General features: G+C 50.9%; 55 protein-coding genes. 32 read left to right on the top strand and 23 right to left on the bottom strand.

Features of this window, described 5'->3' with window-relative positions; translation table 11 throughout:
* The first annotated feature begins 204 nt into the window (after positions 1-204).
* Positions 205-1,953, top strand: a complete 1,749-nt coding sequence (locus ACKWCC_RS08810; RefSeq protein WP_413995556.1) for a carboxypeptidase-like regulatory domain-containing protein — start codon at positions 205-207, stop codon at positions 1,951-1,953.
* 98 nt (positions 1,954-2,051) lie between these two features.
* The gene (locus tag ACKWCC_RS08815; protein ID WP_413995557.1) at positions 2,052-3,122 is read left to right on the top strand and encodes a carboxypeptidase-like regulatory domain-containing protein; all 1,071 of its coding nucleotides are present in this window, start codon (positions 2,052-2,054) and stop codon (positions 3,120-3,122) included.
* Between the two features lie 403 nt (positions 3,123-3,525).
* Here ACKWCC_RS08815 and ACKWCC_RS08820 read toward each other — a convergent pair whose 3' ends face one another.
* Both ACKWCC_RS08820 and ACKWCC_RS08825 read right to left on the bottom strand, forming a co-directional pair.
* The gene (locus ACKWCC_RS08820) at positions 3,526-3,963 is read right to left on the bottom strand and encodes a PaaI family thioesterase (RefSeq protein WP_413995558.1); all 438 of its coding nucleotides are present in this window, start codon (positions 3,961-3,963) and stop codon (positions 3,526-3,528) included.
* Positions 3,964-4,181: 218 nt separating this feature from the next.
* Positions 4,182-5,585, bottom strand: coding sequence for a TIGR00366 family protein (locus ACKWCC_RS08825; protein WP_413995559.1), 1,404 nt, complete (start codon positions 5,583-5,585; stop codon positions 4,182-4,184).
* A 983-nt stretch (positions 5,586-6,568) separates the two neighbouring features.
* Between ACKWCC_RS08825 and ACKWCC_RS08830 the strand changes: the two genes are divergently transcribed.
* Positions 6,569-7,048, top strand: coding sequence for a hypothetical protein (locus ACKWCC_RS08830; RefSeq protein ID WP_413995560.1), 480 nt, complete (start codon positions 6,569-6,571; stop codon positions 7,046-7,048).
* Here the strand turns inward: ACKWCC_RS08830 and ACKWCC_RS08835 are convergent.
* From ACKWCC_RS08835 to ACKWCC_RS08860, 6 genes are all read right to left on the bottom strand, one after another.
* Positions 7,043-8,371, bottom strand: a complete 1,329-nt coding sequence (locus tag ACKWCC_RS08835) for a DUF58 domain-containing protein (RefSeq protein ID WP_413995561.1) — start codon at positions 8,369-8,371, stop codon at positions 7,043-7,045. The genes ACKWCC_RS08830 and ACKWCC_RS08835 overlap by 6 nt on opposite strands.
* Positions 8,372-9,367 carry an AAA family ATPase gene (locus ACKWCC_RS08840; protein ID WP_413995562.1) on the bottom strand — a complete coding sequence of 332 codons (996 nt, stop codon included), beginning with the start codon at positions 9,365-9,367 and terminating at the stop codon, positions 8,372-8,374. It lies immediately after the preceding gene.
* On the bottom strand, positions 9,354-10,577 hold the full coding sequence (locus ACKWCC_RS08845; RefSeq protein WP_413995563.1) for a DUF4350 domain-containing protein: 1,224 nt from the start codon (positions 10,575-10,577) through the stop codon (positions 9,354-9,356). Before ACKWCC_RS08845 ends, ACKWCC_RS08840 begins: the two co-directional genes overlap by 14 nt.
* Positions 10,570-11,298 carry a DUF4129 domain-containing protein gene (locus tag ACKWCC_RS08850; RefSeq protein ID WP_413995564.1) on the bottom strand — a complete coding sequence of 243 codons (729 nt, stop codon included), beginning with the start codon at positions 11,296-11,298 and terminating at the stop codon, positions 10,570-10,572. Before ACKWCC_RS08850 ends, ACKWCC_RS08845 begins: the two co-directional genes overlap by 8 nt.
* A gap of 97 nt (positions 11,299-11,395) precedes the next feature.
* Positions 11,396-12,280, bottom strand: a complete 885-nt coding sequence (locus tag ACKWCC_RS08855) for a hypothetical protein (RefSeq protein ID WP_413995565.1) — start codon at positions 12,278-12,280, stop codon at positions 11,396-11,398.
* Entirely contained in the window at positions 12,261-13,235 is a 975-nt protein-coding gene (locus ACKWCC_RS08860; RefSeq protein ID WP_413995566.1) for a stage II sporulation protein M, read from the bottom strand. The genes ACKWCC_RS08855 and ACKWCC_RS08860 overlap by 20 nt, the downstream gene beginning before the upstream one ends.
* Positions 13,236-13,268: 33 nt before the next feature.
* On the opposite strand from ACKWCC_RS08860, the gene ACKWCC_RS08865 reads away from it, so the two are divergent.
* Entirely contained in the window at positions 13,269-13,985 is a 717-nt protein-coding gene (locus ACKWCC_RS08865; RefSeq protein ID WP_413995567.1) for an RDD family protein, read from the top strand.
* Positions 13,986-13,988: 3 nt separating this feature from the next.
* Positions 13,989-14,597: a trimeric intracellular cation channel family protein gene (locus ACKWCC_RS08870; RefSeq protein ID WP_413995568.1), complete on the top strand. Its 609-nt coding sequence runs from the start codon at positions 13,989-13,991 to the stop codon at positions 14,595-14,597.
* Positions 14,598-14,644: 47 nt separating this feature from the next.
* On the opposite strand, the gene ACKWCC_RS08875 is transcribed toward ACKWCC_RS08870, so the two are convergent.
* Positions 14,645-15,646, bottom strand: a complete 1,002-nt coding sequence (locus tag ACKWCC_RS08875) for a metal-dependent hydrolase (RefSeq protein WP_413995569.1) — start codon at positions 15,644-15,646, stop codon at positions 14,645-14,647.
* Positions 15,647-15,909: 263 nt separating this feature from the next.
* Positions 15,910-16,626, bottom strand: coding sequence for a peptidylprolyl isomerase (locus ACKWCC_RS08880; protein ID WP_413995570.1), 717 nt, complete (start codon positions 16,624-16,626; stop codon positions 15,910-15,912).
* On the opposite strand from ACKWCC_RS08880, the gene ACKWCC_RS08885 reads away from it, so the two are divergent.
* Both ACKWCC_RS08885 and ACKWCC_RS08890 read left to right on the top strand, forming a co-directional pair.
* Positions 16,625-17,266 (top strand): NUDIX hydrolase, encoded by a 642-nt coding sequence (locus tag ACKWCC_RS08885; protein WP_413995571.1) that lies wholly within the window; start codon positions 16,625-16,627, stop codon positions 17,264-17,266. The genes ACKWCC_RS08880 and ACKWCC_RS08885 overlap by 2 nt on opposite strands.
* A 24-nt stretch (positions 17,267-17,290) precedes the next feature.
* On the top strand, positions 17,291-18,130 hold the full coding sequence (locus ACKWCC_RS08890) for a lysophospholipid acyltransferase family protein (RefSeq protein WP_413995572.1): 840 nt from the start codon (positions 17,291-17,293) through the stop codon (positions 18,128-18,130).
* A 121-nt stretch (positions 18,131-18,251) separates the two neighbouring features.
* On the opposite strand, the gene ACKWCC_RS08895 is transcribed toward ACKWCC_RS08890, so the two are convergent.
* The 3 genes from ACKWCC_RS08895 to ACKWCC_RS08905 form a co-directional block, all read right to left on the bottom strand.
* Positions 18,252-18,908, bottom strand: a complete 657-nt coding sequence (locus ACKWCC_RS08895; protein ID WP_413995573.1) for a hypothetical protein — start codon at positions 18,906-18,908, stop codon at positions 18,252-18,254.
* 4 nt (positions 18,909-18,912) lie between these two features.
* Positions 18,913-19,407, bottom strand: a complete 495-nt coding sequence (locus tag ACKWCC_RS08900; protein ID WP_413995574.1) for an RNA polymerase sigma factor — start codon at positions 19,405-19,407, stop codon at positions 18,913-18,915.
* Between the two features lie 86 nt (positions 19,408-19,493).
* Positions 19,494-20,402 carry a site-specific tyrosine recombinase gene (locus ACKWCC_RS08905; RefSeq protein ID WP_413995575.1) on the bottom strand — a complete coding sequence of 303 codons (909 nt, stop codon included), beginning with the start codon at positions 20,400-20,402 and terminating at the stop codon, positions 19,494-19,496.
* Positions 20,403-21,083: 681 nt separating this feature from the next.
* On the opposite strand from ACKWCC_RS08905, the gene ACKWCC_RS08910 reads away from it, so the two are divergent.
* The 4 genes from ACKWCC_RS08910 to ACKWCC_RS08925 all read left to right on the top strand — a co-directional run bounded on the left by ACKWCC_RS08910 (position 21,084) and on the right by ACKWCC_RS08925 (position 24,209).
* Positions 21,084-21,602, top strand: coding sequence for a hypothetical protein (locus tag ACKWCC_RS08910; RefSeq protein WP_413995576.1), 519 nt, complete (start codon positions 21,084-21,086; stop codon positions 21,600-21,602).
* 326 nt (positions 21,603-21,928) lie between these two features.
* Positions 21,929-22,522 carry an outer membrane beta-barrel protein gene (locus ACKWCC_RS08915; protein ID WP_413995577.1) on the top strand — a complete coding sequence of 198 codons (594 nt, stop codon included), beginning with the start codon at positions 21,929-21,931 and terminating at the stop codon, positions 22,520-22,522.
* Positions 22,523-22,561: 39 nt separating this feature from the next.
* A complete protein-coding gene (aroQ, locus tag ACKWCC_RS08920; RefSeq protein ID WP_413995578.1) occupies positions 22,562-22,990 on the top strand; it encodes a type II 3-dehydroquinate dehydratase in 429 nt (142 codons plus the stop codon).
* 94 nt (positions 22,991-23,084) lie between these two features.
* A complete protein-coding gene (locus ACKWCC_RS08925) occupies positions 23,085-24,209 on the top strand; it encodes a PQQ-dependent sugar dehydrogenase (protein ID WP_413995696.1) in 1,125 nt (374 codons plus the stop codon).
* A gap of 263 nt (positions 24,210-24,472) precedes the next feature.
* Here ACKWCC_RS08925 and ACKWCC_RS08930 read toward each other — a convergent pair whose 3' ends face one another.
* The 4 genes from ACKWCC_RS08930 to ACKWCC_RS08945 form a co-directional block, all read right to left on the bottom strand.
* Entirely contained in the window at positions 24,473-24,757 is a 285-nt protein-coding gene (locus ACKWCC_RS08930) for a DUF3817 domain-containing protein (protein ID WP_413995579.1), read from the bottom strand.
* A gap of 17 nt (positions 24,758-24,774) precedes the next feature.
* Entirely contained in the window at positions 24,775-26,166 is a 1,392-nt protein-coding gene (gene lpdA / locus ACKWCC_RS08935; protein ID WP_413995580.1) for a dihydrolipoyl dehydrogenase, read from the bottom strand.
* Positions 26,167-26,480: 314 nt separating this feature from the next.
* Positions 26,481-26,981: a peptide-methionine (R)-S-oxide reductase MsrB gene (msrB, locus tag ACKWCC_RS08940; protein WP_413995581.1), complete on the bottom strand. Its 501-nt coding sequence runs from the start codon at positions 26,979-26,981 to the stop codon at positions 26,481-26,483.
* Positions 26,982-27,200: 219 nt separating this feature from the next.
* On the bottom strand, positions 27,201-27,767 hold the full coding sequence (locus tag ACKWCC_RS08945; protein WP_413995582.1) for a collagen-like protein: 567 nt from the start codon (positions 27,765-27,767) through the stop codon (positions 27,201-27,203).
* A 171-nt stretch (positions 27,768-27,938) separates the two neighbouring features.
* Here ACKWCC_RS08945 and glgB point away from each other — a divergent pair, with 171 nt between their 5' ends.
* The 4 genes from glgB to ACKWCC_RS08965 all read left to right on the top strand — a co-directional run bounded on the left by glgB (position 27,939) and on the right by ACKWCC_RS08965 (position 34,590).
* Positions 27,939-29,834 carry a 1,4-alpha-glucan branching protein GlgB gene (glgB, locus tag ACKWCC_RS08950; protein WP_413995583.1) on the top strand — a complete coding sequence of 632 codons (1,896 nt, stop codon included), beginning with the start codon at positions 27,939-27,941 and terminating at the stop codon, positions 29,832-29,834.
* A 100-nt stretch (positions 29,835-29,934) separates the two neighbouring features.
* Positions 29,935-32,334, top strand: coding sequence for a glycoside hydrolase family 31 protein (locus tag ACKWCC_RS08955; protein ID WP_413995584.1), 2,400 nt, complete (start codon positions 29,935-29,937; stop codon positions 32,332-32,334).
* Between the two features lie 36 nt (positions 32,335-32,370).
* Complete coding sequence (locus tag ACKWCC_RS08960; protein ID WP_413995585.1) at positions 32,371-33,186, top strand: M48 family metallopeptidase; 816 nt, start codon at positions 32,371-32,373, stop codon at positions 33,184-33,186.
* Positions 33,187-33,240: 54 nt separating this feature from the next.
* A complete protein-coding gene (locus tag ACKWCC_RS08965) occupies positions 33,241-34,590 on the top strand; it encodes an MFS transporter (RefSeq protein WP_413995586.1) in 1,350 nt (449 codons plus the stop codon).
* Positions 34,591-34,620: 30 nt separating this feature from the next.
* Here the strand turns inward: ACKWCC_RS08965 and ACKWCC_RS08970 are convergent, their stop codons facing one another.
* From ACKWCC_RS08970 to ACKWCC_RS08985, 4 genes are read right to left on the bottom strand one after another with little or no spacing between them, the layout of a single operon-like run.
* Positions 34,621-35,346, bottom strand: a complete 726-nt coding sequence (locus ACKWCC_RS08970; protein WP_413995587.1) for a head GIN domain-containing protein — start codon at positions 35,344-35,346, stop codon at positions 34,621-34,623.
* A gap of 28 nt (positions 35,347-35,374) precedes the next feature.
* Complete coding sequence (locus ACKWCC_RS08975; RefSeq protein WP_413995588.1) at positions 35,375-36,466, bottom strand: DUF4097 family beta strand repeat-containing protein; 1,092 nt, start codon at positions 36,464-36,466, stop codon at positions 35,375-35,377.
* Positions 36,447-37,001, bottom strand: a complete 555-nt coding sequence (locus ACKWCC_RS08980) for a hypothetical protein (protein WP_413995589.1) — start codon at positions 36,999-37,001, stop codon at positions 36,447-36,449. Before ACKWCC_RS08980 ends, ACKWCC_RS08975 begins: the two co-directional genes overlap by 20 nt.
* Complete coding sequence (locus ACKWCC_RS08985) at positions 37,001-37,555, bottom strand: RNA polymerase sigma factor (RefSeq protein WP_413995590.1); 555 nt, start codon at positions 37,553-37,555, stop codon at positions 37,001-37,003. The genes ACKWCC_RS08980 and ACKWCC_RS08985 overlap by 1 nt, the downstream gene beginning before the upstream one ends.
* A gap of 254 nt (positions 37,556-37,809) precedes the next feature.
* On the opposite strand from ACKWCC_RS08985, the gene lon reads away from it, so the two are divergent.
* Both lon and cmk read left to right on the top strand, forming a co-directional pair.
* Positions 37,810-40,260 (top strand): endopeptidase La, encoded by a 2,451-nt coding sequence (gene lon / locus ACKWCC_RS08990; RefSeq protein ID WP_413995591.1) that lies wholly within the window; start codon positions 37,810-37,812, stop codon positions 40,258-40,260.
* A gap of 22 nt (positions 40,261-40,282) precedes the next feature.
* Entirely contained in the window at positions 40,283-40,972 is a 690-nt protein-coding gene (cmk, locus tag ACKWCC_RS08995) for a (d)CMP kinase (protein WP_413995592.1), read from the top strand.
* 114 nt (positions 40,973-41,086) lie between these two features.
* Here the strand turns inward: cmk and ACKWCC_RS09000 are convergent, their stop codons facing one another.
* Positions 41,087-41,467, bottom strand: a complete 381-nt coding sequence (locus ACKWCC_RS09000) for a LysM peptidoglycan-binding domain-containing protein (RefSeq protein ID WP_413995593.1) — start codon at positions 41,465-41,467, stop codon at positions 41,087-41,089.
* Positions 41,468-41,725: 258 nt separating this feature from the next.
* Between ACKWCC_RS09000 and rpsA the strand changes: the two genes are divergently transcribed.
* From rpsA to ppk1, 9 genes are all read left to right on the top strand, one after another.
* A complete protein-coding gene (gene rpsA, locus ACKWCC_RS09005) occupies positions 41,726-43,594 on the top strand; it encodes a 30S ribosomal protein S1 (RefSeq protein ID WP_413995594.1) in 1,869 nt (622 codons plus the stop codon).
* A gap of 251 nt (positions 43,595-43,845) precedes the next feature.
* Positions 43,846-44,385 carry a bifunctional pyr operon transcriptional regulator/uracil phosphoribosyltransferase PyrR gene (gene pyrR, locus ACKWCC_RS09010; RefSeq protein WP_413995595.1) on the top strand — a complete coding sequence of 180 codons (540 nt, stop codon included), beginning with the start codon at positions 43,846-43,848 and terminating at the stop codon, positions 44,383-44,385.
* An 11-nt stretch (positions 44,386-44,396) separates the two neighbouring features.
* A complete protein-coding gene (locus tag ACKWCC_RS09015) occupies positions 44,397-44,777 on the top strand; it encodes a hypothetical protein (RefSeq protein WP_413995596.1) in 381 nt (126 codons plus the stop codon).
* Positions 44,778-44,791: 14 nt separating this feature from the next.
* Positions 44,792-45,721, top strand: a complete 930-nt coding sequence (locus tag ACKWCC_RS09020; protein ID WP_413995597.1) for an aspartate carbamoyltransferase catalytic subunit — start codon at positions 44,792-44,794, stop codon at positions 45,719-45,721.
* A gap of 4 nt (positions 45,722-45,725) precedes the next feature.
* Positions 45,726-46,058 carry a ribonuclease Z gene (locus ACKWCC_RS09025; protein WP_413995598.1) on the top strand — a complete coding sequence of 111 codons (333 nt, stop codon included), beginning with the start codon at positions 45,726-45,728 and terminating at the stop codon, positions 46,056-46,058.
* On the top strand, positions 46,055-46,960 hold the full coding sequence (locus tag ACKWCC_RS09030; protein WP_413995599.1) for a ribonuclease Z: 906 nt from the start codon (positions 46,055-46,057) through the stop codon (positions 46,958-46,960). The genes ACKWCC_RS09025 and ACKWCC_RS09030 overlap by 4 nt, the downstream gene beginning before the upstream one ends.
* A 319-nt stretch (positions 46,961-47,279) precedes the next feature.
* Complete coding sequence (pdxH, locus tag ACKWCC_RS09035; RefSeq protein ID WP_413995600.1) at positions 47,280-47,927, top strand: pyridoxamine 5'-phosphate oxidase; 648 nt, start codon at positions 47,280-47,282, stop codon at positions 47,925-47,927.
* 10 nt (positions 47,928-47,937) lie between these two features.
* Positions 47,938-48,426, top strand: coding sequence for a SixA phosphatase family protein (locus ACKWCC_RS09040; RefSeq protein ID WP_413995601.1), 489 nt, complete (start codon positions 47,938-47,940; stop codon positions 48,424-48,426).
* Positions 48,427-48,428: 2 nt separating this feature from the next.
* Complete coding sequence (gene ppk1 / locus ACKWCC_RS09045; RefSeq protein ID WP_413995602.1) at positions 48,429-50,498, top strand: polyphosphate kinase 1; 2,070 nt, start codon at positions 48,429-48,431, stop codon at positions 50,496-50,498.
* Positions 50,499-50,515: 17 nt separating this feature from the next.
* On the opposite strand, the gene ACKWCC_RS09050 is transcribed toward ppk1, so the two are convergent.
* Entirely contained in the window at positions 50,516-51,097 is a 582-nt protein-coding gene (locus tag ACKWCC_RS09050; protein WP_413995603.1) for a MiaE family protein, read from the bottom strand.
* Between the two features lie 166 nt (positions 51,098-51,263).
* Between ACKWCC_RS09050 and ACKWCC_RS09055 the strand changes: the two genes are divergently transcribed.
* From ACKWCC_RS09055 to ACKWCC_RS09080, 6 genes are read left to right on the top strand one after another with little or no spacing between them, the layout of a single operon-like run.
* Entirely contained in the window at positions 51,264-52,103 is an 840-nt protein-coding gene (locus tag ACKWCC_RS09055; protein ID WP_413995604.1) for an EboA domain-containing protein, read from the top strand.
* Positions 52,104-52,105: 2 nt separating this feature from the next.
* On the top strand, positions 52,106-53,014 hold the full coding sequence (locus tag ACKWCC_RS09060) for a TatD family hydrolase (protein WP_413995605.1): 909 nt from the start codon (positions 52,106-52,108) through the stop codon (positions 53,012-53,014).
* A 1-nt stretch (position 53,015) separates the two neighbouring features.
* Complete coding sequence (eboC, locus tag ACKWCC_RS09065; protein WP_413995606.1) at positions 53,016-53,918, top strand: UbiA-like protein EboC; 903 nt, start codon at positions 53,016-53,018, stop codon at positions 53,916-53,918.
* Positions 53,919-53,923: 5 nt separating this feature from the next.
* Entirely contained in the window at positions 53,924-55,090 is a 1,167-nt protein-coding gene (locus ACKWCC_RS09070; protein ID WP_413995607.1) for a 3-dehydroquinate synthase, read from the top strand.
* Between the two features lie 2 nt (positions 55,091-55,092).
* A complete protein-coding gene (gene eboE, locus ACKWCC_RS09075; protein ID WP_413995608.1) occupies positions 55,093-56,292 on the top strand; it encodes a metabolite traffic protein EboE in 1,200 nt (399 codons plus the stop codon).
* Positions 56,289-57,659 (top strand): alkaline phosphatase family protein, encoded by a 1,371-nt coding sequence (locus tag ACKWCC_RS09080; protein WP_413995609.1) that lies wholly within the window; start codon positions 56,289-56,291, stop codon positions 57,657-57,659. The genes eboE and ACKWCC_RS09080 overlap by 4 nt, the downstream gene beginning before the upstream one ends.
* Positions 57,660-57,671: the final 12 nt, after the last annotated feature.

Below are 57,671 nucleotides of genomic sequence, written 5' to 3' on the forward strand. Positions count from 1 at the left end.
TGCCTTTTCCCGAAAGATCCGAAATAGTTCCATAGGATCCAAATTTGGGCCGCTTTTTTTTGATTGTTTTTGGGCTATCCGGCAGTTTGTGGCCCATTGCCATTTAAAACCTGAATAGTTACTAAAATAGTAATAACGTCTATTTTTATGATATTTCAGATCAACATTTCACACGGATTGTGAAATGAAAAATAAAATGGTATTATGGAAAATGGTTTTTTACGGTGCATGCTGCTCGTCTTGATGGTGGGTACCTTGAGTGCCCAGGAAGTGCGCACCATTAGCGGAAAGGTCTCGGATGGTAAGGTCCCTATGGAAAACGTAAGGGTCACGGTCTTTGATACGGACAGGATCGCTTACACGGACAGTGACGGTTTCTACCGGATACAGGTGGATACCGGGGACGAAGTCCAGTTTTCCTCCATCGGTATGAAGACCATTGCCATCAGGGTAGAGGACGTAACCCGCATACTCAACCCCATTATGGTGCCCGATGTCACGGAACTGGACGAGGTCACCGTGACCAAGAGCAAACGTAGGTCCCAGGAAGATTTGGCCCAAGATTACAACACGGACACCGACATCATTAGAACGGCGTTCGGGTACGTCAGTGTTTCCCGGAGTCCGGGCAGGACCCAAATTATGGACTTTAGTGAAACAGTGCCCATAACGCCCTGCATTTTGGATATCTTAAGGAACCGTTGGCCGGGCGTGCGGGTCTTTGGAGATTGTTTTGGTCGCGATAGCGGGGTTACCATCAGGGGATCTTCCACCTTGTTCGGAAACAACAGTCCCGTGTGGGACATTGACGGGCTCATTGTTGCCGAAGTCCCTTTATGGTTGGACCCAAACAACGTAAAGCGGATGGCCGTATTGAGTTCCCTTGTACAAACGATCGCCTATGGGAGCATAGGCGCCAACGGGGTCATCGTGGTCAATACCATTGCCGGAAACGCCCGGCGCAACGTTGTGGAGGATCGTGCCCGGCTGCGCAACAATTTTTATAAGGACAATGCCCTGACGGCAGCGGAACTCAAGGTCAACTGGCCGGAATATAAAAAAGAGCTTTATGCGAGTGCCACTTTGAAAGAGGCCCGGGAGACATTTTCCCGTCTAAAGGCCACGTACGCTTCTTCGCCCTATTTCATCTTGGATGCCCAGCACTATTTTGTTTCGGAGTGGGATCGTGGTGATGTGGCCCAAGAGTTGGTGGATGCCCACTTTGGTGCCTTTGAAGACAATCCCGTGCTGCTCAAGGCCTTGGCCTACCAGTTGGAGGCCCAGAACCAACCTGACGCCGCGCACGAGGTGTACAAGGACATCTTCCTTTTGCGCCCCCACTACGCCCAGAGCTATTTGGATTTGGCCCGGAGCTACCGGGACATTGGCGCCACAAAACAGGCGGCCGGCATCCATGCCCGGTATGCCTACCTACTGGAACAGGGTTTTATGGAAATGGATTCCGTGACCTTTCAGCCCCTTATGGATCGGGAGTTCAACAATCTTTTGGCCTTGGAGAAAACGGCCTTGATGCGTCGTGGCAACCGCAACAAGGTCTATGTGGACGATGGGGAAAGCAACGGCACGCTTCTTGTGTTCGAGTGGAACGACGGTGAGGCGGAGTTTGAACTACAGTTCGTGAACCCGGGAAAACAATACCATGTTTGGAAACATACCTTGGCGGACAATACGGAAGGGATAATAAAAGAAAAGCTGTTTGGCTACAGTATAAAGGATGAGCTGTTGGACGGTTCCCTTCCCGGCACTTGGCAGGTGAACGTGAACTACTTGGGCAACAAAAGCCTCACGCCAACCTACCTTAAGGCCACGGTGTACCAAAATTACGGTACCAAGGCCCAACGCAAGGAAACCAAGGTGCTTAAACTTTCCGTTCGCAACGTGAACACCGAACTTCTAAAAGTACGGAGCACCGCGGGCCTTACCCTTAATTGAGCTTGTACCCTTACGTAATGCGCCCTAAGTTTTGTTTCTTTTTTTTGTTTATCTGCGGTGTTTCCATCCATGCCCAAAAAGAATATAAGGGCAGGGTTTTGGATGTAAAGACCAAAGAACCCCTGGCCTTTGTGAACATAGGTGTGTTGGATAAAGGTCTGGGTACGGTTAGTGATGAAGGTGGGCGCTTCCACTTGGACCTGGATGCTTCCAGGATAGCAGACAATGACCTCATTCAGTTTTCTTTTTTGGGCTATGCTTCCCAAAGCGTGTCGGTTTCAGACGTTCCATTGGACCAAGAGGGTTACGTGGATGTTTTCATGGAACCAGCGCCAATGGAACTGGATGAAGCCGTGGTGAGCAGCTCCCTGCCCGTGCCCATCAGTGAGTCCGTGGGCTATAAGAATTATGGGGAACTTATTTTCGGTTATTGGAAGGATGATAAGGCCTTGGGCGGGGAAATGGCTACCTTGATCAAGGTAAATGAGGCCAAACGCCAACTAAAACAGTTACAGTTTAAAGTGTTTCGCAATCTGGCAGACAGCGTTTTGGTACGGGTTAACTTTTATGGGCCCGATCCCAAGAATGGTGCCCCCGGACAACATCTCAATAGGTCAGGGAAAGAAGTTTTTCAAATCCTTTCCGGTAAAGATAAGGACGTTGTCATAGACCTGACTCCTTTTGACATTTTTGTACATAACGATTTCTTTGTCTCGCTGGAGCTTCTTAAGGTGCACGGAGAGGGCCAATTTGAGCTCGCCTTGGCAGGAGCGGACAATCATAGCCCAACCTACAAGCGGTATGTGAGCCAGGACAAATGGAAGACGTTGGGCGCCATTCCCATAGCCTTGTCGCTACAGACAGACGTGTACGTATCCCAGGCCAAGGCCCAGAGGCATCAGAAGAAAGTGGAAAGGGTCCGGGCCAGAAAACGGATGGTGTCCGGCTTTACCATTCACCGGGGCCAAATGGTGGGCAACGTCAATGTTCTGAACCGTAGAACGGGAGAAAGTGTACAAAGCGATGACCGCGGGCGGTATGAATTGCACGCCAAAAGAAATGACATCCTTTACTTTACCAAGGAAGGTTACCAAAGGTTGTTCGTGGAAATCCAAAAGGAAGATTTTGTAAATGCCCCCATGAAAAAAGAGAACGGAACAAGTCCTTAACGGCAGGAATGCTCCGGGTGCCCCTACTTTAATGTATCCACTGGGCCTTGCCAAGCTCATTTTCATCTTTAGGGTGCACACCCTTTACCCATGGGCAACTACTAGAAATTGCCCGTTTTGGCAAAACGAGGATGGCTCCGGTTATGGCAAACTGGCTCCCTTGGGTCTCCTATAGCATCTGTCGGGTACCTCAACCCTCCGGGCATTGGTCGGCTTGCAGTAATCCGTTGGGACGTCCCCAAAAAAGACCTACACCGAAAAGGGGTTGTGTTATACCGCATTTGGTGTCATGCACGGTCTGAAAACGGTGGCTGGGGGTGTTTTTTGATGGGGAAACGAGCCCCATTGATGGCGTAAGGCCCTAAAACTTGATAAGCAGTGCCGTGGCCTATGCGCTCGATGCCTACAACGCCAATTTGGTCCTGATGAGATTGGAGTGTCCCTTGGCAATGATCCTACTTTTGTCATGGTTCCAAACCGTGCACTGGGCGTTCATGATCTGTTTACCCTTCTTTACAATTTCCGCTTCGGCCAAAAGGGTGTCCCCTGCCTTGGCCGTGGAGAAATAGTCCACCGCCAAGTTTACCGTGGTGTAGGCATTGCTGTTGTTCAGGGAGTACACGGTGGCCCCGATGGCATCGTCCATGATGGCGGCGGTAATGCCCCCGTGCAAGATGTGCATGGGGTTGGTCATTTCTTCCCTTACCGTATGGGAAAAGACCAGATGGCCCTCCTCGGCCTCTATCAGGGTGGGGTTCAACCAACGCATCAGTGGAGATATGGAGTCGGTCGCATTCTTGCCTATTTTTTCTTTAAAAGCCGCTACAATGGGATTCATCATCAATGGAATTTTTCAAAAAAGGTTTTACACTATGGGACTTGGGCAAAGTTACATTTTTTTGATCCGTGGGGTGCAGGAAAAAGGACGGTTTCAAGAAGCGCACCATTTAAAGTATAGGGCATACTTGGCCGGCCCTTCTCCATACGCCAAGGAGGCTTCCGGGCCCAAGCGGGCACGTTGATGTTATTTTTTTCTGGGGATGAAGCACTGCGGTTCCCTTATCCGTAGGGAACAAGGACCACTAAAAGAGATTGCAGCGAAAACAGTAGAAGAAAAGGGATCACCAGGTAGCCCACCACATCCCGGGCCTGTATCCTTACGCCCAGTCCCATGATGGGAAAGACCACCAATAGATAAAAGGGTTGCAACAGATTGCTCAAGCTTTCGCCATAGGCGATGGCCATAGCAGCGCGCGCCATATATTGGGTGGTTTCCGCAGATGAGGCGCCCGCAGCGTGGGCCAAATGCTGTACGGCCTGCAAGATACTTGGGCCAATGACGGCAAACTCCCCCCCAGCAGAGGGTATGGCAAAATTGACCAATCCGCCCGCGACATAGGCAAAAAAGGGAAAGCTCTGCAGCGTGGCCAGGCCGCTCAACTGGTCACCAACCCGTTCTCCCAATCCGGTGGCCAGCATGATGCCCATGATTCCGGCATAGAACGGAAATTGAAAAACAATGCCCGAGATATTTCGTGTGGCCCTTTGCATGGAAATACCAAAGCGCAAAGGGGTCTTGTGCAACAGCAGGGCCGTCATCAAAAAAATGAAGATGATGTTGTTAAAATTAAGGTCCACCCCCCATCTCCAAAAGTGGTGGGCCATAAAGCCCAGTCCCAAAAGCCCCACGGCACACTGCAACCAGGCCGCGTTGTTCAGCACATCGGACAGCGCAGGGTAGGGCAACCGTTGCGCCCTGGCCTCTTCTTTTATGGAAGGGACCTCTTTTTTGCCTTGCGCTTTCTGTAAATCGCCTATTTCCTTTCCCTGGGCTTGCGGGGCCAGCCAAACGAACAAAACGGGCCCCAGCGAAAGGAACAGCAGCACCATGGCCAAGTTCAAATGGCTGCCAAGGGTGAGCCCTGTGGAGATCGTTTCCAGTAAAATGCCCTTTTCTATGAGAAAGTTGTCCGGGGTGTTCAACAACAGGGCTATGGAACTGGAAATGCCACTTACCCAACCGTTCATGGAGAAATAGACACAGGCTACCAGAAAGGGATAGTTTACTCCTGGGATGCGGAGCGCCAGGGCACGGGCCAAGATGGCCACCACCACGATCATTCCAAAACTGATCAGGGAGAGCAGGCCCCCGAGCAACACCACCCAAAAGTACACTTGCCGTGGGGTCTGTATGTACCCTCCAATAAGATCGATGCCCTTGGCCACCGGGGTGGATTGTGCGATGCTGAACGCGGTCACGATGATCAAGATGATCTGCATGCCAAAGGCCAGCAGGGACCAAAAACCATCGTACCAGCCTTGGGAAATGTCCAACGGGGAGGCATCTGTGAAGGCAAGGGCAAGCAATCCGGTGAGCAAGGTGAGCCCCAGGGCAAACACATAGGCACTGGGCATCACCTTGATAAAAAAATCCGAAAACCTCTGGCCTAGTCTTGTGATCATATCGCGCTGAACGGCTTTGTTGCAAATTAAGCAAAATTTGGTGTGGCACAGGTGAAGCCATTTTTAAAATGCTTATACCATTGTTTTGGTGGGTAAAAACCCTTGATACATAATTTGATTTGGGACCAGAGGAGGTTATGGCTAGGATTTGATATTTGTAGCTTCTAGAATTATAGTGACTTACTTTATGGGTGTTTGTAATCCGACATGTTTTTTTGGTCTTACGCACTACGTCCTAGCGTCCTACCTCTGGCCAATACCATTTCGTTACCACAATATTCGTGTTGGAATTTTTAAATAATAGAGGTCAGTAGATAAATACTTATCAATCATACAAGGTAATTATTTGATTATTAAATGGTTAGCAATTTTTACTATTGTCTGTTCGAGCGCAGTCGAGAACCATTTACCAGCCAAGGGAGACTTCGACTGCGCTCAGCCTGACATTTGTGTCAATAATGGGCTCTGTAATAGGTACCTAAGTACTGACCTCAATTAAATAAAATAGGATGCCCAAAACCCAAATAGGGTATGGGACCAGGGTAATGGAGGAGCAACCCGCAATAAAAGCTGTGCTTTGGCGATCGAGGCACCCGCCCATAGGACTTGGGCGGGTGGCCATCGCCGCGCTGACCGGGCCAAACTTAGCAAAGCGGTTTACTTTACCCGGATTTATGGCCGTATTGGAGTTTTAACTGCATAGACCGAGTTCTGGGGCTAAGGTGCCCGTGCCGGGTTTTCCCCGTTGTGGAGATGGGCAGCGGTAGGGTGTTTCTGTACTCGGTTGTTCCATTATTCCAACGTTTAAACGAAAAAAGTAGCTTTGGCCATTTTTCGTTCCTAACTTTGGGCATTATGGTTGTTGTGTTCCTGTTCGCCTTGGGACCATTGGCACTAAATGGGAATATGCATTTTACCGGCAGTACTTTTTGCCGCAAGGGTGAAAAGATGGCCGCCGGTCAAAAAAAAAAAAGGAAAATGGAATGAGAAGCGCATTGATGTACATCTGTTTGTTCACCGTTTGTCTTGGGGCTGGCCAAGGGCTGGACAATGCCGCCAAGCACTTTGGAGCGGGCGTGGCCATTGGCGCCGTTGGCGGTTACGCGGCCCATAAGATTTTTAATGGGAACAAAAAGCTCACCTGGGCCGGCGCGGTGGGCAGCAGTTTGGCCGCGGGCCTGGCCAAAGAGACCTATGATGTCTCCAATGGCAATTTGTGGCAAACGGACGATGTGCTGTTTGCTGCCCTTGGGGGCTTTCTATCGGGGCTTGCCCTTGACCTGCTCACCGGGAATGCCTCGGATCGTAGGGGCCGCGGGCGCAGGGGAAATTGTGGCTGCCTGGTGGTTAAGAACATGCCCAAACTGAAAGCGCTGCCCAATCTCGTGGCCCGCCCCAACCTAGGTTCCAAAAGTCTGGAGGCCAATATCCAAGCGGCCTATCTTTATCAGAAGGGCCTATAAAAGCCCTCTGGCCTTAATTTCCAAATATTTGTTGATCGTGTTTATGGTGAGTTTCTCCGGCGACGTCAAGATGCTCTGAATGCCATATTTCTGTAGTTCCCGCTGCATCAGCTTTTTTTCCAACGAGAACTTTTCCGCAATGGTCTTGTGGTAAACGTCCTGTAGATTGTTTGCCTTTCCCTTAACAATGTCCTCCAGCTCGGCGTTTTCAAAAAAGATCACCACCAAGACATGTTGTTTGGAAAGGCCCAGTAAATAGGGCAGTTGTCTTTTCAGGGCGCTCATGTGTTCAAAGTTGGTGTATAGCAGGAGCAAGCCCCTATGGGTCACCTTTCTTTTTAGGTGGCCGTACAATCTTCCAAAATCCGTATCGCTGAACTCCGTGTCCACTTTATAGAGCTGTTCCATAATGGCATTCAGGTGCGTGATCTTGGATTTGGCGGGGATGTGGGTGCTTATGTCTTTGGAGAACGCGATCATTCCGGTCTTGTCCTTTCGTTTCAATGCCACATTGCTAAAGGCCAAGGTGCTGTTAATGGCGTAATCCAACAAGGTAAGTCCATTAAAGGGCATTTTCATGGTCCTGCCCATATCTATGATGGAATATACGGGCTGCGACCGCTCATCCTGGTATTGGTTCACCATGAGTTGGTTTTGTTTGGCCGTGGCCTTCCAGTTCAGGGTGCGGATGTCGTCTCCGGTCACGTATTCCTTGATCTGCTCAAACTCTTGGGTATGGCCAATACGTCTTATTTTTTTTAGGCCTATGGCCGATAAACGGTTGTGGATGGCCAAAAAATCATACTGCTGCATTTGAATGATGGAAGGGTACACGGGCACCGACTCGTTTTTTTGGAAACCATATCTTCTTTTGATGAGCTTTAGGGGAGAGGACGCATAGACGATCAATTGTCCAAAGTGGTATTCCCCGCGGTCCACAGGTCTAAGTTGGTAATGGAACTCGTGGTGCTCCCCGGTGCGCAGGTGCACCTCGTGCCCAAAATCTCGTTTTTGGAACTGCACGGGCAGCTCGTCAATCAGCTGCAAGTGGGCCACGAAGCCATATTTGTTCTGGACCTGGATGCTTACCGGGTTGGCGTCACCGTTGCTCATTTTTTTTGGGAGCCTCCTTTTGGCCACAACCCCATCTGCCCGGTAGAGCAGGTACATATCAAATGCAAAGAGTGCCAGCAGGGCCAGGGTGGCCATCCAGGCCACGTCATAGAGCGGCACAAAGACATGGGACCCTAGGAACAGCAGGGACAGTCCGGTAACATACCAGAAGAAAACAGGGTGTAGGTAAAGGGATCTTATGAATTGCATTTAACGGGGTATGGCAACACTTTCCACGATCATGGCTATGACCTTCCCGGTATCCAGCCCCTCCATTTCCCTTTCAGGGGTTAGGATAAGGCGGTGGTTCAGTACCGGCACCAGGGCGCTCTTTACGTCTTCCGGCGTCACAAAATCCCTGCCTTGGATGGCAGCGAAAGCCTTTGCCGCGTTCAAGCTGGCAATGGAGGCCCTTGGGGAAGCCCCGAGATAGAGATGGGGATGGCTTCTGGTCTTGGCAATGAGATCGGCAATGTACTTAAAGATCTTATCTTCCACCACAATGTCTTGGATCTGCTGCTTGAACATGGCGAGCGCATCTGGGGAAAGGACCTCTTTTATGGTGTTTTCCGGTAATTTTCCCTTACGGGCATGATGTGTCTTTAAGATCATGACCTCATTGTCCAGGGTGGGGTAGTCCACTTTTATCTTGAACAAAAACCGATCCAATTGCGCCTCCGGAAGGGCATAGGTGCCTTCTTGTTCTATGGGGTTCTGCGTGGCCAGTACCATGAACGGCGGGGGCATGGTGTATGTGGTGCCGTCCATGGTCACTTGGCGCTCTTCCATGATCTCAAAAAGGGCCGCTTGGGTTTTGGCGGGGGCCCTGTTTATTTCGTCAATGAGGACAATGTTGGAGAACACCGGCCCTTTTTTGAACTCAAAATCCGCGCTCTTGGCATTGAACACCGAGGTGCCCAAAATATCGCTGGGCATGAGGTCTGGCGTAAACTGTATGCGGCTAAACTGGGTTTTAAGGGTCTTGGCGAACAATTTTGCCGTAATGGTCTTGGCTATGCCCGGCACTCCTTCGATCAGTACATGGCCATCTATGAGAAGGGCCACAATGAGCTGTTCCACAAAGCGGTGCTGGCCAATGATCACCTTTTCCAGTTCCTTTTTTATGTCTTCCACGGCTGTTGCCAGGCCCTCCAAGGGGATACGGTTGTTAAAGTCGAGTTCTTTCTCTTGGTCATTGTCTTCCATTGGTTCCAGATTTAAAGGTGTCTATTTTTTTGTTGAGCTCCATAAGCTGTGCATCGGTTACGGAATCACTGTTTCTAAGGGCTTCCATGAACCCAAAAAATTGGGCCACCCAGGCTTGGCTGTGTCCGCTTCGTGATGCAATGTTCTTGTAAAAGCCTTCCTCATCGCCTATGTTTCCCAGGTAATAGCTTTGGCGCAAGTGCTCCATGAAGTGGTTTATGCGGTGTTCCGCGCTATTTTTTTGATCTCCCTTTTCAAAGTACATATCTGCAATGGTCCTGGTAAAGGCCAGCGTCCTGTTCTGTGGCGTAGGCACCACCGGAATGGCGCGCTGTTTTCGTTTCCCCTGAAACAAGATGTAGAGCACCACACCCACCAGGGCTATGTAATAGGCCCATTTCAATGCTTTGTTGTTCAAAAAAACATGCATGGGCGAGGTGTAGAACGCCTTTCCGCTTTTATGGTGGTTGTCCATAAAAATGGTCTCATTGTTGCCCAAATGGGCCATAAGACCGGCCACGTAGTCCTTATTGTCTCCCTGGAGCACAAAATAATTGGTAAAGGCCTCCGGAAAGGTGCTCAGGACAATGTTGCCCTTTCCAAAGGGGCGTTGCACCACATTGTGGTAGTTGGCCGGTTTTTCCGATCGCCCTTCTTCCATGGGTTGCACGGTTCCCAATGGGGTCACTGCCGTACTGTCTCCCCACTGCCAGTACAGCGCATAGGTGTCCCGGTCAAAGATAACGGAATCCGGAACCTTTAAATTGGGGTGCAACCATTGAACAGATTGTTTTTGTATGGCCTCAAAACCCCCATAGACGGAGTTTACCTCCAAGTTCAAGGTATCCGTCAATTGGGCATCAAATCCTTTGGAGGCCACGAAAAGGGTATTGCCCTGGGCCGTCCAGTTGAGCAAGGCATCCAATTCTGCCTTATCAAAAGAAACGGACCCATTTGCAAATACGTAAGTGCCCCTGGGGGCTTCGGTTCGGTTTACAAAAAGGAAGGGAGACGTATGCACCTGTACCGTGCGTTCGGGGAATTTTTCCTTTAGCAGTGTGTTGAACACATAGGTGCCATAGGGGATCTTGTGGGTGCCCACGTAAGATTTGAACCAATTGATCTTTTTGGGGGCATTGTATTGCAAAAAGAGCATGGCCATAAGCCCTGCCCCAAAGATGTACAGATAGGTTTTTGCCCTTTTATCCATTTTTAATGAGGTCTTGCAAATGCGAAAAAACCGGTGTTATCTGTTGATAGCTTTTTTGGTCCACCGGGAAATCGCCGTACCAGATATAGTCGTACCACCGGGTTATTTTTTTAAAAAGTGCCTTCAATGGTGGTTGTGTCAGTTCGTTCAGGTAGTCCATGTTGGTTTTTTGCCGTTCCCAGGCAATGAGTCCTTTCTGTTCCATTTCCTGTAGGCTGATCAAATAGTGGTAGCGAATGGCCAGGCGGTAATCTTGATCGGCCATCGCGGCCCCCAACAGGGCCTGCAGGTCGGGTCGCTGCATCAGTTGCTCCTCACTGCCCAACCCCACCTGGGACAGGTTTTTCTTCGCCTGCAGGATATTCCTGTTGTTGGCCTTGATGAAAAAACGTATGACAAGGGTCAAAAGCAGCACCAACAGCACATAGGGCAACAGTTCCAAAAAAGCGCTCAGGGCCCCACTGGCCCTTTCCAGACCAAAAATCCATTCAAAGACTTTCAGTAGTTGGTTTCCCAGCCAATTTTTAAGGGCAAGGAACCACTCCGGGGCCGGGGAGGTCATGAGTTCGTAATCAAATGCCGGGTCTTCCTTAAAAGGGGCCAGATCGTCCTCATCGATCGTTACGGGGTGCAGCTCCGCGTCTTGTGCCAAGGTGTTGGAGTCCTGTGCGGTGCAAACCAAATGGCCCAAGAGATAGAGGGGAAGGAAGCGGTGCTTCATTGGCACCGCCAAACGGTTCCATACTCCAAGGCCTGCCTGGAAATCAAAATTCAGTTTCTTATAAATGCCTCGTGGGCTTGTCCCGAGGTGGTTTGCTTTAGCCGTCCTTTCCATTGCCCAAGTTTTCAATGCGTTCGTAGGTGCCGGTAAAGTTCTTTTTTTCGTTGAGGTTAAAATAGATGAAGACCAGGGCTATGACACTGATCAGGTTCATAAGAAATTGCACAATGGCACTCACCGCATTCAAAAAGAGGTACACGGGGTCCTGGAATAGATTGAACACGGATTCGGCATCGGAAGCCCCCGAAAAAATCCCCATGGACACCAGCTGGTATATTTGGGCCGGCAGGGAAAAGGCATAATTGGCAATGGCCACGATCAGGGTTATGACAAAAATGGTGGCAAAGGTCATCCACCATTCACCCTTTACCAAACCAAAGCTATAGTTGTAAGCGCTGCCAGCGTCCATCCTGTCAAACACCAGCACACTAAAGGAAAGGGCCAGGGGCACATAGAGGTAGATGCCGGGCAAAATGCAGAGCATCAATCCCACCAAGAGGGTAAGGCCCACCATGATGCCCAAGCCCAGAAAGGTCCAAAAACTGACATAAACATCCTTCTTAATGGTATCAAAATCTATGGTGCCCTTTCCATTGGCATAGGACTTTATGTAATGCAGGGCGGTGGATTGGGACATGGTATAGACCACCACAAGGGACAGGACATAGACCAGGCCAACGCCCCCCACCGTGGCAAGGTTGGCTATTTCACTGTCCACATCGATCATAAAATAGCTCATGGTGTCTCCCGCAAAATAGAGATAGGCCAGTAGGGCCATCACCATGACCAAGAGGTAGGGCCCCACGATTTTAAAATAGGTGTTGAAGAAAGGTTTAAATTGGGTTCTTATGAACGCAAAGGTGTCCGTGAGAATTTCTCCCAGTTCGCGCTCTTTTTTGAATTCAATGTAATCGCTGTTCATCGGTGAGCTTCTTTTTAAGTTTTATGGGGTATATGATGTAATAAAAAATCATCAGTGCCAAGGAGCACAGGATGATGGCTATGGCCAGGGCATCCGGCATTTGGGTATGTCTGGTAACAAAGCCTTCCAAAAAACCGGCAAGGATAAAGAAGGGTACGGTGCTCACCATGATCTTTAGGCCGTTCCTTACCCCTCTCTTAAAGGATTCCAAGCGGGTGTAGGTGCCCGGGAACAAGATGCCGTTGGCCAAGACCAGCCCCGCACAACCCGCAATGACAATGACAGATATCTCAATGGTGCCGTGTATCCAGATGGTGCGCATTGATTCCCACAACAGCCCCTGATCGTAAAAGAAATATTGAAAACTGCCCAGCATAATGCCGTTCTGCATCATGATGAACAAGGTGCCCACCCCGAGCAGGATGCCATAGACAAAGGCCAAGAGGGCCACCCGGATGTTGTTCAAGGTAATGCCCAGAAACATATTGAACTCGCCCATTTGTTTGTAAACCGCCATAGGGTCTCCCTTTTCAATGTTTTCCAAGGTCATGTTCACGTAGCCATCTCCCAAAATGGAGCGCACAAAATCGCCGTCATTTGCCGCGGAGTAGGCTCCCACCGAGCTAAAGAAAACAAAGGTGAGGAAGGCAATGAGCAACTCCCGGTGAAAATTGGCAAAGATGGAGGGAAACTCCAATTTCCAGAAATTCCATATCCTGTTTCTGGACTCTTTTTTGGTACGGTAGATCTTTTGGTGGGCCTTGGCAGCCAGCCCATTGAGGTACAGGGCGGTATTGCTTCCCGGGAAAAAGGTCTTGGCGTAGCTTAGATGATCCGTGACCTCAATGTAAAGGTCGGACAATACATCGGGTTCCAGAACCGTTTTGTTGGCCAAGGCACTTTCAAAAGTGGACCATTTGTCCTTATTTTGTTTCACGAAAGCTGCCTCGCGCATCTTCAACCGGGTTTCAGCCAAAGAAACAAAACAATGGAACAATTTCAAATAGAAACGGCCCAAAATGTGGGCATTTCCCAGAACGCAGCGCATCTGGGGGATCGCATGCTCGCCTTTCTCATAGATACCTTGGTGATCGTTATCTATTACGTGCTCGCTTTTTGGCTTTTGGTGCTTTTAAACGTGGATCCAGCCGATCAGTGGGCCCTTTCCCTGGTGATGCTCCTACCGGGCTTTTTGTATTATTTGTTGTTGGAGAGTTTAATGGATGGCCAGACCTTGGGCAAACAGGCCATGCAGCTCAGGGTGGTGAAGTTGGACGGTTCCAAACCCAGTTTTGCCAGCTATTTCATACGGTGGATGTTACGTTTGTTGGATGTTTCCATTAGTTCCGGCGGGGTGGCCGTCTTTACCATTTTGTTGAGCGGCAAGGGACAGCGTGTGGGGGACATTGCGGCCGGCACCACGGTGATCAGTGAAAAAAAACGGATATTCCTGAAAGATACCCTTTGGCGCCAACTGCCGGAGGACTACAGCCCCCGGTTTCCGCAGGTCACCATTTTCAGTGACCGGGAAATGCAGACCATAAAGGAAGTTTATGAGAAAGCCCGTGGCAAGGGAGACCATAAAGTGGTACTTTCGCTAAGCAACAAAATAGTGGGGTTAATGGATGTCAAGACCGATTTGAAGCCTATGGAGCTCGTGGATGCCGTTATCAGTGACTACTGCTATTACACCCAAGAGCGCTAGGGCATGTTCTACCTTTTCATAGATATTTTGGGAACAGTGGCCTTTGCCATCTCCGGGGTGCTTGTGGCCATGGAAAAAAAGCTGGACGTCTTTGGGGTCTTTATCATAGCCTTTGTCACGGCCACTGGAGGGGGCACCCTGCGGGACCTTCTCATTGGCAATACCCCGGTGGCATGGATGTTAACGCCCCTCTACATCGTCACCATTGCCATTACCGTCTTGGTGGCCATTGTTTTTGTAAGGCACCTGAGCCGTTTCCGGAAATCGCTCTTTTTGTTTGATACCATTGGCATTGGACTGTACACCATGGTGGGGGTGGAGAAGGGCCTTGAGGCGGGGCTGTTGCCCATTATGTGCATTGCCCTGGGGACCATGACCGCCAGTTTTGGTGGGGTGATCAGGGACATTCTCTGCAATGAGATTCCGGTGATTTTCAGAAAAGAGGTGTACGCCACCGTTTGTATCCTTGGGGCGATCCTCTACTTTGTGCTGGTCAATTTGTCGGTAGATGCCAAATGGGCCTATGTTTCTGGCATTACGTTCATTATTGCCCTGCGGCTTCTGGCCGTGAGATTCAAGCTGTCCCTTCCCAATATCCATGGGGCCAAGTAATGGCCAAATACAGTTTACTGCGCATCCCAAAGGGCCAACTCCTGGGTTCAATTGCCCCAAATACGATCCCAAAGGGCGGCCAGCAGTCTTTTGGCATCGCCCCTAAACTTGGGTACCTCGGTTACGAGCACCCCGTTCGCGGTGGGCTGCAGCTCATAGGAAAAGGCAAATTGTTCTTCGCCGGCATCTAGGCTCAACATGCCAAATCTAAGGTCGTTGAAAAAGAGTCGCCCCTCTTTTTGGGTAATGGCGTACCAGCCCTCTGAAATGGCGATCAAGCGCTTTACCTTGTCATGGGCCGCGAGTGGTCCCAATAGCTCGTGGTTTTTTGGCACAGGGGCAAAGGTAATGGGCTGGGTATCAAAGAAAGAGTAATCGCCAATGAGATAGGCCTCGGGGGTATCTACATTGGCCATCCAGAGGATACTGTTCAAGGGGGCCGGACGGGTATCCATGGCTTGGTGCAAAATGCCCTGCTCCTGCAGCGCTGCCGTAAACTTTTGGTGGGCAAAGCCTTTGAACACCAGGGTGAGCACCAGGTAGAAACTACTTAGCAATAGTCCGGTCCTAAGGTATTTGGCGCGCAACGGTGCATCGCGTTTTTGGCGCATGGCCAAAAGCAGGCATACCAGAAAGGGCAGGGTGTACAAGGGGTCTATGACAAAAATGTTCTGAAAGGCCAGACGCAGGTCCAGCGGCCAGAAGAGCTGGGTTCCCCAGGTGGTAAAGGCATCCAGCAGGGGGTGGGTAAACATGCACCAAAAGAAAAGTAGGGACCATCCCTGCCAGGTGGCCTGCTGTTTTCGGTACAAGCGCCAGACCAACCAGCCAAAGAGCGGGGCAAAGCACAGGGCAAAAAAGATGGAATGGCTAATGCCCCGGTGCCACTCCGTTGCCGTGACCACGTCCACAAAATATCGGGAAACGATGTCCAGATCGGGAATGGTGCCCGCCACCGCACCCCATAGCATGGCCCTGTTGCCTACTTTCTTGCCCAGTACGGCTTCACCCACGGCCGCACCGAGAACTATTTGGGTGAGGGAATCCATTGTATCTGCAAGTTTTTTTTTGGAACGGCAAAGATACAACGAAAAAGGTCTTGGCCACCGTTGGGGGCGGCATGATTCCGGTAAGGGCGTAGAACACCTTGAGCGTGCCAGGGCAGTGGCTTTTGCCGTGCAGGCCCAAAGATAACGGGGCCAAGGGAGGTTTTAGCGCCCCGGATTTGGGCAAGGCCAAGACAGGGCGGGCAAGAGTTTGCCCTTATCGCTTTCGTCTGGGTGCGGTACCACCCCGTGGGGCCGCGGAAGGCCTACTCCAACACCTCTGCTTTTTCTATGTAAATGTTCTGGGAGGGCCAATCTCCCTTGCCCACGGGCTGGGCGTTGATCTTGTCCACCACATTCATTCCCTGCACCACCCTCCCAAAGGGGGTGTAGTCCCCATCCAAGTGGTAGGAGCCGGGATCTTTGACCACAATGAAGAATTCATAGGGAGAGGCCAGCATGTGCGGGTTGTTCATTTCACTGCTGGGCATGGAAACGGTTCCCCTATGGTGCCTGTGTCCCTTTCTGGTGTCCGGTGGCAAGAGGTAGCGGCCAATGGCCGTCCTTTTCTTGGCGGTCTTGCGATCGTCCGAGTTGCCCCCCTGGATAATGAAATCCTTGACCACGCGGTGAAACTGTGTAAAATCAAAATAGCCCTGGCGTGCCAGATAAATGAAATTGGCCTTGTGGTAGGGCACATTGTCATAGAGCTCAATAACAAAACTACCGTGGTTGGTGGTCATTTTCACTTTGTTCGCCTCCAGGGTCTTATTGTACTCAAAAAAGAAATCTATGGCGTTGTCCTCGGTGAGCCTAAAGGTGTCCTTTTGCTCTTCGGCAGGGGGTTGTTGGCCTTGCTTCAAGCTATCTTTGGGCGTTCTATTGGTTTCCTGTGTGTTTTTTTTCGGTTTGGGAGTATCTTTACAGGCCAGGCCCGTAAGGACAAGGGCGAGCAGGGGAATAATAATTTTAGGGAAGCGCATGGATTTTGAGCTTTTTGAACAACGGATACCAAAAATAAAAAATCTCCCCCTACCGGGGCAGGCTTCGCACCATAAAATGGCACCAAAGGCGCGTTTAAAGGAAATGGCCCGCTTGGAGCGCATCAAAACAAATCCAAAAAAAGCTGGGGTCATGGCCCTCTTTTACCCCAATGGGCAAGGGCAGACCCACCTGCTCTGCATTTTGCGCAAAACCTACCCCGGCATACATTCCAATCAAGTGGGGCTCCCCGGCGGCAAGCAGGAGCCCGCCGATCGGGACTTGGCCCACACGGCACTGAGGGAGACCCACGAAGAAGTGGGCGTGCCCCAAGAGGCCGTGGAGCTGGTGCGTTCCCTTTCCGAAATCTATATTCCGCCCAGCAATTACCAGGTTCATCCTTTTTTGGGCCTGTACCGAAGGCCAGGTCCCTTTGTGCGTCAGGAAAGCGAGGTAGCGCGCATACTCCAAGTGCCCCTTTCGGACTTTTTGTCGGATGCCAACGTGGTAAAAAGGAAGCTGAGCACCTCCTACGCCCATGAGATGGAGGTGCCTGCCTTTAAATTGAACGGTTACATTGTATGGGGCGCCACGGCGATGATGCTGAACGAGATAAAAGTGATGCTGAAACAGGTCATATAGCACTTGTTTTGTTATTTTAGCCCCATGGGAATATTTTCTAAAAACCCTTTCGGACACAATTTGTTGATCAAAAAGTGGTTGATACGCATTTTGGCCGTACTGACGCACCAGCGCTACAAGCGTTTCAATAAACTTGAAATTGACGGATCTGAGGTCATCCGCGCCCTACCGGACAGGAATGTGCTTTTTGTGAGCAACCACCAAACCTATTTTGCCGATGTGGTGGCCATGTTCCACGTGTTCAACGCCAGCTTGAGCGGCAGGCAGGACTCCATTAAAAACCTGGGATACATTTGGCAACCCAAGTTGAACATGTACTACGTGGCGGCGGCGGAGACGATGAAAAAAAGTCTTTTGACCAAAATTTTGGCCTATGCTGGCTCAATTAGTGTGGAACGTACCTGGAGGGCCGAGGGCAAGAACGTGAACCGACAGGTGAAAATGAGCGATATTACCAATATTGGCACCGCCTTGGACGATGGTTGGGTCATTACCTTTCCCCAGGGCACCACCACGCCATGGAAGCCCTTGCGAAAGGGAACGGCGCACATCATCAAAAAATACAGGCCCATTGTGGTGCCCGTGGTCATTGACGGCTTTAGGCGTTCTTTTGACAAAAAGGGACTGCAGATCAAGAAAAAGGGAATTTTGCAATCCATGGTGATCAAGCAGCCCTTGGAGATCGACTACGAAAATGAGACCACGGAGTCCATCATTGAAAAGTTGGAGTACGCCATTGAGCAGCATCCCTCTTTTTTAAAGGTCATTCCCAAAAAGGATCTGGCGGCCTACGAAAAGGAAAATGAAAAGAGAAGGTACCGAAACCGAAAACGGGCCATGCAAGATGATGATGTGGAATCTTAATTTGCCCGCCACATAGGGCTTGGATCATAAAAATTCCCACCACCCCATAAAAAACGATGGTGTTCTTGGGCAGCTGTCCCGGGCTTGGGGCCCTTAATTTACTTAGGCAACAGCATTCTTTTCAAAGTTCCATACTCCTCAGTTCGGCGTAATTTTTCTTGAGCTTTCGCAGCAGCAGGCCGTACAGCAAAAAGTAGATCGTGCCCACCACGGCCAGTAGGATCAGACCAAAAGCACCAATGGAGACCATAAGGGTAACCTTTATCTTTTGTGGATCCAACTTTTGCAGGGATGCCGCCATATTGGGCATCGCCGCAGAAAAGTCGTCCGTAATGTAAAAACCAAAAAGGATCACCAAAATGCTCACCACAATGGTGCTCAAGGAAAAAACGATGTAGTGCTTCACCGTTCTGCGGGTGTTGATGATGTTGCGCATCAGTTTTTTGGAATTGTCCAGTACGGAAATCTCCTTGAACCTCCGGTAGAACTGCACAATGAAATAGAGCGCGACCACGTAATATACGATAGAGATCACCAACAGCGGGGTGCCTATGCCCATATTGTCGTACATTTTTAGGCCTTCGCCATTGCGCACGGAGGGTAGGAGGTACAACAAATGCGGAAGTGAGAACTCCAAAATGCTAATGACCCAGATCCATTTGACAATGGATGAGGATCGTTTCCAGATCAGATTGCGCAGTTCCGTGTACGACAACTTGGGGAGTTGTGCATCTTTTTTCTGCCAATCGCGTTTCAGTAATTCCAGTTCGTCCGTCATGGCTTTAGGGATTCAGGATCGTTCTTAATTTTGTCTTGATGCGGTTCATCTTTACTCTGGCATTGACCTCGGTGATACCCAGTATTTCCGAGATTTCTGCATAATTCTTGTTTTCCAGGTACATGAACACCAGGGCCTTGTCTATGTCTCCCAATTCGCGGATCGCTTTGTACATGAGCCTTAGTTGTTCTTCTTGCGTCCCATCATATTCATCTGCCTTAATTTTAAAAATGACCGAGTCATAGTTCTGGGCATCTATTCTTTTCTTGGATTTCCGGTACAGGGTAATGGCCGTGTTCAGGGCCACCCGGTACATCCATGTACTGAATTTGGCATCTCCCCGAAACTTGGGATAGGCCTTCCAGAGCTGTATGGTAATCTCTTGGAACAGATCGTCATGGGCATCTTTGGTATGGGTGTACAGGGTACAGACCTTGTGGACAATGTTCTGATTGTCTTCCAGCTCCGTCACAAATTGATGTTCCAGATCTTTGTTCACGTTGGGTCGGTGGTTCTTGGGACATTGGTCGTCATTGTCCCGATTATGTTACAGCGCAATTTCAGTTTTTGTTTCCGGGCCATGGTTCATGGGGTGGCCGCGTTTCTGGGGTGGTAGGTTTGCAGGGCCCGGGCCAGATGGGTACGGTCCATGTGCAGGTACACTTCCGTGGTGGTAATGCTCTTGTGCCCCAGCATTTGCTGTATGGCGCGCAGATCGGCCCCGTTCTCCAGGAGGTGGGTGGCAAAGGAGTGCCTAAAGGTGTGGGGGCCAATGTTCTTGCCAAGATCAATGCGCCTGGCCAGGTCCTTGATGATGGTGAACACCATGGCCCGGCTCAGTTTACGGCCCCTACGGTTCAGAAAGAGAATGTCTTCGTGTCCTTTTTGGATGGTCTGGTGCACCCTCACCTGATTTCTGTAAAGGTCAATGTACTTCTTGTTGATGTGGCTTATGGGTACAAATCGCTGTTTGTTGCCCTTGCCCGTGACCTTGATGAAATCTTCCTCAAAATAAAGGTCGGACAGGCTAAGGCCAATGAGTTCGGAAACGCGCAGACCGCAGCCGTAGAGGGTTTCCAGCATGGCCCTGTTGCGTTCTCCCTCGGGTCTGCCCAGGTCTATGGCCGCAATGAGTTGGTTTATTTCCTCCACCGATAGGGTATCGGGCAATTTTCTTCCCACTTTGGGACTTTCGATCAGGTCCATGGGGTGGTCGGTGCGGTACTCCTCGAACAAGAGATAGTTAAAAAACCCTTTTAACCCGGACATAAGTCGCGCCTGGGTGCGGGGGTTTACCTCCTTGGCGGTCTCATAGATAAAAAATTGTAGGGATTCCCTGTCAATGGAAAGGGGCGTTTGCTTTATTTGTCTCTTGTGCAGGAAACGAATAAGTTTCTCAATGTCCAGCAAATAGCTCTTTACCGTGTTTGCCGAGAGTCCACGTTCCAATTTTAGGTAGTGTCCGTAATCTTCTTTTGCCTGTTGCCATTTCATGGTCCTCAAAGATACACTTAAACCAAAACAAGGCACAAGCCCTAAGGAAACCGATACCAAGACACCGTCCGGGAAATCTTCAAATAGCCGGGCCTATGCGTGAAGCCACGATATCCGGGGAAAATTACCTTCGTCAAGTTGCAACATAAGGCGGGGGCGGCTTCGGTTGGTCAGGTTTTTAGGAGGGTGGCGGCCCAATTTAACCTTGGTTTTGATGATGGTCCCACCGCCTTAACGTTTTTGTACAGTTACCATAAGGAGTGTGAAAGCGCTTCTGGCCCAAGATGTTTCGCCGGGGCGGGTCCCAGCATATTTTTGGTGACCGATGGCGATGCGGGGTTTGGCCTGCGGCCCCACGTGGGATTGGATTTTAAAAATTCCAGACGTTCCCTTGGCGTTTAGCGTGGCATGGCGACCCCTACTGGGATTGTCTGAGGGTTTTGAGGGTGATCGGTTTGAGGCCGGTGCCTTTTCCCTTGGATTCAGGTATGCCTTTGACTAAGCTAAAGACCACCTTATATGAGAAAAGCGAAAGAGTGATCTTTCGCTTTTTTTGTGCAACAAAATGTTTTCAGTGGCGTTAGCTGTTCATGCAGAAGTTATGTTGTAACATATATCCTCTTGGTACAAAAGGCCCAATGGGCCCAACAGTGCGTTATATGGGTATCATAAAATAGCCTTATGAAATTTGTTGTCTTTTCTCTTTTTCTTCTCGGATGCTTTGCATCATCCCAGGCCCAATACGTGGATCGCACTACTTTTAGGGCGGGCCTAAACGGTGGTATCGTGGCCGGAGACCTTTCGGAGGCCTATAGCTTTGTCCTTGGACTGGACGTTTACCAGCACTGGGGCGTTACCAAAGTCTTGGACCTGGGTCTTGCCACGGGCTTTTCCAATGCCTTTGGTGAGAAACAAGAGCTATCTGCCGGGGGGGTGTTGCTGGAAACCCAGTTCGATAATTTTCAATTCGTCCCATTGGCCGCTTCGTTCCGGGTGTATCCCGGAAGTGCGGTAAAGTTTGGTGGTGATGTGGGGTATGCCTTGGGCATCAATGAGGACAATGGGGGCGGACTTTACTACCGCCCATCCCTGGGATTGGATATCAGCGGGGGCAGCACAGAGCTCAATATCTCCTATGTGGGGGTCAATGCCGATGTGTCTTATTCCAGTTTTCTATTTGGTGTCCTCTTCTTGTTTTAACACCCGGGTCGCCCCAAGGTCCCCGGCATTGCTACACGGTATGCTTTGATTTGGAAAGGCCCATTGAGAGGTTTTTAATGCCCTTTTCAATGCGCAGCGGCGGTGCCTGTTCGGACTTTCCCTTGCCTTTTTGGGCGGCCTACCTAAAAAAATAAGGGTGTGCTGGGGTATGTTGGCACGTCCTTGCCGCCGTTTGCCCGAAACAGGGGGCATATGGGGTCAACGGCGATGGTGGTTAAGCCATGGTAAAGGAAATTTTGAAGGGTATTCCCAATGCCCCACAAGTTTCTTATATTTGATGCTTGTTAACACTAACCTGTACCCTTATGAAAAATGGAATTCTTTACCTGCTTTTTGGGCTCTGTGTCTCCACCGCAATGGGCCAGTCGCTTCCCAAGTTTGGCCTGTCGGGCGGTCTTCTGAACACCAATGCGGACATCAATGTTTCGGCTCTGGGCTTTAACTTGGCCAATATAGATGCCGTGAACAAAACCGGTTTCTATGTGGGGGTGGCCGCGGACATTGCCGCCACCGATGCCCTGCACATTCAGCCAGAGCTTCTTTACGGCAGTGCCGGAGATTTGGGCTTTGTTTATTTGCCCGTGATGTTAAAATATTTCTTGGGCGATAATTTCTTTTTGCAGGCCGGGCCACAGCTAAATTTCTCCACCAATCTGAACGACATAAAACGTGCCATACGCGATATTCAGGGCGTGGTTGGCGGCAATGGGGATGTGGACGACGTGCTGCGCTCCACCGCCGTGGACCTGGCCGTGGGCCTCGGATACAAGGTTACCTCCAACATTTCCCTACAGGGCCGGTATGCCTTTGCCCTTAGCGATCGCTACAACGGTCCGTTGGGGGGATCGCTCAATGTAAGGAACGCCACCTTGCAACTGGGGGTGCTCTATTTCTTTTAGAACAAAAGTTACCTTTTAACCCAATAGCGCCTCTACCTTATGAAAATCATCATCATCAACGGCCCAAACCTGAACCTGTTGGGCAAACGGGAGCCAGAGGTGTATGGTCATGAGACCTTTGAGGAGTATTTGGAACAGCTCCGGTCCAAGTTCAAGAATGTGGAGCTGCATTACTTCCAATCCAACATTGAAGGGGAAATCATTTCCAAGATTCAGGAAACGGGTTTTGATCATGATGGGATTGTGCTCAATGCCGGGGCCTATACCCACACCTCCGTGGGCATTGGAGATGCCGTAAAGGCTGTTGCCAACCCAGTGGTAGAGGTGCATATTTCCAATACGCACCAGCGGGAGTCCTTTAGGCACGTTTCTTACATAGCCCCATCTGCCAAAGGGGTTATTTTGGGATTTGGGTTGCTGGGCTATGACTTGGCCATCACCAGTTTTATCAATTCCCGATCAGCGTAAGGGAACCGCCATGGAAATCCAAGTTGTATCCAAAGTGCGTACATAGATAAATGTGCTCCCGATGATGGATTCCAAACTTTTCGTTTTGTTTTTAGTGTTATTGATTATTTCCTGTGCGTCTGAAGACAGGAATGAAACGGAACTCCCCGATCCGGATGTGGAGCAGGAGCTGCTGCTTGTGAATGCCTTTCCCAACGCTGCTTTGGACCAACCTTTGGATTTGCAGGTAGCCAATGGGGACAGTGGTTTTGTTTATGTGGTGGAGAAAAAAGGACGTATTGTAAAATTGCCTGCCAATGGGGAAGGGACGGGCACCGATTTCCTCACCCTTGGCGGCATATCCACCAGCAGCGAACAGGGTTTGTTGGGCCTGGCATTTCATCCCAATTACAGCAGCAATGGCCATTTCTTTGTGTTCTACACACCCAACAGGACCATGGCCCGGGTATCCAAGTTCACCGTGAGCGGGACACCGGCGGTGGCAGATGTGGCGAGCGAAGAGGTCATCTTGGAAATACCGCAGCCTTTTACCAACCACAATGGCGGGCAGATTGCCTTTGGTCCTGACGGTTACCTCTACATTGCCACGGGCGATGGTGGGGACAGTGGCGACCCACAGAACAATGCCCAGAACAGGGGCAACCTGTTGGGCAACATTCTCAGATTGGATGTGGACAATAAAGCCAATGGGGCAAATTACGCCATACCAGAGGACAATCCCTTTTTGGATGAGGCCAACGTGAGGCCAGAGATCTATGCCTACGGCTTTCGCAATCCCTGGCGCATGAGTTTTGATGCCCGGACCGGTACCCTCTGGACGGCCGATGTGGGCCAGGGAGAAAGGGAAGAGATCAATGTGGTGGCCAAGGGGGGCAATTATGGTTGGAAGATTTTGGAGGGCACTTCTTGCTTTTCCGGGGATTGTGAAGTGGGCGGACTAACCCCTCCGGTGTTTGAATATGGCCATGACAGTGGCGATCGTTCCATTACCGGGGGCTTCGTGTACCGCGGCACGGCGTTGCCTTCCCTTATGGGAAACTATGTCTATGGCGATTTTGTGAGTGGCCGCGTCTGGGCCTTTGACCCTGAAACCAAGGACAATGAGCTCTTGTTGGAATCCCGTTTAAGCCTGGCTTCCTTTGGCACGGATGCCGAAAATGAACTCTACCTCTGTGATTTGGGCGGGAACGTTTTTAAAATGGTGGCCAGTCCAGATTAAGATAAGGTACAGGCTGCGCACAAAAAAATGCTGGTGGAACGCCCTTCCACCGGCATTTTAGTTTATGCTTTTACTTTAATAGGATGCCTTTTTCCTCTGGCAAAGCCCTCCGTTGGGCATCTGTCACTCCGAGTTTTGCTCCGGCTCTTAAGCCCTGCGTTCAGCTTAAGCCGCTATGGCGCAACCACCGTTTTACCTGGCCAGGGCGCTGCGTGGCGCTCTTTTGTGCCGCATTCCTTCGCTAAAAGTGACCCAGTTGTGCGTTAGGCCGCCACTTTCTTCAGATACTTGTCCTCCACATAAAAAGTGGCAAAGGGGAGCAGGGAGGCCACACCAAATATGGCAAAACGCTTAAGCCCCCATTTTTTTTGGACACAGACAATGAGCGCCAGTGCAATGAAGGCAATGAACAGGGCACCGTGAATGTACCCCACAATAATGTTTGGGCCTGGGATTTCCGCCCAATATTTAAGCGGCATGGTGACCCCAAAAAGGGCCAGATAGGAAATACCCTCCAAAATGGCGGTGACTCTAAAGATGGGCAGCATATCAGTTCCCTTTATGGTTATAAATGAATTACCTCGTCATAGGCATCGGCCACGGCTTCCATCACGGCTTCGCTCATAGTGGGGTGCGGATGCACCGCCTTGAGCACTTCGTGCCCGGTGGTCTCCAATTTACGGGCCAACACCGCTTCCGCAATCATGTCCGTTACCCCGGCGCCGATCATATGGCAACCCAGCCATTCGCCGTATTTGGCGTCAAAAATGACCTTTACAAAACCGGTGGGCGTGCCAGATGCCTGGGCCTTGCCGCTGGCCGAAAAGGGAAACTTGCCCACCTTGATGTCCAAGCCCTTTTCCCTGGCCTGTTTTTCGGTGAGCCCCACCGACGCAATTTCAGGTAGGCAATAGGTACAACCGGGAATGTTACCGTAATCCAATGCCTCCACGTGCATCCCGGCTATTTTTTCCACGCAAAGGATGCCTTCCGCAGAGGCCACGTGCGCCAGTGCCGGGCCAGGGGTTACATCGCCAATGGCATAGTAGCCCGGAATGTTGGTCTGGTAGTAGTCGTTCACCACGATCTTGTCACGATCCACGGCAATGCCCACCTCTTCCAGGCCTATGTTCTCAATGTTGGTCTTGATGCCCACGGCAGAAAGCACGATATCTGCCTCCAGGATTTCGGCCCCCTTTTCCTTTTTCACGTTCACCTTGACCCCTTCTCCGGAAGTGTCCACGTGGGTCACTTCGGCCGAGGTCATTATTTTGATGCCTTCTTTTTTGAAACTGCGCTCCAATTGCTTGGAAATTTCCTCGTCTTCCACGGGCACAATGTTGGGCAGGTATTCCACCACGGTCACGTCGGTGCCCATGGCATTGTAGAAGTAGGCAAACTCTATGCCAATGGCACCACTGCCCACAACCACCATTTTCTTGGGCTGTTTTTCCAAGGTCATGGCCTTTCTGTACCCTATGATTTTTTTTCCGTCCTGGGGCAGGCTGGGCAGTTCCCTGCTCCTGGCCCCGGTGGCAATGATGATGTGGTCTGCACCGTATTCCGTGGTGCTGCCATCTGCGGCCTTTACGGAAACCTTTTTTCCGGGTTTTAGGGTACCAAAACCATTGATCACCTCGATCTTGTTCTTTTTCATCAAAAACTGTACGCCCTTGCTCATCCCATCGGCCACATTGCGGCTGCGCTTTACCACGGCATCAAAATCCTTGTCCACGCCCTCTGCCTTAAGGCCATAATCGCCCGCGTGCTGTAAATATTCAAAAACCTGTGCGGATTTCAGCAGGGCCTTTGTGGGAATGCAGCCCCAGTTGAGGCATACGCCCCCGAGGCTTTCCTTTTCAATGATTGCGGTTTTAAGCCCCAATTGGGATGCCCTGATGGCCGTTACATATCCGCCGGGACCACTGCCCAAAACAATTACGTCAAAATTGCTCATGTTGTTACGTTTTTGAAATTTGTATCTGAGATGCCCTAAGGCCGTGCAAAAATACAAAACCCCCGCTTATGGACAATGCAGGGGCGCAAATATCGGGCGGTATCTGGCAGGCCTGGAAAATGCCCTTTGGAGGTACGCCCTCTTTTCCAAGATAGGCGCCTTGGCCGCACCGTATTGGCCCGCCAAACGGGGGCACATTGCCTTGGCGTTGGCCAGGTGGGGCCTATGGGGTTGACCCAGCGGAAGCTTTGCGGAAAAAAAAGGGCACATTGGATGATGTTACGTCCATGGGCGGGGGCATCATTTTGCTTCCATCATTTCGTATCCGGAACAAATTTCAGGGCCACTCCGTTGATGCAGTGGCGTTTTCCGGTGGGGGCGGGGCCATCATCAAAAACATGGCCCAGGTGACCTCCGCAATTGGCGCAGTGTTCTTCCGTTCTCTTGTAGCCAATTTTATAGTCCACGTCATAGGCAACATTGCCCTCAATTTCTTCGTAAAAACTGGGCCATCCGGTACCGGAGTCGAACTTGGTACTGCTCTTGAACAGCGGATGCCCGCAGCCCGCGCATACGTAAGTGCCCTTTTCCTTGTTCTCCAGCAACGGGCTGGTAAAGGGGTTCTCCGTGGCCGCTTTGCGAAGTACATAGAATGCTTCGGGGCTCAGCTCTTTTTTCCATTCCGCTTCGCTCTTGCTCACGGGAAAGGTTTTTTTGGTGTCGGTGCTTGTCGCGGACGCCACGTCTTTTTGCTGTGCCTCTCCCTTGCAGCTTACCATAAAGAGCAGTATTAGGATTCCTACATGTATTTTCATCTGTTGCTATGTATTTGTCTTTTTAAGGTCAGACCTGCCCGTTCGGTTTCAGGCGGGTATCATTCGCCAACCAACATTTGGGTTGGTATCCAGCATTGATATGGCTCATTTCATAACACTTTTTTTTTCAAAGTTACGCCAACTTCCCTTGCCAGTTTGTTAATGATTTTACAAGAAAAGGCCGGGGATGGCATCCATCCCCGGCCTTTATGGTGCTGCTTATTTGGGCAGGGTTACCTTCCTCACATCGTCCTCGGTGATGCCAAACCGCCCCATGACACGATGGATGTCACTGGTATCCAGTTTTCCGGTAACACCTAAATTGGCGGGAATCACCACCACGCGGAACACTTGGGCTTCAACCAAGGCGGCTGGGGTCAGGGCCACATCGAACTCAGGCTCCAGGAAAATGCTGAAATCGCCTTGGGTAAAGTCAAAGTTGTAGTACAGCAGGCCTTCCACCGAAAAAAACGGCTGCGGCAATTGTCGCCAAACATCCAGGCCGTCCACTACATCTTCCAACCGATACATCAATATCACATCGTCTGGTAGTAGGGAAACATCTTCCGGGTACAGTTCCGGGCCAAATTCATATCTGTTCTCCACATCGTTTATGAGCATGTCCACCTCATATTCAAAAGCCACGGCCTCAAATGCGGCCCCGTCCAGACCCGGCGGACCTTGGGCACCGGGCCTACCATCAAGACCGGGAGGGCCCGGGGGGCCTTCACAGGAGATTAGGAAAAGGGAAATGCATGCGCCTAGGAATAAGGAGATTTTTTTCATGGTGACTGGTTTTAACGATCTAATTGGGATTTCTTATTTTAGGATGTTTCAAAAAGCGTTCCATTTTTTGAAATGCTTTGCAATTATACGATGATCTAACGCAATAAAGTTGGGCATCTTGCCCAGCCCTTGCCCAAAGTTGTTTAGTTTTGTACCCATAAAAAAAAGACGATGGCCCAGGTAGCAGTGCATTCCCTTTTCACCGATTTTGACATTGACCTCTTCAAGGCCGGCAAGCACTACAGATTGTACGATAAATTGGGTTCCCATCCCATGACCCTCAATGGCCAAAAGGGCACGTATTTTGCGGTCTGGGCCCCCACGGCAAGATCGGTCTCCGTCATTGGCGATTTTAACCACTGGAATGCCCATGAACATGAGTTGAACGTGCGTTGGGACTCCAGTGGCATCTGGGAGGGCTTTATACCCAACCTGGGCCACGGAGACAAATACAAGTACAAGATCCAGAGCAACAACAACGGCATTTGGACAGAAAAAGCAGATCCCTTTGGCAGGCGCTGTGAGCACCCGCCCAAAACGGCGTCCGTTATTTGGGAAGCAAGTTACGACTGGAAAGACCAAGCTTGGATGGGCTACAGAAAGGACAAAAATGGACTGGACAAGCCCTACTCTGTCTATGAAGTGCATTTGGGTTCCTGGAAAAGGGACAAGGACAATAATTTTTTGGGCTACGCCCATCTGGCGCAGGATTTGGTGGCCTATGTGAAGGAGATGGGCTATACCCACGTGGAGTTCATGCCCATCATGGAGTACCCCTACGACCCTTCTTGGGGGTACCAGCTTACCGGATATTTTGCCCCGACCTCCCGTTTTGGCACTCCCGAAGAGTTCAAGATGCTGGTGGATGCCTTTCACCAAAACGATATTGGGGTCATTCTGGACTGGGTGCCCAGCCACTTCCCCGAAGATGCCCACGGCCTTGGTTTTTTTGATGGCTCCCACCTGTACGAGCATCCCGATCGCCGAAAAGGCTACCATCCGGACTGGAAGAGCCTTATCTTTAACTACGGTCGCAACGAGGTGCGTGCCTTCTTGATCAGCAATGCCCTTTTCTGGTTGGACCAGTACCATGTGGACGGCCTTCGGGTAGATGCCGTGGCCTCCATGCTCTACTTGGACTATTCCAGGGAAGACGGGGAATGGGAACCCAACATGTACGGCAACAATGAGAACCTGGAGGCAATGAGCTTCATCAGGGAGCTAAACCAAGAAGTTTACGCCAGTTTTGAGGGCGTACAGACCATTGCCGAGGAATCTACCGCCTTTAACGGCGTTTCCAAGCCCGTGCACTTTGGCGGCCTGGGATTTGGGATGAAATGGATGATGGGCTGGATGCACGACACCTTGGAGTACTTCAAGAAAGAGCCCGTTTACCGCAAGCACCACCAGAACGATCTTACCTTTGGGATGACCTATGCCTTTACGGAGAATTTCATGCTGCCCTTTTCCCATGACGAGGTGGTCTATGGGAAACAGTCTTTGGTGTACCGGATGCCGGGCGATGAATGGCAACGTTTTGCCAATTTGAGACTGCTCTTTGGCTATATGTTTACCCATCCCGGCACCAATTTGATGTTCATGGGCGGCGAATTTGGGCAGACGGCCGAATGGAACTTTCAGCAGTCCCTGGACTGGCATTTGTTGCAGTACGATGTGCACAAGGGCACCCAAAGCTTTGTAAAGGCCCTGAACGCCCTTTACAAGGGGTCGCCGGCACTATACGAAAAGCAGTTTAGCCCCGAGGGCTTCCAATGGATAGATTACGGGGACCACGAGAATTCGGTGCTCACCTATGTAAGAAAGGGCCACGAGGCCAAAGATGATCTGATCGTTGCCTGTAATTTTACCCCGGTGCCCAGGGAGGGCTACCGAGTGGGCAATCCGAAGAAAGGAAAATTGAAGGAGTTGCTAAACAGTGACGCCTCGGAATTTGGGGGCAGTGGTATGCTCAACAAGAACATAAAGATGAGCAAAAAGGCCTGGCACGGGCAGGACACTTCCGTGGAATTGGACATTCCCCCTCTGGGAATTGTCATTTTGAAATAATTTTCCCCACAAAAAACGTTATAGTTGGTACTTGCTCGGATTATATTTCCCAATCTGATGGATAAACGTTTTTTTTGTCTGGTCTTAAAAGAGAAATAGGATGATCACCAATACGGAATTGGAATACAAAGGGAACCTCTATCCCAATCAAATAGTGGAATTTAAGCAGGACTCGGATAAATTCTACTTCACTACGGAGAACGGTGTGATCTTACAGGTGACCATTCTTCGCGGAAGCGTCATTCGCTTTAGGTATGCCACCGGACTCACCTTTGAGCCAGATTTTTCATACGCCATAAACCCCAAGGCCACCAAGGGCTACAGCACGCTTGAGGTAGAGGAAACGGACACGGAGTACGTTATCCGTACGGCTCGCATAGATATCTTGGTAGATAAAAAGACCTTGCGGGTACAGATTTCGGACAAGGAAGGTAAGATCATCAATGAAGATGAGCTGGGCTTCCATTGGGAAGAAAATTACGAGTACGGGGGCAATACCGTAAAAATGAGCAAGATCACCCAAGTGGGAGAGAGCTTCTACGGAATGGGGGACAAGGCCACGCACAGCAACCTCAAGGGAAAGCGCGTGCACAATTGGGTCACGGACCAGTATGCCTATGGCAAGGACCAGGAACCTCTGTACAAGGCCATTCCCTTTTATATAGGGCTCACCAAGGGAACGGCATACGGCCTGTTCTTTGACAACAGTTTCAAGACCCATTTCGATTTTGCCCATGAGCGCCGCAACATTACCAGTTTTTGGGCAGATGGGGGCGAGATGAACTATTACTTCATCTATGGCCCCGATATGGCCAAGGTGGTAAACTCCTACTCCGATCTTACCGGCGTGCCCGAGCTCCCTCCCATGTGGGCCCTGGGCTACCACCAGAGCAAATGGAGCTATTACCCGGAGAGCAACGTCAAGGAAATTGCCCAACAGTTCCGGGAAAAGAAGATCCCCTGTGATGCCATCTATCTGGATATTGACTACATGGACGGTTTTCGTTGCTTTACCTGGGACAAGAACCATTTTCCCGATCCCAAGCGCATGATCAAGGAGCTGGAGCAGGACGGGTTCAAGACCGTGGTCATGATCGATCCGGGCATTAAGATAGACAAGGACTACTGGGTGTACCAAGAGGCCAAGGAGAACGATTATTTCTGCAAACGTGGCGATGGCCCCTTGATGCAGGGCAAAGTGTGGCCCGGGGAATGCCATTTTCCGGATTTTACCAATCCGGAGGTGCGCGCTTGGTGGGCCGAGCTGTACAAGGAATTCATGTCCGATATGGGCGTGCACGCGGTATGGAACGATATGAACGAGCCCGCCGTGATGGAGGTGCCCTCCAAAACGGCGCCTTTGGACACCCGGCACAATTATGATGGCCATCCCTGCACCCACCGTAAGGCCCATAACATTTATGGGATGCAGATGGTGCGTGCCACTTATGAAGGGGTTAAAAAATACGTCTATCCCAAAAGACCCTTTGTGATCACCAGGGCCGCTTACGCCGGAACCCAGCGCTACAGCAGTACCTGGACGGGAGACAATGTGGCCACCTGGGAGCATCTATGGATCGCCAATGTGCAGATGCAGCGCATGTGCATGAGCGGCTATTCCTTTGTGGGATCGGACATCGGGGGCTTTGCAGAGCAGCCCAATGGCGAGCTTTTTGCCCGTTGGGTGCAATTGGGCGTGTTCCATCCTTTTTGCCGGGTGCACTCCAGTGGCGACCACGGCGACCAGGAGCCCTGGTCCTTTGGGGAGGAGGTCACGGACATTGTAAGAAAGTTCATAGAATTGAGATATAGGCTCATGCCCTACCTCTACACCATGTTTTATGACTATTCGCACAACCGTAGGCCCATGCTGCAACCCTTGGTCTATTTTGATCAAGAAGATCCCCAGACCCATTTTAGGACGGACGAGTTCATCTTTGGCGAGAAAATCTTGGTTTGTCCCATCCAGGAACCCAGCGCCATGGGCAGGAGAATGTACATCCCCAGGGGAAAATGGTACAATTATTGGAACAACGAACTGGTGGAGGGCGGCGTGGAAAAATGGGTGGAGGCCGCCTTGGACGAGATGCCACTGTACGTAAAGGAGGGTGCCATAATCCCCAAGTACCCCGTACAGCAGTACATTGGCGAGAAAAAATTGGAAGAATTGATATTGGATGCCTATTACAAGGAAGGAGAGGAATCTTCCCGTGTCTATGAAGATGCCCAAGACGGTTATGACTATATGAAGGGGCGCTACTCATTGCGCAATTTTAAATTAAAGGGAAAAACCAATTCGTTAACGATCCAACAGTACAAGGATGGTAGTTTCATAACGGAGTACGATCGGTTTAAACTACAGTTGCACGGTTTGCCCTTTGAGATAGACAAAGTGATGTTGGACAATGAAAGCGTGGCCCTTGATGAGGTGAAACCCAATGGCAGCAATACCCTAATGATAGACAAAAACTTTACCTTGCTGCACATTACGGGCAAATGATTTTTTTGTATTTTGGCATAGCTAAACACTGTTAAAATGAGAAGAATATTTTTAATCTTAGTCCTGTTTTTAGGCGTTTCCGCCTGTAAGGTAAATCCGTTCACCGGTCAAAAAACCTTGAACTTTTACAAGAATGCCCAATTGTTTCCCACAGCTTTTGCGCAGTACGATCAGTTTCTCAATGAGAACAAAGTGATCACCGGAACCCCGGAGGCCAACACCTTGAGAAGGGTGGGCCAGCGCATTTCCTCGGCAGCCGAGCGTTGGTTGGCGGCCAACGGCTATGCCGGATACCTCAAGGATTACAAATGGGAATACAACCTGGTGGAAGACAATACCGTGAACGCCTGGTGCATGCCCGGCGGTAAAATTGTTTTCTACACGGGCATACTGCCCATTACCCAGACCGAGACGGGCATTGCCGTGGTCATGGGGCATGAGGTGGCCCACGCCCTTGCCGATCACGGGGCGCAGCGAATGAGTGCCGGTACCCTACAGCAATTGGGCGCTGTTGGGGTTGCCCTGGCCACAAGTGGAAAGAGTGCCGAGACCCAGAACGCCTTTATGCAGGCCTATGGCATTGGAACCCAGATGGGCGGCATGCTCCCCTTTAGCCGAAGCCACGAGACCGAGGCCGATCGCATTGGGCTGCAGATCATGGCCATTGCGGGGTACAACCCCGATGAGGCCGCCGAGCTCTGGAAAAGAATGAAGGCCAACAGTGGGGGAGAGGCACCACCTGAATTTATGAGCACCCACCCCAGCAATGATACGCGCATAAACAATCTTACCGCTTGGGCACCCTTGGCCAAGGAAGAGGCCGCAAAATTTGGGGTCACCACATTTAGATAGGACATCACTTTTATCGTATATTGAAAGCCGTTCCAAAAAAGAACGGCTTTTTTTATGTCCAAGATCAAGACCGTGCCCCAAAAAGGAAGTAAAAAATTATTGAACGCCTGGGCCTTTTATGACTGGGCCAACTCCGTGTACACGCTTACCATTGCCTCCTCCATTTTCCCCATTTTTTATGCCGCCCTCTTTGTGGATGATGGGCAGCTGGTTAGCGCTTTTGGGTTTGAGATGAAACAAACCGTGCTCATCTCCGTGGTCACGGCCTTTACCTTTTTGGTGGTGGCCATAAGTTCTCCCATTCTATCTGGCATAGCGGATTATACGGGAGACAAAATGCGCTTTATGAAATTTTTCTGTTATATGGGCAGTTTGGGGTGCTTTGGGCTGTATTGGTTCAGTCTGGAGCATATACATCTGAGCCTTCTTTTTTATTTTATGGGACTTTTGGGCTATTGGGGAAGTTTGGTGTTCTACAACTCCTACCTGCCCGATATTGCCTTTGAGCACCAGCAGGATGCCATCAGTGCCAAGGGTTTTTCCCTGGGTTATTTTGGCAGTGTGCTGCTTTTGTTGCTCAATTTGGCCATGGTCATGCAGCCCGCTTGGTTTGGTTTTGATGTGGGCACCACGGAAGAAAGTCTAAATGCCGCCAAATTTGAGGCCATGAAAATATCCTTTGTTACCGTGGGGCTCTGGTGGGCGCTCTTTAGCCAATACACCTTTGCCGTGCTGCCCAAGGGCATCTCCAATGGACAGAAGATCACCAGAAATGTCCTTTTGAACGGTTTCAGGGAGCTGCGGGGCGTATGGTTTCAATTAAAGGAAAATGAGCGGCTAAAGCGTTATCTGGACGCCTTTTTTGTGTTTAGCATGGCCGTGCAGACCATTATGCTCATGGCCGTGTATTTCGGGGAAAAGGAAATTGCCTGGGCCAATGACGGCGAAAAGACCTCGGGGCTGATCATAAGCATTCTGGTGATTCAGCTGGTGGCCATTTTGGGGGCCGTCCTTACCGCCAGGGCCTCCGAGAAATATGGCAATATCAACACGTTGATCGTGGTGAACATCATTTGGATGGGCCTGTGCTTCTATGCCTACTTTATGGAGACCCCGTTTGAGTTCTATGTTGCAGCGGCCCTTGTGGGCTTGGTCATGGGCGGCATCCAGGCGCTGGGGAGGAGCACCTATTCCAAGTTCCTGCCGCCAACCGAAGATACCACCTCCTTCTTCAGCTTTTATGATGTGGCCGAAAAAATTGGGATTGTCATTGGCATGCTCATTTTTGCGGTGGTGGACCAAGTGAGCTCCATGCGCAACGCCATTCTCTTCCTGTTCATTTTTTTCCTCTTCGGGGTGTTGTTGCTCTTTAGGGTAAAAAGGTTGAAGCCTCCAGAAAACTGATGCGGGGGCAATACGGCCGTTCATGCCCCATCAATACTTTGTGATATCCCCGGAGCCCGATGTCTTGGCATCCACTTTGGTTGGGCTGCCTTTGTAGGCTATGTCGCCCGAACCGGAAACCCGTGCACTCAGGGATTCCTTGGCGGTCACCTCAATATCTGCCGAGCCGGAAACAGTGGCTTCCACATGGTCCGCGGCCAGATCGAAGGCCTCAATGTCCCCGCTGCCCGATACGGTGGCCTCAAAACGGGTGGTGCGGCCACTGAGCTCCATATCCCCGGAGCCAGATAGGATGGCTTTCAGGGTGTTCACATCAACATCAAGAGTGATGTCCCCGGAGCCGGACATTTTGGTGTTCAAGGTGTTTCCGCCAAGGGTTGTACTGCCCACGATATCCCCGGACCCGGACAGCGCAATGTCCTCTATGTCGCGAACGGGCACCGTGACCTCTATGCCGTCTTTCCAATTGGAGGGCTTAAGCCGCACCCCATTCTTTGTTTTAATGGTCAATGTGTTGTTGCGTACCTCGGTGACCAAGTGTTCCAAGAGATTGGATTCCCCCCTGAGAATGAGCGCTCCCTCCTGGCCATCCACCAATTTTACGGTGAACCATCCGCTCAGGGCAAGGGCGTCATAGTCTTTGGTGCTACGTTCCACCGTGGTCCAGTCCCCGTTGCCCTTTACGGTCTTGCCCCATTGGGCACAGCCCACCATGGTGGTGGCCAAAAACAAACTTAACATGCTTCTTTTCATCATTGTATTTCGTTTTAGTGGTTCTATTGGTTCATTTTTGGGTAAATCGTATGCTTCCGTACTCGCTGGACAACCGAACGTGACTGTTGGCAGTGGGTTGTCCGTAATGCCCTTCATAACGTTTGGCGGCATTTTTTTCCACCTGTACCGCAAGGATAAAAGCGTCCATACCGCTTACGCCCGCATATTGGGTATTTATGTCAAAGGTAAAATGATAGTTGGGGTGATAGCCAATTCTTATACCGGTGTAGTCTGTGCGCAAGATGAGGTCTCCCGCGCCCTCGCTCATTTCGCCTATGCGCACCGATCCATAGTCTGCGGTAATGTCCACCGATCCTTGGACCAGACCAAGGGATACCGTGATATAGTCGCCATTTCCCTGCACGTTCTTCACCTCGTTCACCGTAATCTTGCCGTAATCGCTGCTGTATTCCAGATCATCCATTTCCCCTACGGTAACGTTGGTATAGTCGGTGACCAATCTTAGATCGCCGGCCCGTTCCACCGTGACATCGGAATAGTCTGCCCGTATCTCGCCGCTCGCCATAAACTCTATCATAGATTTTGAGGTGTAGTCAAAATACAGTTCATTGTTCCTGCCGTTGAGCTGTCCTATTTCCAGGCGGCCATAGTCACAGCTTATTTTGGCATGGCCGTCCAGGCGGTCCAGAAAAATGGTGCCGTAGTCATTGCTCAGGTCCACCCTGTTCTTTACGGGCATCTTAATGGTGTAGTGCACCTGCATGTTCACCTTGTCGTTGTTCCGGCCCCAGTTCCATCCCCAGGAATTGCGCTCTCCAAAAGTTGTCCTGGCCTGCACCAAGGAGGGGCTGGCATCGAACACCACTTCAATTTCCTCCAGTTTTCTTTCCACCCGCTCTTCATGGTCCCCGTTGGTCTTGATGGTGATTTCCATCACCACCTTGTTTTGGTCCCAAGTGGTAATGTTGAGGTTGCCGTAGTCATTGTTGATTTTCAGCAGGGCATCTGCCGTTACCTGGAATTCCCGTTTCAGGGTCTTTTCCTTGGTGTATCTTCCCTGTCCCAGGCCCGGGTGCGCCTGGCACAATAGGCAAAACAACAAGAACACCAGGGTGGTTGTTTTATAAAATGGGGTCTTCATGGTGCATTGTTTTAATTTGGTTAACCATTTCCATCCGTTCCAGCACATCTTGTAAAAGGGCCAATCTCGTTTGGTAATTGGTGATCATGGCCCGTAGCAAGAGCTTGCTGTTGCCGCCTTGGACCAGCTCTTGCTCCAAATGGGCGTAGTCTGCTTCCAAATGTTCCAATTGTTGCAATACATCGGCGATCATCCGCTCCGTGGCGGGGGAGGATTTTTGGCGTATCGCTGTCACTTGTTCCTGTACCAGGCCGGCAAAATGGAACTGTGTCCTTTGAATCTCAGGGGAAAGGGCTCCTTGCCGGGGGTCTTGGACACCAGTTCCTTGAAGGTAGAGGCCAAGGCCCACGCCCACCAATACCGCGGCCACGGCGGCCCACTTCCAAGACCATTTCCTTCCCTGATCCAGGCCCTGGTGGGTTGCGCGGCCTTGCAAACGGGCTTCAAAACGTTCTGTATGGCCTTCTATGGGCCGTGCCACATCAAAGCGTCCCTTAAGTTCCTTAAAAAGTTGTTCCAGTTCTTTATCTTCCATCAATGGGGCATTTTTATTTTTTTTCTCAGACTTTCCTTCGCCCTTGAAATGGTGGTTCTGCAATTGCCGTAACTCAGATTCATGATGCCGGCCACCTCTTCGTAATCGTACCCCTCTATTAAATGTAGGGTAAGGGCAATACGGTAGTTTTCCTTTAGCTGGGCCAAGCTCTTTATGACCTGCCGGGCCTTGCGCACGGTCGCTTCCTGGTCCCTGGGCGTTGTGGTCTCGTCTTCCACTTTGTAAAGGATGTCCTCCAAGGGCACTTCGCCCCGTTTCTTTTGCGTCTTGTAATGCTGAAAACTATTGTTCAGCACAATTTTTTTTAACCAGGCCCCAAACGTCACTTCGCCCTTAAAACGGTGCAAATGGGTAAAAGCGCTCAAAAAGGACTCTTGCATGATGTCTTCCGCGGCCGCCGCATCCTTTACCACGCGCCATGCCGCATTGTACATGGCGTGGTAGTATTTGTTGTACACCCGCAGCTGTGCTTTTTGGTTGCCCTCCCTGCACTGTTGGAGCAACACCGCCATATGTTCTTCGCCTGGGCTCAAAAAGCGTTGGTTTGTAGTAAGGAGGCCAAAAGGTACGCTTTGTTACAGTTTTAGAAAAAAAATGTGCTGTCCGGGCGGCCCGGCAAAAAACGGTGGTGCAAGGAATGAGCTTGGCACGGGAATTGAATTACGCAGTGGAAAAAAGCATGCCTTGGCTTTAACCCGCCCATTATGTGGTGTTTATAAGGTGACAAAAGAGAGATTGATAACCCTAAAATTGCCGTTCTGAGTGACAGAATGGCCGATATTTAGCTATGGAAGATTCCAAATTTTCGAATTTTGACAATATGTCCTTGCAAGGGATAGATGAGGACTCAGAATTGATTCCTTTGTTGACGGCGGAGGATGAAGAGCAAATGAACAGCGAAGAGCTGCCCCAGACCCTGCCCATTCTGCCCTTGCGCAATACCGTGCTCTTTCCCGGGGTGGTCATTCCCATAACGGCCGGAAGGGACAGTTCCATCCGGTTGATAAAGGAAGCCAACAACGGATCAAAGGTCATTGGCGTGGTTTCCCAGAAAGATGAGCAAACGGAAGAGCCCAATGTTGAGGACATCAACACCTTGGGCACCGTGGCCAGAATTTTGCGCGTGTTGCAGATGCCAGACGGGAACACCACGGTGATCATCCAGGGCAAAAAGCGGTTTGAGATCGCGGAAGTGCTCACCAAGAAACCTTATCTGACCGCCACGGTACGGGAAACCCCGGAATTGCGGCCCGAACCCAACAACAGGGAATTTGCCGCCATCATTGACAGCATCAAGGAGCTGGCCCTGAAAATAATAAGGGACAACCCCAACATTCCCAGCGAGGCCTCATTTGCCATAAAGAACATTCAGAGCAATTCCTTCCTCATCAACTTTGTTTCCAGTAACCTTAACACGGACGTAAAGGACAAGCAGGGCCTGCTGGAAATAGGCAACCTACAGGACAGGGCCCTGGCCACCTTGAAGTACATGAACGTGGAGCTCCAAAAACTGGAACTCAAGAACGATATCCAGAGCAAGGTGCGCAGTGACCTGGACAAACAACAGCGGGAATATTTTCTGCACCAGCAGATGAAGACCATCCAGGAGGAACTGGGCGGGGTGTCTTACGATGAGGAGCTGGAAGAAATGCGCGCCAGGGGCGAAAAGAAGAAGTGGGACGATAAGGTGGCGGAGCATTTTGCCAAGGAATTGGCCAAGATGCAGCGCATGAATCCCCAGGTGGCGGAATACAGCATTCAGCGCAATTACCTGGACCTGATCTTGGATCTGCCCTGGAACGAGTTCTCCAAGGACAAGTTTGATCTTAAGCGGGCCCAGAAAATTTTGGACCGGGACCATTATGGTCTGGAAGATGTGAAGAAGCGCATCATAGAGTATTTGGCCGTTTTAAAGCTCAGGAACGATATGAAGTCGCCCATTCTGTGTCTCTACGGGCCACCGGGCGTGGGAAAAACCTCCTTGGGCAAGTCGGTGGCCGAGGCCCTTGGACGGGAGTACGTGCGCATGTCCCTGGGCGGGCTGCGCGATGAGGCGGAGATCCGGGGCCATAGAAAGACCTATATCGGGGCCATGCCGGGCCGCATTGTGCAAAGCCTAAAAAAGGCGGGCACCTCCAATCCCGTCTTTATCCTGGACGAGATAGACAAACTCTCCAACAGCCATCAGGGAGATCCCTCTTCCGCCATGCTCGAGGTCTTGGACCCGGAACAGAACAGTGAGTTCCATGACAATTTCCTGGAAATGGGCTACGACCTCTCCAAGGTCATGTTCATAGCCACGGCAAACGATCTGGGCAGCATACAGCCGGCCCTGCGAGACCGTATGGAGATCATTCACGTAAATGGCTATACCATTGAGGAAAAAGTGGAGATTGCCAAAAGGCATCTCTTGCCCAAGCAGTTACAGGAGCACGGCCTGGACAAGAGCCATTTAAAAATTGCCAAGCCACAGCTGGAAAAAATTGTGGAAGGCTATACCCGGGAATCTGGCGTACGGGGTCTGGAGAAACAGATCGCCAAAATGGTGCGCTATGCCGCCAAGAACATTGCCACGGAAGAGGCCTATGACGTAAAAGCCACCAATGAGACCATTGTGGCGGTGCTGGGCGCCCCCAAAATGGAGCGGGACAAGTACGAGAACAACGAAGTGGCCGGGGTGGTCACCGGACTGGCCTGGACCAGCGTGGGCGGGGACATCCTCTTCATAGAAAGTATTTTGAGCAAGGGCAAGGGCAACCTGAGCATAACCGGCAACCTGGGCAAGGTGATGAAGGAATCGGCCACCATTGCCATGGAGTACATCAAATCCAACGCAGCGAGCTTTGACCTGGACAGTGAGGTGTTCGATAGGTACAATGTTCACATCCACGTGCCCGAAGGGGCAACGCCCAAAGACGGTCCCAGTGCGGGCATCACCATGCTCACCTCACTGGTCTCCCTGTTCACCCAGCGCAAGGTGAAAAAGAGTTTGGCCATGACCGGAGAGATCACCCTCAGGGGAAAAGTGCTTCCCGTGGGGGGCATCAAAGAGAAAATACTGGCGGCAAAACGTGCCAGGATAAAAGAGATCATTTTGTGCGCGGACAATGAGCGAGACATCAAGGAGATCAAGGAAGATTATCTCAAGGGCCTTACGTTTCACTACGTCACCGAGATGCACGAGGTCATTGCCCTGGCCCTGACCCGGACCAAGGTCAAGAACGCCAAGAAATTATAAACATTCTGGCTACCTTTGCCCTATGAAACAGATCACCATTGCCATAGATGGTTTTTCATCCACGGGAAAAAGCACCCTGGCCAAGCAGCTGGCCAAGGCCCTGGGCTACGTGTACGTGGACACGGGGGCCATGTACCGTGCCGTGACCCTTTTTGCCATGCAAAACGAACTGGTCAAGGACGGGACGTTGGATGGAGCCGCCCTGGTAGATCGGTTGGATGAGATCACCTTAAAGTTCGTTTTTAATCCGGAACTGGGATATGCAGAAATGTATTTGAACGGCGAAAATGTGGAAAAGGCCATCAGGACCCTGTCCGTTTCAAAATGGGTGAGCCACGTGGCCGAGATAGCGGAAGTGCGCAAAAAACTGGTGCAACTGCAACAAGAGATGGGTAAAGTCAAGGGCATCGTCATGGATGGCCGTGACATAGGCACGGTGGTGTTCCCGGAGGCCGAGCTAAAGATCTTCATGACGGCCTCCCCGGAGAAAAGGGCCTACAGGCGCTACAAGGAACTGCTGGACCGGGGAGAAAAGGTGAGCTACGCAGACATCCTGGAGAATGTGGAAAAGCGGGACCACATAGATTCCCACAGGGAGGAGTCGCCCTTGCGCAAAGCGGCCGGATCCATTACGTTTGACAATAGTGATATGGGCCTCAAGGAGCAGTTTGAGCGCATCCACAATTACGCCTTACGCGTTATCCAGGGCTGACCTGGCCCCAAGGGATGCCCGGTGCAATGGCCTTGGGTTGGCCGTACATCAATCCAAAGAAACAAAAAAAAGCGCCCCAAAGGCGCCTTTAACGTTCATCTTTCCCTTGGTTCCCTAAATTTTGGGAATCACCAATTCCTGATCGGGGTGGATCACATCCGGATTTTTTAAGATGTTGGTGTTGGCCTCAAATATGGCCTTGTACTTCATGGGGTCCCCGTAATACTGCTTGGCGATCTTGCTAAGGGATTCCCCGCTCTTTACGGTGTGCCTGTGGTAAACGGACTCGTCCGCCACCGTGATATTGGCCTTGATGTCAGACGGGTTTTCACCACCTATGGCCTTGATCTTGTCCCAGAGCAGGTCTTTTTCGTAGGCCGTCTTGGCCTGCCCCTTTACTTTAAGGATGCCGTTTTCCTCGGTCACGTTGCCGTCTTGGATCTTCAACTGCTCCCCAAGCTCCAGCACGGGCTGATATTTTGCTTTAACGCTCATTTTGTGTATTTGTTATGGTTACTATTTAGGAGGGAAAGATACACATATTTACCATAAATCATCCCAAAAAAGACCAAAAGGGCATGCGATTTCATTGAGGGGGCACAATAGTTTGCATTTAAACAATTTAATCGTAATTTTGCACTCCTTTTTTGGCAGATGTACAGGAGCAATCAAGGGTAAAAAATAAAGATAACAACTTTCATGAACGGTGCGCAACTCCTGTCCCTTTTATGAGATACAAATGTAGATCAGCAAATGGCTGAAGAAAAAACAAACACCGAGGTGGAACAGACCGCCGAGGTGAACAAAGAGGTGGATCAGACCACCCAAGCAACCCCGGAAGTGGTGGAGACACCCAAACAAGACCCACAGGAATTTCTTGAAAACTTTGACTGGGAAAAATACGAACAGGGCATTGAGCGCGTGGACGACTCCAAGTTGAAGGAGTTTGAGGAGCTCGTGGCCGAAAATTTCGTGGACACCGCAGATGAGGAAGTGGTCCAGGGCACCGTGGTGTACATCACGGACCGTGAGGCGATCATTGACATCAATGCCAAGTCCGAAGGGGTCATTTCCTTGAATGAGTTCCGCTACAATCCGGACCTAAAAGTGGGGGACAAGGTAGAGGTGCTCATTGACATCCGTGAAGACAAAAGCGGCCAATTGGTACTCTCGCACCGAAAGGCGCGCACCATTATGGCTTGGGACCGAGTCAATGCGGCCCACGATAAAGAAGAGATCGTAAGCGGTTTTGTTAAGTGCAGGACCAAGGGCGGCATGATCGTGGACGTATTTGGCATCGAGGCTTTCTTGCCAGGCTCTCAAATAGATGTGAAGCCCATACGCGATTACGACCAGTACGTGAACAAGACCATGGAGTTCAAGGTGGTGAAGATCAACCACGAGTTCAAGAACGTGGTGGTTTCCCACAAGGCCCTTATTGAGGCCGATATTGAAGAACAGAAAAAGGAGATCATTTCCCAATTGGAGAAAGGACAGGTACTGGAAGGTGTTGTCAAGAACATCACCTCTTACGGCGTCTTTATCGACTTGGGCGGTGTGGACGGCCTCGTGCACATCACAGATCTATCTTGGAGCCGCATAAACCACCCCAATGAAGTGGTGGAGCTCGATCAGAAGCTAAACGTGGTGATCTTGGATTTTGATGAGAACAAGTCAAGGATCCAGCTGGGTCTAAAACAACTGGAGAAACATCCTTGGGAAGCCCTGAGCGATGAGATCAAGATCGGGGACAAGGTAAAAGGAAGGGTGGTTGTGATCGCAGATTACGGTGCCTTTATTGAAGTGGTGGAAGGTGTTGAGGGATTGATACACGTATCCGAGATGTCATGGTCCACCCACCTGCGTTCCGCCCAGGATTTTGTGAAGGTAGGAGATGAGTTGGAGGCCGTTGTGCTCACCTTGGATCGGGAAGATCGCAAGATGTCCTTGGGCATCAAGCAATTGACGCCAGACCCTTGGACAGACATTACCACCAAATATCCCGTTGGCTCCAGACATAAAGGTATTGTAAGGAACTTTACCAACTTTGGTGTCTTCGTGGAACTGGAAGAGGGCATAGACGGGTTGATCTACATCTCCGATCTGTCCTGGACCAAAAAAGTGAAGCATCCATCAGAATTTACCAATGTGGGAGACACCTTGGAGGTGGAAGTATTGGAACTGGACGTGGACGGCCGCAAACTGAGCCTTGGACACAAACAGACCACGGAGAATCCTTGGGACAAGTACGAGAAGGAGTTTGGTCTGGGAACCAAGCACACCGCCGCGATCACCGAGATCGTGGACAAAGGTGCCACGATCGATTTCAACGAGGACATCACCGCCTTTGTGCCCCAGCGCCACCTGGAGAAGGAAGATGGCAAAAAACTTGGAAAGGGCGAAGAGGCCGAATTCCAGATCATAGAGTTCAACAAGGACTTTAAGCGTGTGGTGGCCAGCCATACGGCCATATTCCGTGAGGAAGAACAGCGCAACATCAAGGCAGCCGCCAAGAGGCAGGCCGCCAGTGCCGATGAGGCCAAGCCCACCCTGGGCGATGCCAATGACGCACTGCAAGCGTTAAAGGACAAAATGGAAGCAGACAGCAAAAACAAGAAGTAACCATTTTTGCCCCATGTTATAAAAGCCCCGACATTGCTGTCGGGGCTTTTTGCTTTTGGTGGTACAGGCCTTACGGCCCAAAAGGTGGTGGCTGTCCAAAGCCGTCCCATTCGGGGAAATGCCAATAGATCACACGGGGAACATGCATGGATGCCCCGTGAGCGACAAGGGTTCCGTACTTTTGTTCATGGGGCCAAATTGGTTGGGGATAATTCCTTATTTTTGTTTCACAACAGTCTAGCAGGCCCCAAATGAGTCAGAAGGTATTACTTTCTTCCAAGGAGATCAACATCATACTTCATCGGTTGGCCTGCCAGTTGTTGGAAAACCATATACATTTTAACAACACCGCCCTCATTGGCTTGCAGCCAAGGGGAATTTACGTGGCCCAGAGGCTTTGCGCCATATTAAAGGAAGAATATGGGGTGGGCAACGTGGAACTTGGCACTTTGGACATCACTTTTTTCAGGGACGATTTCCGGAGGGGCCAAAAGCCCTTGGAGGCCACCCGTACCAACATCAATTTTTTGGTGGAGGACAAGAAAGTGGTGTTGATCGATGACGTGCTCTACACCGGCAGAAGCATCAATGCCGCCCTGACCGCCCTCCAGTCCTTTGGGCGCCCGGCAGAAGTGGAGCTGCTGTGCCTCATAGACCGTCGTTTTAGCCGGCATTTGCCCATACAGCCCAATTACAGGGGACGGCAAGTGGACGCCATTCACGGTGAAAAGGTAAAGGTAATGTGGGAAGAGAACGATGGCGAGGATCTGATATATCTAGTAAAGAACTAACACTGACCATTATGTTGTTCAAAGACTTACTGAGCAAAGAACTGGAGGAAAGGGCCGCCAGACAGCTAAAGGCAAAAGACAGCGTGCACATTTCCTTTGGGCCCTTCGGGGGCTTGGACGAGATGTACCGCTTGGGGCGCGACCTGAGACGGGAGGTGCCCCGGGAGCTGGGCAAATACGACAGTCATGACCTGGCCCTGGACAATAGCCACGGAACACTCGAGGCGCACGGCCCCAATGCTGAAAAACTGTACAAAGCCATGCTGCCCGTACTACAGACCTACGACTTTTTAAGAAATGCCACGGTAAAACTTGTTTTTGTTGGCAATGACGGAAGTACTTCCGATATAGAATTTGAGCTGGAGGCCGCAAAACCCGGGAATGCCCCATAAACAAACCAAAAGAAATGAGTGAACTGAGTGTGAATCACTTACTGGGCATTAAATACCTCAATGAGGCCGATATACAGCTCATTTTTGAAACGGCAGACCATTTTAAGGAAGTCATCAATCGGTCCATTAAGAAGGTGCCCTCCCTCAGGGACATTACCATTGCCAACATTTTTTTTGAGAACAGCACCCGCACCAAACTCTCCTTTGAACTGGCCCAAAAGAGACTCTCCGCGGATGTCATTAACTTTTCGGCCTCCCAGTCTTCCGTAAAAAAGGGAGAGACCCTCATTGACACGGTGAACAACATCCTGGCCATGAAGGTGGATATGGTGGTCATGCGGCACCCAAATCCGGGGGCCGGCATCTTCTTGGCCAGGCACGTAAAGGCCGCCATTGTCAATGCCGGGGACGGCGCCCACGAACACCCTACCCAGGCCTTGCTGGATTCGTACTCCATCCGGGAAAAATTGGGTGATGTGGCCGGAAAAAACGTGGTCATTGTAGGGGACATTCTACATTCCAGAGTGGCCCTCTCCAATATCTTCGCCCTACAATTGCAAGGTGCCAACGTAAAGGTCTGCGGCCCCAGGACCTTGCTCCCCAAACATATCGAAGCCTTGGGCGTGGGCGTGGAGACCAATTTAAAAAAGGCCCTGAAGTGGTGCGATGTGGCCAATATGCTGCGCATCCAGAACGAAAGGCTGGACATTAGCTACTTTCCCACCACGCGGGAGTACACCCAACAATTTGGAGTGACCATGGACATCCTGAACGAGGTGGACAAGGAGATCGTGATCATGCATCCGGGCCCCATAAACAGGGGAGTGGAAATAAGCAGTGAAGTGGCAGACTCCAAGCAGTCCATCATTTTGAACCAAGTGGAGAACGGGGTAGCCATAAGGATGGCGGTCATATACCTCCTGGCCTCCAAAATAAAACATTGATGTTATGATATACGATAAGGAGGGTAGCACCACCATCGTTTACCAAGAAAAGCCAAAAATAACCGCCTTTGTGGAAAATTTGGCAAAAGCCTACCCCAAGTTGAGGAACGATCATCTCATTTTAAACCTGTTCACCTTCAAGGATCTGGTGGTCAATGATGTGCTGGAGTTCTTGGAGCTGTCCAACACGCACAAAAGGGCCGGAAAATCTTTTGTCATCGTCACGGACAGATTTTCCTATGACGAGGTGCCGGAGGAACTTACCTTGGTCCCCACGCTTCAGGAAGCCCGGGACATTGTGGAAATGGAAGAAATGGAAAGGGACCTGGGGCTTTGAAGTTGACCATATTGGGCTGCTATGCGGCCACTCCGCGCGCACTTACCAACCCCACCGCACAGGTACTGGAGATAAAAAACCATACGTTTCTCATTGACTGTGGCGAAGGTACCCAGGTTCAGTTGCGGAAGTACAAGATAAAGTTTTCCAGAATCAACCATATTTTTATTTCCCATCTGCACGGAGACCATTTTTTTGGTCTTCCCGGGCTCATATCCACATTCCGTTTATTGGGTCGTGACAGGGAGCTGCACGTGTACGGCCCAAAAGGAATCAAGGAGGCCATTACGCTCCTCTTGAAACTGGGCGATTCCTGGACCAACTACCCCCTGTACTTCCATGAGCTGGGTTCCGCCGAAAGTACCTTGGTGTTCCAAGACGACAAGGTGAGCGTGCGCACCATTCCCTTGGACCATAGGATTTACACCAATGGCTTCCTGTTTCAAGAAAAGGAAGCGGACCGCACCTTGAATATTGAAGCCGCCAGGGCCCACGGGGTGGACACCGCCTATTTTCGGAACATCAAGAAAGGCAGGGATGTGGTGATGGACAATGGGAAGATCATTAAAAATGAGGTCCTTTCCTTTGATCCCCCCAAGCCCAAGTCGTACGCCTTTTGCAGTGACACGGCCTTTAAGCCCAATATAGTGCCCCTCATAAAAAAGGCGGACGTGCTCTATCACGAGGCCACCTTCTTGCAGTCCCAAGTCCTTTTGGCCCAGAAAACCAAGCACAGCACGGCCAAACAGGCCGCGGAAATTGCCAAAATGGCAGAGGTGGGCACCCTGGTGCTGGGCCATTATTCCACTAGATACCCATCATTGGATGCCTTTGCGGAAGAGGCGGCCACTGTTTTTCCCAAGGTGTTGCTGGCCAATGATGGGGTGTCTTTTCAATTCTAACCACCAGTACCTTGCTTCCTGGGCTAACCATGGGGAAGCCGATTTTTTTTTGGGTTGAAGGAAGTGAGGTGCTCTTTACCATCAGAACATCGAGTCGGGCAAGGTCAATGAACTGTCTTGCCCCTGACCATTTCCCAAAGGACGATCGGCCGAATCACTGATTCCTTTTCGAGGCCAGAAAGAACACTTCAATTTCTTTCGCCAATTTCTTAAAGAGAACGCGTATGGCTTGGTTTTGGCTTCCATCTAAAAGCCCTTAAAACCTTTGGCATCTTGTTTTTTTTGTTGAAATTTGATAAAAACGATAAGAGCGGAACCTATGCAGAAAGATTTGGGCGATTACAGAAAATCGTACGAAAAAAGCGCGTTGTTGGAAGAGGCCATCACCGATAACCCCATGCAACTTTTCCAGACCTGGTTTTATGAGGTGGAGGCCTCCGAGAGTGTGGAGGAGCCCAATGCCATGAGCATTTCCACGGTGGGGCAGGATGGCTACCCAAAGACCCGGGTGGTACTATTGAAGAAATATACCCACGAGGGATTTATTTTCTACACCAACTACCAAAGTGAGAAAGGGCGCGCCATTGCCCGGGACCCCAAGGTCTGCCTGTCTTTCTTCTGGCCCAAGATGGAACGCCAGGTCATTGTTAAGGGCACGGCCGAGAAGGTCCCGGAAAATATGTCCGATGGGTATTTTGAATCCCGGCCGGACGGAAGCAAGCTCGGGGCCCTGGTTTCTCCGCAAAGCGAGGTCATTGCCTCCCGCAGGGTGCTTGAAGACCAGCTTGCGCAGTTGGAGAAAGCCTATGCCAACAAGGAGATTCCCCGTCCCGAATTTTGGGGCGGGTACCTGGTTAGGCCCGTGTCCATGGAATTTTGGCAAGGAAGGCCCAACCGGCTGCACGATCGTCTGCGCTATAGCCTGCAGAAAGACTGGAACTGGAAACTGGAGCGCTTGGCCCCATAAAAGGTAAACGATGAAAGAGGTGATCTTTATGCGGCACGGAAAGTCGTCCTGGGAATACGAGGTGGGTGATCAGGACAGGCCCTTGAGCCAAAGGGGCGTACACGATGCCCATTTGGTGGGAGCGGCGCTGTGCGATCTGCAGTTGCCTTTGGACCACTTCTATAGCAGTCCGGCCAACCGGGCCCTGCATACCTGCATGATCTGCACGCGAGAGGTCAGCTTTCCCCCGGACCGTATTTCCATTGTGTCCCAGCTCTATGATTTTTCCGGCCACCATGCACTTGAATTTTTGCGGTCCCTGGACACGGACCTGCAGCGCGTCATGGTCTTTGGGCACAACCACGCCTTTACCCATTTGGTGAATGAGCTGGGCAGTGTTCGTCATGACAACGTGCCCACCAGTGGCCTGGTGCACCTGCGCTTTGATGTGGGCGCGTGGAGTGCCCTTGGACCGGGCGGAACCACGGTACGGTCCATTTTTCCCAAAGAAATGAGATAAGGATGAAAGAGAGCAACAACCAATATATAAACAGGGAGATCAGCTGGCTTTATTTTAACGATAGGGTCTTGCAGGAGAGTGCGGACAAGAATGTGCCGCTCATAGAACGCTTGCGTTTTTTGGGGATATTTTCCAATAACCTGGACGAATTTTTCAAGGTGCGCTACGCCACGGTGAAGCGTATTGTGCATGCCGGCAAGAGCGGTAAAAGCGAGCTGGGCGGGGAAAAGGCCAAAGATTTGCTGGAAGAGATCACCAAGATCGTCATTGGCCAGCAGACCAAGAGCTTGGGCATCCTTAAGGAAATCCAGAAAGAGCTGGAGGGCCAAAACATCTTTATGCTGCATGAAAACGATTTGAACCCATCGCAGCAACAATTCGTGAAACGTTACTTTTTTCAGAACGTGAGCCCCCAGCTCATGACCATTATCCTAAACGACCTCACCCAGTTTCCAAGGCTCAAGGACACTGCGGCCTACTTGGCCATTCGCATGCTCATAAAGGGCAACAACGCCAAAAAGGAAAAGCGTTATGCACTCATTGAGATCCCCAAGGGCATCGATCGTTTTGTGGTGCTTCCCAAGGAGGGCGAGAAAAACTTCATCATCATGCTCGATGATGTGATCCGCTACTGTCTGGACAATATCTTTACCATGTTCGAGTACGATTTTATTTCGGCCCATATGATCAAGATCACCAGGGATGCGGAACTCGATATGGACAATGACCTGAGCAAGAGCTTCATTGAAAAAATATCGGCCAGCGTGGAAGACAGGAAAATGGGCGATCCGGTGCGCTTTGTCTATGACAAGAGCATTGGGAGCGATACCCTGGTCTTTCTCAAGGAAAAAATGGGCATTGAGGGCACGGACAGCGTGATCCCCGGTGGCCGCTACCACAACAGAAGGGACTACATGGGTTTTCCCAGCCTGGGCAGGAAGGACCTGCTCTACGAAAAAATAACGCCATTGCCCGTAAAGGGCTTGAGCATGGAGGGAAGCATCCTGGAAGAAATTGCCAAAAAGGATTATTTGCAGTACACGCCCTACCATACTTTTGGGTATATCCTCAAGTTTTTGAGGGAGGCTGCGCTGGATCCCAAGGTAAGGACCATAAAAATCACCGTTTACCGCTTGGCCAATGACTCCCAGGTGGCCGCCTCCCTGATCAATGCCGTAAAGAACGGCAAGCAGGTCACCGTGCAGATAGAACTGCAGGCCAGGTTTGATGAGCAGGCCAACATACAATATGCGGAACAACTGCAATCCGAGGGCGTAAAGCTCATTTTTGGCGTGCCCGGGCTAAAGGTGCACAGCAAAATCTGTCTTGTGGAACGGGAAGAGTTGGCCGGACTGAAACGTTACGGCTTTATCAGTACGGGCAATTTTAACGAGTCCACCGCCCGGATATACACGGATTACACCTTGTTTACGGCCCATGAGGCCATTTTAAAGGAGTTGAACAAGGTGTTCGATTTTTTTGAGACCACCTACAAGATCAACAAATACAAACATTTGATCGTATCCCCGCACTACACCAAAGGTGCTTTCATAAAATTGATAGACCAAGAGATTTCCAACGCCATTCTGGGCAAGGAGGCCTTCATCCAAATAAAGATGAACAGCTTTACCTCCTACAAAATGGTGGACAAACTGTACGAGGCCAGCAGGGCAGGGGTAAAGATACAGCTTATTATCAGGGGGGTGTGCTGTTTGGTGCCCGGCGTAAAGGGAATGAGCGAGAACATTGAGGCCATCAGTGTGGTGGACAAGTTCTTGGAGCACACCCGATTGTTCATTTTTGCCAATGGGGGCCACCCCAAGGTCTATATATCCTCGGCAGACTGGATGACCCGGAACCTGGATTACCGGGTAGAGGTGGGCTGCCCCATTTACGACAAGGACATAAAGCGCGAGCTAATGGATACCTTTGCCATCTGTTGGGCAGACAACACCAAGGCCCGGGTGTTCACCGACACACAAGACAATAAATATCGCAAGGTGCAGGGGCCCAAGCGGAGGTCGCAGTTCGAGACCTACGAATATTACCGTAAAAAACAGGAGAAGAAGTAATTGCAAAGTGGGGCAGGCTACCCGTGCACCGTTTCCTTGTTGCCAAGATTCCTCATGATGTCCGCTTCATGGGCCAAAAGCGCTTGCCATTTTTGGTTCACCTCATCGGGGTCACCGTATTTTCGGGCAAACTTCAGGAACATGGTATAGTGTCCCGCCTCGCTGATCATCAATTTTCTGTAAAATTCGGCCAAGTCCTTATCTTCCAGCGCTTCGGACAAGAGACGAAAGCGCTCACAACTGCGTGCCTCAATGAGCGCAGCGTACAACAAGCGGTGCACCAATTGGGTGGTGCGGCTACCGCCCTTGGGAAAAAAGGACACCAGTTGCAGCACATAGTCATCCTTGCGATCCCTGCCCAAGGTCTTCCCGCGCGCCAGTATGCGGTCATGCACCATTTTAAAATGGCCCATTTCCTCCCTGGCCAGGGCCACCATTTCCGTGACCAGTTCCGTATATTCCGGGAAGGAAACGATCAGGGAGATGGCCGTGCTGGCCGCCTTTTGCTCGCAATAGGCATGATCGGTGAGGATTTCATCTATGTTTTTTTCCACAATGTTCACCCATCTCGGGTCTGTGGGCAGTTTTAGTCCAAGCATCTTTATTTTTTTTCAAAGCTACAAGATCATGGCCAGATGCCACAAAGCTAAGCAGCAAACGAACAAGGGTATCCGGTATTAAAGTATTATTTTTGAAATAACTGTAAATCTGTTTCGTTACATAGCCAAGCGGAGCGGTATTTGTTTTCCATAAAATAAGACAAAAGTGGGTATTGAGAGCATCATAAAAAAAAATGTTCCGGAAAGTGATTTATCCCGTCTGGACCAAACCATAGGGAACATCACGGCCAAGCGCTCCGTTCGCGACCTCTATATGGCCTACAGTTTGCTGAACAAGAATTTTGACAGGGACAAAAAGGTGGTTTGTAGCGATATCGATGAAGATTTGGGGGCGTATCTGGTACAGCACCGGGCCAACCTATTGGATCTGGCCCGTATCCATCTGTTATCTGGGGTGCTGCGGAAAGACCATGATTTTTTTGTGGATAAAGTGGCGAATATCATTCAGGTGGCAGACACCTCGGAGTTGGCCACCTTCTTGCGTTACATGATACTATTGCCCAATGCGGGTGATTTTAAGCAGACCGCGGTCGAGGCCCTCCGTACAAACATAGCCGTCCTGTTCGATGCCATTGCGCTGAACAATCCCTATCCCGGTAAATTTTTCAATGATCGGCAGTGGAACCAAATGTATCTTAAGGCTGCTTTCATGGAACGTGACCTCTCCCAGATACAAGACGTGGATCTTCGGGCCAATAGGGAGCTTTCCCGCATCATATCGGATTACGCGCATGAGCGTTGGGCGGCATCCCGTAAGGTAGATCCATTGTTTTGGAGGCCGGTTGCCCCTTTTTTGGACCAGGCCCTCCTTGAAGATATGCAACGTCTTTTGGAGAGCGATGATGTGGAAGAGAACAAGGCCGGGGCCCTGTGCTGCCACCACTCCAATAATGAACGAGCAATGGCCCTTTTGCAGGGATACCCAGCGCTTTTGGAAGCAATACAACGTAAAGAACTCACCTGGAACACGGTAAAAACAATGTAGTTATGGAAAAAGAAATGATGATCATAGACCCGCATGTGCACATGTCTGCCAGAACCACCGATGATTATGAGGCCATGGCGGCCGCTGGCGTGGTCGCGGTGATCGAGCCCTCTTTTTGGTTGGGACAGCCCCGCACCCAAGTGGGCTCCTTTCAAGATTACTTTAGCAGTTTGGTGGGCTGGGAACCTTTTAGGGCCAGTCAGTTTGGCATCAAACATTATTGCACCATTGGGCTCAATTCCAAAGAGGCCAACAATCCCGCCCTTGCCGAGCAGGTCATGGACCTATTGCCCCTTTACCTGCACAAGGAGAATGTGGTGGCCATTGGGGAAATTGGTTATGACGACCAAACCCCCGAGGAGGACAAGTACTTTAGGATGCAGTTGGAGATGGCCAGGGAACTGGACATGACCGTACAGGTGCATACCCCGCACCGTGACAAAAAAGCGGGAACCATCAAGAGCATGAAGGTATGTCTGGAGCACGGCCTGGACCCCGGCAATGTGATCATTGACCACAACAATGAAGAAACGGTGAAGGAAGTGCTGGACCGTGGCTTCATAGCGGCCTTTACCATTTACCCCAAAACAAAAATGGGGAATGAGCGCATGGTGGAAGTGGTACGCCGGTTTGGCAGTGACAACATCATTGTGGACAGTTCTGCAGACTGGGGCGTTAGCGATCCCCTTGCCGTTCCAAAAACGGCGTCCCTGATGTTAAAGCGCGGCATTGCCAAGGAAGACGTGGTAAAGACCTGTTACCAAAATGCCCTGGACGCCTTCTCCAAAAATGGCAACATGAAAGAGGAACATTGGTTGCGCCCCGCTGGGGTGGACCAGTCCCAGCTTTTCAATGACAACAGCGTACTGCGGGGACAGGTGCCCAGAATAGATGCCGATCAAATAAAGTAGGATGCGAGAAAAGCTCTTGGGCCTTGCCCGTTTGGCAAGGCCTGCGAACCTGCCCACCGCCGCTGCGGACATCTTTGCCGGGGCGGCCTTGGCGCTATGGGTCAATGGCGGTGGGGTGCAGTCCTTCCTGATGGCCAACGGGATTTCTTGGGCCCTGCTGGTACTGGCCTCCATACTGCTCTATGCCGGTGGGGTGGTTTTCAATGACGTTTTTGATGCCGATCTGGATGCCGTGGAGCGTCCGGAGCGGGCCATTCCCCAAGGCGTGGTAAGCATACAAGAGGCCATTGCCTGGGGATGCATACTGATGATCGCGGGCAATGTGCTTGCTTTTTTGGCCTCCCCGATGAGCGGGGTGCTTGCCTTGGTACTTTCGGCAGCGATCATTACCTACGATGCCGTGGCCAAGAACCACGGTTTTTTTGGACCCCTGGCCATGGGGGTCTGCCGAGGTCTTAACCTTATCCTCGGGATGTCCGTCATTGCCGTTATGAGCCCCATTTGGTACTTGTCCCTGGTTCCGGTGGTGTACATCTTTGCCATTACCTTGATCAGCAGGGGAGAGGTGCACGGAAACAATAAAGCCCATATCGTTTGGGCCGGTGGTCTTTTTTTAACCGTGGCGGCGGCCATGCTTTTGGCCATTATGCATCTTGGGGCGCACGTGCTTCCCGCCTTGCCTTTTTTGGGGTTCTTTCTGTTCATGGTGCTACGTCCATTAATGGGTGCCCATCGTGATAATTCGCCAAAAAAAATAAAGAAAGCGGTCATTTCAGGTGTTCTGGCACTCATTGTCATGGATGCCTGCTGGGTGGCCGGTTTTGCAGATTGGACCCTGGCCCTTCCCGTATTGTTGCTTTTGCCCCTATCTTTGTGGTTGTCTAAACTTTTTGCCGTTACCTAAGCGCTATGGAACAAAAAACCATTAAACAATCTTTTTCGGTTCCTTACACCTATCAACTCTATTTTACGGCAGGTGTTTTCAATGCCGATAATCCCCTGTTCACAAATCTCATCAAAGGGTACCGATCGGCCGGACGTACCAAATTGCTTTTTGTGCTGGATGATGGCTTGGGGGCACACCATGGGGAGCTTGCCGAAAAAATAGCAGCATACACCAGCAAGAACAGCGCGCATCTGGACCATGCGGACACTATTACGGTGTTGGGCGGGGAGCGCGCCAAGGAAGGAAACACCCAGGTGGAATTGGTGCTCAAGGCCATTAATGAGAACGCCATTTGCAGACATTCCTTTGTGGTGGCCATTGGCGGCGGTGCGGTGATCGATATGGTGGGGTACGCCGCCGCCATTGCGCACAGAGGGGTAAAACTGATCCGGGTGCCCACCACCGTGCTCGCCCAAAATGATGCCGCCGTGGGTGTAAAGAACAGTGTGAACGTTTTTGGAAAAAAGAATTTCTTGGGCACCTTTGCCCCGCCCCATGCCATTATAAACGATCGTGAATTCTTGGACACCTTGGAACAGCGCGATTGGATTTCTGGCATTGCCGAGGCCATTAAGGTGGCCCTGCTCAAGGACGAAGCCTTTTTTGCCTACATTGAACAGCACGCCATCAACCTAAAAAACAGGGAAATGGAACCCATGCAATACGTCATTTATAAATGTGCCGAGATGCACATGCAACATATTTCGGCAGGAGGGGACCCTTTTGAGGCCGGTAGCAGCAGGCCGTTGGACTTTGGTCATTGGGCCGCCCATAAACTGGAGCACATGACGGGCTATGCCGTGCGCCACGGGGAAGCGGTGGCAAAAGGTATTGCGTTGGACTGTACCTATGCCCATTTAATGGGCCTTTTGGACAATGGGGCCCTACAACGCATCCTTGACGTTTTCACGGCCATTGGTTTTGACATCTCCTTTCCCGTCCATACAGAAAATGGGATGGAGGAACTGCTCCAGGGCATTGAAGAGTTTAGGGAACACCTGGGCGGCACCCTCACCCTCACCTTGATCAAGGGCCTGGGCGTAAAGCATGATGTGCATACCGTGGACAAACCTTTAATGGTGCAAGCCTTGAAACAGTTGAATCAACGTTTTGCCCTAAACCCTTCCTGACCATGCAGTTAAACCAAAACCGGCACCTTACCTATTGCACCAATATCCATCCGGGACAGGATTGGGAGGCCACCTTCAACAGCCTCAAGCAGCATGTGCCTTCCATAAAGCAAGCCCTTAGCCCCAAGAAACCCTTTGGCCTGGGCCTTCGGCTCAGTAACCTGGCCAGTGCGGAATTGGGCTTGGAAAACCGCATGGCCGCGTTCCAGCAATGGCTTAGGGACGAACAGGTGTACGTCTTTACAATGAACGGTTTCCCCTACGGAAATTTTCACCATGAAAAAGTGAAGGATATGGTGCACGCACCAGACTGGACCACCCCGGAAAGGTTGGCCTATACCACGAGGCTCTTTGACCAGTTGGCCGTGTTGCTGCCAAAAGGGCTGGAAGGTGGTGTGTCAACATCGCCCATTAGTTATAAACATTGGCACGGGACGGCGGTGGCCAAAAAGAAGGCTTTGGCCAAGGGAGCGGAACAGCTGGTGGGGGTGGCCCTGCACCTGCACCACTTGGAACAGACCTCCGGAAAGTACATGCACTTGGACATTGAGCCTGAACCGGACGGTCTTTTGGAAAACACCCGGGAAGTGCTCGCCTTTTTTAATGAGGAGCTGTTGCCCGTGGGCATTGAAATCATTGGGGAAGCAATGAAGGTCGGTGCCACGGAAGCGCAGACACTCTTAAAACGGCACATAACCCTATGTTATGACATCTGCCATTTCTCACTGGCTTACGAAGAACCCGAACAGACCTTTGAACAACTGGCAAATGCTGGCATTAAAGTGGGGAAGATACAGGTCAGTGCCGCGCTGAAGGTGCTTTTCAAGGGGGGCGATGACGATGCAATATGGAACGCCCTGCAAGCCTTTGATGAACCCACCTACTTGCACCAGGTTACCGAAAAGACCCCCAATGGAGTAAGCACTTACGCCGATCTGCCCGAAGTCCTTGCGGTACGCGGGCAACACAGGGAGCTCCGCGCCCATTTTCACGTGCCCATTTTTGTGGAGCGCTATGGGAGTTTGCATTCCACCCAAGACCACATCGTCAAGACCCTGGCCTATTTGCGAAAACATGATCTCACTTCTCATTTGGAGGTGGAAACCTATACCTGGGAAGTGCTGCCCGCTGGCATGAAGGAGAACATTACAAACTCCATTGTGCGGGAGCTCCAATGGTTACTAAATGAGATGGGAAAATGAGAAAAACCGTGGTCATCAATGTTGTGGGCCTTACCCAACGTCTCATCGGGGAGCACACCCCTGTCATTTCCGCTTTCGCAAAGTCGGGGAGTGGCAGCACCATAAGCCCGGTGCTGCCAGCGGTGACCTGTACGGCACAGTCTACCTATCTTACCGGGAAATGGCCTTCCGAGCACGGCATTGTGGGCAATGGCTGGTATTTTAAGGAGGAATGTGAAGTGAAATTTTGGAGACAGAGCAACCGCTTGGTGCAAGCGCCCAAAATTTGGGACGAGCTCAAGGGGCTGGACCCCAATTTTACCTGTGCCAATTTCTTTTGGTGGTACAACATGTATTCCAATGCGGACTACAGCATGACGCCCAGGCCCAATTATCTGGCCGATGGACGTAAGATCCCCGATGTGTATTCCCATCCGGCCGCCTTGCGGGACCGGGCACAGGAGGCCTTGGGCACGTTTCCCTTATTTGAATTTTGGGGCCCCAAGACCTCCATCCGCTCTTCACAATGGATCGCGGACGCCGCGATGATGGCAGATGTGGCCCATGACCCCACCCTTACGTTTATCTATTTGCCCCACTTGGACTACAACTTGCAACGCCACGGGCTGGACTTTGGCCTGATACAAAAGGATTTGCGCGAGATCGATCGGGTGGTGGGGCAGCTCTTGGACCATTACCAAAAAAAGGACGCCCACATAGTGCTGCTGTCAGAGTATGGTATTACCAATGTGCACAGACCCGTGCACTTGAACCGGGTGCTGCGTAGCGCTGGGCATTTGGCCCTTAGGGTGGAGCGCGGCCTGGAGCTGTTGGATGCCGGGGCCAGTACTGCCTTTGCCGTGGCAGACCATCAAGTGGCACACATCTATGTGAAACATCCGGAGCGGCTGGAAGAAGTGCGGGCCTTGGTCCGGGCACAGCCCGGGGTGGAGCGGGTATTGAGCGGGGATGAACTGGCCCAGCTGCACTTGGACCATGACCGTTGTGGCGATCTGGTGGCCATTGCGGAAGACGGGGCGTGGTTCACGTATTATTTTTGGTTGGATGATGCCAAGGCCCCCGATTATGCCAGGATGGTGGACATCCATAAAAAACCGGGCTATGATCCAGTGGAGATGATGACGGATCCCAAGGACAAATGGGTCATGGCCAAGGTAGGGGCAAGGTTGCTCAAGAAAAAATTGGGGTTCAGAACCGTAATGGACATCATTCCCTTGGAGGCAGAATTGATCAAGGGAAGTCATGGGCGTATTCCGGAAGATGTGGAAGACCATCCCGTTTTTATCCATAACGTTACCTTGGATGGGGCCAAAACCATTTCGGCCACCGCCGTTTACGACCGCATTAAGCAATTGGTTCTGGATTGATGCAATATCGCT

Source organism: Maribacter aquimarinus, assembly GCF_047345505.1.
Classification (GTDB): domain Bacteria; phylum Bacteroidota; class Bacteroidia; order Flavobacteriales; family Flavobacteriaceae; genus Maribacter.

Coding starts and splice junctions, on each gene's coding strand:
- ACKWCC_RS08810 (WP_413995556.1), top strand. CDS start 205: ATGGAAAATGGTTTTTTACGGTGCATGCTGCTCGTCTTGATGGTGGGT.
- ACKWCC_RS08820 (WP_413995558.1), bottom strand. CDS start 3,963: ATGATGAATCCCATTGTAGCGGCTTTTAAAGAAAAAATAGGCAAGAAT.
- ACKWCC_RS08825 (WP_413995559.1), bottom strand. CDS start 5,585: ATGATCACAAGACTAGGCCAGAGGTTTTCGGATTTTTTTATCAAGGTG.
- ACKWCC_RS08830 (WP_413995560.1), top strand. CDS start 6,569: ATGAGAAGCGCATTGATGTACATCTGTTTGTTCACCGTTTGTCTTGGG.
- ACKWCC_RS08835 (WP_413995561.1), bottom strand. CDS start 8,371: ATGCAATTCATAAGATCCCTTTACCTACACCCTGTTTTCTTCTGGTAT.
- ACKWCC_RS08840 (WP_413995562.1), bottom strand. CDS start 9,367: ATGGAAGACAATGACCAAGAGAAAGAACTCGACTTTAACAACCGTATC.
- ACKWCC_RS08845 (WP_413995563.1), bottom strand. CDS start 10,577: ATGGATAAAAGGGCAAAAACCTATCTGTACATCTTTGGGGCAGGGCTT.
- ACKWCC_RS08850 (WP_413995564.1), bottom strand. CDS start 11,298: ATGAAGCACCGCTTCCTTCCCCTCTATCTCTTGGGCCATTTGGTTTGC.
- ACKWCC_RS08855 (WP_413995565.1), bottom strand. CDS start 12,280: ATGAACAGCGATTACATTGAATTCAAAAAAGAGCGCGAACTGGGAGAA.
- ACKWCC_RS08860 (WP_413995566.1), bottom strand. CDS start 13,235: ATGCGCGAGGCAGCTTTCGTGAAACAAAATAAGGACAAATGGTCCACT.
- ACKWCC_RS08865 (WP_413995567.1), top strand. CDS start 13,269: ATGGAACAATTTCAAATAGAAACGGCCCAAAATGTGGGCATTTCCCAG.
- ACKWCC_RS08870 (WP_413995568.1), top strand. CDS start 13,989: ATGTTCTACCTTTTCATAGATATTTTGGGAACAGTGGCCTTTGCCATC.
- ACKWCC_RS08875 (WP_413995569.1), bottom strand. CDS start 15,646: ATGGATTCCCTCACCCAAATAGTTCTCGGTGCGGCCGTGGGTGAAGCC.
- ACKWCC_RS08885 (WP_413995571.1), top strand. CDS start 16,625: ATGGATTTTGAGCTTTTTGAACAACGGATACCAAAAATAAAAAATCTC.
- ACKWCC_RS08880 (WP_413995570.1), bottom strand. CDS start 16,626: ATGCGCTTCCCTAAAATTATTATTCCCCTGCTCGCCCTTGTCCTTACG.
- ACKWCC_RS08890 (WP_413995572.1), top strand. CDS start 17,291: ATGGGAATATTTTCTAAAAACCCTTTCGGACACAATTTGTTGATCAAA.
- ACKWCC_RS08895 (WP_413995573.1), bottom strand. CDS start 18,908: ATGACGGACGAACTGGAATTACTGAAACGCGATTGGCAGAAAAAAGAT.
- ACKWCC_RS08905 (WP_413995575.1), bottom strand. CDS start 20,402: ATGAAATGGCAACAGGCAAAAGAAGATTACGGACACTACCTAAAATTG.
- ACKWCC_RS08910 (WP_413995576.1), top strand. CDS start 21,084: ATGAAATTTGTTGTCTTTTCTCTTTTTCTTCTCGGATGCTTTGCATCA.
- ACKWCC_RS08915 (WP_413995577.1), top strand. CDS start 21,929: ATGAAAAATGGAATTCTTTACCTGCTTTTTGGGCTCTGTGTCTCCACC.
- aroQ (WP_413995578.1), top strand. CDS start 22,562: ATGAAAATCATCATCATCAACGGCCCAAACCTGAACCTGTTGGGCAAA.
- ACKWCC_RS08930 (WP_413995579.1), bottom strand. CDS start 24,757: ATGCTGCCCATCTTTAGAGTCACCGCCATTTTGGAGGGTATTTCCTAT.
- lpdA (WP_413995580.1), bottom strand. CDS start 26,166: ATGAGCAATTTTGACGTAATTGTTTTGGGCAGTGGTCCCGGCGGATAT.
- msrB (WP_413995581.1), bottom strand. CDS start 26,981: ATGAAAATACATGTAGGAATCCTAATACTGCTCTTTATGGTAAGCTGC.
- ACKWCC_RS08945 (WP_413995582.1), bottom strand. CDS start 27,767: ATGAAAAAAATCTCCTTATTCCTAGGCGCATGCATTTCCCTTTTCCTA.
- glgB (WP_413995583.1), top strand. CDS start 27,939: ATGGCCCAGGTAGCAGTGCATTCCCTTTTCACCGATTTTGACATTGAC.
- ACKWCC_RS08955 (WP_413995584.1), top strand. CDS start 29,935: ATGATCACCAATACGGAATTGGAATACAAAGGGAACCTCTATCCCAAT.
- ACKWCC_RS08960 (WP_413995585.1), top strand. CDS start 32,371: ATGAGAAGAATATTTTTAATCTTAGTCCTGTTTTTAGGCGTTTCCGCC.
- ACKWCC_RS08965 (WP_413995586.1), top strand. CDS start 33,241: ATGTCCAAGATCAAGACCGTGCCCCAAAAAGGAAGTAAAAAATTATTG.
- ACKWCC_RS08970 (WP_413995587.1), bottom strand. CDS start 35,346: ATGATGAAAAGAAGCATGTTAAGTTTGTTTTTGGCCACCACCATGGTG.
- ACKWCC_RS08975 (WP_413995588.1), bottom strand. CDS start 36,466: ATGAAGACCCCATTTTATAAAACAACCACCCTGGTGTTCTTGTTGTTT.
- ACKWCC_RS08980 (WP_413995589.1), bottom strand. CDS start 37,001: ATGGAAGATAAAGAACTGGAACAACTTTTTAAGGAACTTAAGGGACGC.
- lon (WP_413995591.1), top strand. CDS start 37,810: ATGGAAGATTCCAAATTTTCGAATTTTGACAATATGTCCTTGCAAGGG.
- cmk (WP_413995592.1), top strand. CDS start 40,283: ATGAAACAGATCACCATTGCCATAGATGGTTTTTCATCCACGGGAAAA.
- ACKWCC_RS09000 (WP_413995593.1), bottom strand. CDS start 41,467: ATGAGCGTTAAAGCAAAATATCAGCCCGTGCTGGAGCTTGGGGAGCAG.
- rpsA (WP_413995594.1), top strand. CDS start 41,726: ATGGCTGAAGAAAAAACAAACACCGAGGTGGAACAGACCGCCGAGGTG.
- pyrR (WP_413995595.1), top strand. CDS start 43,846: ATGAGTCAGAAGGTATTACTTTCTTCCAAGGAGATCAACATCATACTT.
- ACKWCC_RS09015 (WP_413995596.1), top strand. CDS start 44,397: ATGTTGTTCAAAGACTTACTGAGCAAAGAACTGGAGGAAAGGGCCGCC.
- ACKWCC_RS09020 (WP_413995597.1), top strand. CDS start 44,792: ATGAGTGAACTGAGTGTGAATCACTTACTGGGCATTAAATACCTCAAT.
- ACKWCC_RS09025 (WP_413995598.1), top strand. CDS start 45,726: ATGATATACGATAAGGAGGGTAGCACCACCATCGTTTACCAAGAAAAG.
- pdxH (WP_413995600.1), top strand. CDS start 47,280: ATGCAGAAAGATTTGGGCGATTACAGAAAATCGTACGAAAAAAGCGCG.
- ACKWCC_RS09040 (WP_413995601.1), top strand. CDS start 47,938: ATGAAAGAGGTGATCTTTATGCGGCACGGAAAGTCGTCCTGGGAATAC.
- ppk1 (WP_413995602.1), top strand. CDS start 48,429: ATGAAAGAGAGCAACAACCAATATATAAACAGGGAGATCAGCTGGCTT.
- ACKWCC_RS09050 (WP_413995603.1), bottom strand. CDS start 51,097: ATGCTTGGACTAAAACTGCCCACAGACCCGAGATGGGTGAACATTGTG.
- ACKWCC_RS09060 (WP_413995605.1), top strand. CDS start 52,106: ATGGAAAAAGAAATGATGATCATAGACCCGCATGTGCACATGTCTGCC.
- eboC (WP_413995606.1), top strand. CDS start 53,016: ATGCGAGAAAAGCTCTTGGGCCTTGCCCGTTTGGCAAGGCCTGCGAAC.
- ACKWCC_RS09070 (WP_413995607.1), top strand. CDS start 53,924: ATGGAACAAAAAACCATTAAACAATCTTTTTCGGTTCCTTACACCTAT.
- eboE (WP_413995608.1), top strand. CDS start 55,093: ATGCAGTTAAACCAAAACCGGCACCTTACCTATTGCACCAATATCCAT.
- ACKWCC_RS09080 (WP_413995609.1), top strand. CDS start 56,289: ATGAGAAAAACCGTGGTCATCAATGTTGTGGGCCTTACCCAACGTCTC.